Origin of the sequence: Wenyingzhuangia heitensis, from assembly GCF_011762155.1 — a bacterium.
Lineage (GTDB): Bacteria > Bacteroidota > Bacteroidia > Flavobacteriales > Flavobacteriaceae > Wenyingzhuangia > Wenyingzhuangia heitensis.
The window spans coordinates 1,843,787-1,901,457 of the sequence record NZ_JAASQL010000001.1; the positions used below are offsets into that span (position 1 = coordinate 1,843,787).

The 57,671-nt window shown below is 30.3% G+C and carries 52 protein-coding genes, 1 tRNA gene and 1 riboswitch (1 of these 54 cut by a window edge); of the genes, 34 read left to right on the top strand and 19 right to left on the bottom strand.

The window, feature by feature from the left end; translation table 11 throughout:
* Positions 1-93 precede the first annotated feature (93 nt).
* Positions 94-771: a DUF2461 domain-containing protein gene (locus FHR24_RS07740; RefSeq protein ID WP_167186306.1), complete on the top strand. Its 678-nt coding sequence runs from the start codon at positions 94-96 to the stop codon at positions 769-771.
* Here the strand turns inward: FHR24_RS07740 and FHR24_RS07745 are convergent.
* From FHR24_RS07745 to FHR24_RS07785, 9 genes are all read right to left on the bottom strand, one after another.
* The gene (locus tag FHR24_RS07745) at positions 764-1,564 is read right to left on the bottom strand and encodes a carboxypeptidase-like regulatory domain-containing protein (protein ID WP_167186308.1); all 801 of its coding nucleotides are present in this window, start codon (positions 1,562-1,564) and stop codon (positions 764-766) included. The genes FHR24_RS07740 and FHR24_RS07745 overlap by 8 nt on opposite strands.
* A gap of 10 nt (positions 1,565-1,574) precedes the next feature.
* Positions 1,575-1,940, bottom strand: a complete 366-nt coding sequence (locus tag FHR24_RS07750) for a hypothetical protein (RefSeq protein WP_167186311.1) — start codon at positions 1,938-1,940, stop codon at positions 1,575-1,577.
* 59 nt (positions 1,941-1,999) lie between these two features.
* Positions 2,000-3,007: an endonuclease/exonuclease/phosphatase family protein gene (locus FHR24_RS07755; protein WP_167186314.1), complete on the bottom strand. Its 1,008-nt coding sequence runs from the start codon at positions 3,005-3,007 to the stop codon at positions 2,000-2,002.
* A gap of 3 nt (positions 3,008-3,010) precedes the next feature.
* Entirely contained in the window at positions 3,011-3,859 is an 849-nt protein-coding gene (locus FHR24_RS07760) for a rhomboid family intramembrane serine protease (RefSeq protein WP_167186317.1), read from the bottom strand.
* 1 nt (position 3,860) lies between these two features.
* Positions 3,861-4,577 carry a rhomboid family intramembrane serine protease gene (locus tag FHR24_RS07765; protein WP_167186320.1) on the bottom strand — a complete coding sequence of 239 codons (717 nt, stop codon included), beginning with the start codon at positions 4,575-4,577 and terminating at the stop codon, positions 3,861-3,863.
* A gap of 5 nt (positions 4,578-4,582) precedes the next feature.
* Positions 4,583-6,472, bottom strand: coding sequence for a DNA mismatch repair endonuclease MutL (mutL, locus tag FHR24_RS07770; protein ID WP_167186322.1), 1,890 nt, complete (start codon positions 6,470-6,472; stop codon positions 4,583-4,585).
* 13 nt (positions 6,473-6,485) lie between these two features.
* Positions 6,486-6,764, bottom strand: coding sequence for a hypothetical protein (locus FHR24_RS07775; protein ID WP_167186325.1), 279 nt, complete (start codon positions 6,762-6,764; stop codon positions 6,486-6,488).
* A gap of 72 nt (positions 6,765-6,836) precedes the next feature.
* Entirely contained in the window at positions 6,837-7,316 is a 480-nt protein-coding gene (gene ribH, locus FHR24_RS07780; RefSeq protein WP_167186327.1) for a 6,7-dimethyl-8-ribityllumazine synthase, read from the bottom strand.
* Positions 7,316-8,092 (bottom strand): tetratricopeptide repeat protein, encoded by a 777-nt coding sequence (locus FHR24_RS07785; protein WP_167186330.1) that lies wholly within the window; start codon positions 8,090-8,092, stop codon positions 7,316-7,318. The genes ribH and FHR24_RS07785 overlap by 1 nt, the downstream gene beginning before the upstream one ends.
* Before the next feature lie 137 nt (positions 8,093-8,229).
* Between FHR24_RS07785 and recF the strand changes: the two genes are divergently transcribed.
* Both recF and FHR24_RS07795 read left to right on the top strand, forming a co-directional pair.
* On the top strand, positions 8,230-9,312 hold the full coding sequence (gene recF, locus FHR24_RS07790) for a DNA replication/repair protein RecF (protein ID WP_167186333.1): 1,083 nt from the start codon (positions 8,230-8,232) through the stop codon (positions 9,310-9,312).
* Positions 9,312-9,632 carry a DUF721 domain-containing protein gene (locus FHR24_RS07795; RefSeq protein ID WP_167186335.1) on the top strand — a complete coding sequence of 107 codons (321 nt, stop codon included), beginning with the start codon at positions 9,312-9,314 and terminating at the stop codon, positions 9,630-9,632. The genes recF and FHR24_RS07795 overlap by 1 nt, the downstream gene beginning before the upstream one ends.
* On the opposite strand, the gene FHR24_RS07800 is transcribed toward FHR24_RS07795, so the two are convergent.
* Positions 9,629-12,466 carry a hypothetical protein gene (locus FHR24_RS07800; protein WP_167186338.1) on the bottom strand — a complete coding sequence of 946 codons (2,838 nt, stop codon included), beginning with the start codon at positions 12,464-12,466 and terminating at the stop codon, positions 9,629-9,631. The two genes, FHR24_RS07795 and FHR24_RS07800, sit on opposite strands and share 4 nt — an antisense overlap.
* Positions 12,467-12,490: 24 nt before the next feature.
* On the bottom strand, positions 12,491-14,701 hold the full coding sequence (locus tag FHR24_RS07805) for an endonuclease MutS2 (RefSeq protein ID WP_167186341.1): 2,211 nt from the start codon (positions 14,699-14,701) through the stop codon (positions 12,491-12,493).
* Between the two features lie 73 nt (positions 14,702-14,774).
* On the opposite strand from FHR24_RS07805, the gene ung reads away from it, so the two are divergent.
* Positions 14,775-15,485 (top strand): uracil-DNA glycosylase, encoded by a 711-nt coding sequence (ung, locus tag FHR24_RS07810; RefSeq protein WP_167186344.1) that lies wholly within the window; start codon positions 14,775-14,777, stop codon positions 15,483-15,485.
* On the opposite strand, the gene FHR24_RS07815 is transcribed toward ung, so the two are convergent.
* From FHR24_RS07815 to FHR24_RS07835, 5 genes are all read right to left on the bottom strand, one after another.
* Entirely contained in the window at positions 15,458-15,808 is a 351-nt protein-coding gene (locus FHR24_RS07815; protein ID WP_167186347.1) for a translation initiation factor, read from the bottom strand. The genes ung and FHR24_RS07815 overlap by 28 nt on opposite strands.
* A gap of 303 nt (positions 15,809-16,111) precedes the next feature.
* Positions 16,112-17,071: an isopenicillin N synthase family dioxygenase gene (locus FHR24_RS07820; RefSeq protein WP_167186350.1), complete on the bottom strand. Its 960-nt coding sequence runs from the start codon at positions 17,069-17,071 to the stop codon at positions 16,112-16,114.
* 5 nt (positions 17,072-17,076) lie between these two features.
* On the bottom strand, positions 17,077-17,790 hold the full coding sequence (locus tag FHR24_RS07825; RefSeq protein WP_167186353.1) for a DUF6048 family protein: 714 nt from the start codon (positions 17,788-17,790) through the stop codon (positions 17,077-17,079).
* Positions 17,791-17,809: 19 nt separating this feature from the next.
* A complete protein-coding gene (locus FHR24_RS07830; protein ID WP_167186356.1) occupies positions 17,810-18,283 on the bottom strand; it encodes a DUF6452 family protein in 474 nt (157 codons plus the stop codon).
* A 111-nt stretch (positions 18,284-18,394) separates the two neighbouring features.
* A complete protein-coding gene (locus tag FHR24_RS07835; protein WP_167186359.1) occupies positions 18,395-20,212 on the bottom strand; it encodes a DEAD/DEAH box helicase in 1,818 nt (605 codons plus the stop codon).
* 226 nt (positions 20,213-20,438) lie between these two features.
* On the opposite strand from FHR24_RS07835, the gene FHR24_RS07840 reads away from it, so the two are divergent.
* The 3 genes from FHR24_RS07840 to FHR24_RS07850 are packed head-to-tail and all read left to right on the top strand — an operon-like array spanning position 20,439 to position 21,889.
* Positions 20,439-21,002, top strand: a complete 564-nt coding sequence (locus tag FHR24_RS07840; protein WP_167186362.1) for an RNA polymerase sigma factor — start codon at positions 20,439-20,441, stop codon at positions 21,000-21,002.
* A 6-nt stretch (positions 21,003-21,008) separates the two neighbouring features.
* Positions 21,009-21,401 carry a hypothetical protein gene (locus tag FHR24_RS07845; RefSeq protein WP_167186366.1) on the top strand — a complete coding sequence of 131 codons (393 nt, stop codon included), beginning with the start codon at positions 21,009-21,011 and terminating at the stop codon, positions 21,399-21,401.
* Between the two features lie 32 nt (positions 21,402-21,433).
* Complete coding sequence (locus FHR24_RS07850; RefSeq protein ID WP_167186369.1) at positions 21,434-21,889, top strand: hypothetical protein; 456 nt, start codon at positions 21,434-21,436, stop codon at positions 21,887-21,889.
* A 71-nt stretch (positions 21,890-21,960) separates the two neighbouring features.
* On the opposite strand, the gene FHR24_RS07855 is transcribed toward FHR24_RS07850, so the two are convergent.
* A complete protein-coding gene (locus tag FHR24_RS07855) occupies positions 21,961-22,194 on the bottom strand; it encodes a VF530 family protein (RefSeq protein WP_167186373.1) in 234 nt (77 codons plus the stop codon).
* Positions 22,195-22,424: 230 nt separating this feature from the next.
* Between FHR24_RS07855 and FHR24_RS07860 the strand changes: the two genes are divergently transcribed.
* Positions 22,425-23,963 carry a sulfatase family protein gene (locus FHR24_RS07860; RefSeq protein WP_167186375.1) on the top strand — a complete coding sequence of 513 codons (1,539 nt, stop codon included), beginning with the start codon at positions 22,425-22,427 and terminating at the stop codon, positions 23,961-23,963.
* A 146-nt stretch (positions 23,964-24,109) separates the two neighbouring features.
* Positions 24,110-25,726, top strand: a complete 1,617-nt coding sequence (locus tag FHR24_RS07865; protein WP_167186378.1) for an ABC-F family ATP-binding cassette domain-containing protein — start codon at positions 24,110-24,112, stop codon at positions 25,724-25,726.
* Positions 25,727-25,806: 80 nt separating this feature from the next.
* Here FHR24_RS07865 and FHR24_RS07870 read toward each other — a convergent pair whose 3' ends face one another.
* A complete protein-coding gene (locus FHR24_RS07870) occupies positions 25,807-26,751 on the bottom strand; it encodes a hypothetical protein (RefSeq protein ID WP_167186381.1) in 945 nt (314 codons plus the stop codon).
* 111 nt (positions 26,752-26,862) lie between these two features.
* Positions 26,863-27,073, bottom strand: a riboswitch (cobalamin riboswitch).
* A 49-nt stretch (positions 27,074-27,122) separates the two neighbouring features.
* Complete coding sequence (locus FHR24_RS07875) at positions 27,123-27,596, bottom strand: hypothetical protein (RefSeq protein WP_167186384.1); 474 nt, start codon at positions 27,594-27,596, stop codon at positions 27,123-27,125.
* Positions 27,597-27,775: 179 nt separating this feature from the next.
* Here FHR24_RS07875 and FHR24_RS07880 point away from each other — a divergent pair, with 179 nt between their 5' ends.
* The 25 genes from FHR24_RS07880 to FHR24_RS08000 all read left to right on the top strand — a co-directional run.
* On the top strand, positions 27,776-28,768 hold the full coding sequence (locus FHR24_RS07880; RefSeq protein ID WP_167186387.1) for a homocysteine S-methyltransferase family protein: 993 nt from the start codon (positions 27,776-27,778) through the stop codon (positions 28,766-28,768).
* A gap of 101 nt (positions 28,769-28,869) precedes the next feature.
* Entirely contained in the window at positions 28,870-31,539 is a 2,670-nt protein-coding gene (metH, locus tag FHR24_RS07885) for a methionine synthase (RefSeq protein WP_167186390.1), read from the top strand.
* A gap of 130 nt (positions 31,540-31,669) precedes the next feature.
* The gene (gene trxA, locus FHR24_RS07890; protein WP_167186393.1) at positions 31,670-31,987 is read left to right on the top strand and encodes a thioredoxin; all 318 of its coding nucleotides are present in this window, start codon (positions 31,670-31,672) and stop codon (positions 31,985-31,987) included.
* Positions 31,988-32,159: 172 nt separating this feature from the next.
* Positions 32,160-32,233: transfer RNA gene (locus tag FHR24_RS07895), tRNA-Asp, on the top strand.
* 212 nt (positions 32,234-32,445) lie between these two features.
* Complete coding sequence (locus FHR24_RS07900; protein ID WP_167186396.1) at positions 32,446-33,693, top strand: site-specific integrase; 1,248 nt, start codon at positions 32,446-32,448, stop codon at positions 33,691-33,693.
* Positions 33,694-34,032: 339 nt separating this feature from the next.
* Positions 34,033-34,305: a helix-turn-helix domain-containing protein gene (locus FHR24_RS07905; RefSeq protein WP_167186399.1), complete on the top strand. Its 273-nt coding sequence runs from the start codon at positions 34,033-34,035 to the stop codon at positions 34,303-34,305.
* Between the two features lie 172 nt (positions 34,306-34,477).
* Positions 34,478-34,792, top strand: coding sequence for a hypothetical protein (locus FHR24_RS07910; protein ID WP_317166184.1), 315 nt, complete (start codon positions 34,478-34,480; stop codon positions 34,790-34,792).
* A 315-nt stretch (positions 34,793-35,107) separates the two neighbouring features.
* Positions 35,108-35,758, top strand: coding sequence for a P-loop NTPase family protein (locus FHR24_RS07915; protein ID WP_167186405.1), 651 nt, complete (start codon positions 35,108-35,110; stop codon positions 35,756-35,758).
* Positions 35,759-35,835: 77 nt separating this feature from the next.
* Positions 35,836-36,990: an outer membrane protein assembly factor BamD gene (locus FHR24_RS07920; RefSeq protein ID WP_167186407.1), complete on the top strand. Its 1,155-nt coding sequence runs from the start codon at positions 35,836-35,838 to the stop codon at positions 36,988-36,990.
* A gap of 190 nt (positions 36,991-37,180) precedes the next feature.
* Complete coding sequence (locus FHR24_RS07925; protein WP_167186409.1) at positions 37,181-37,783, top strand: hypothetical protein; 603 nt, start codon at positions 37,181-37,183, stop codon at positions 37,781-37,783.
* Between the two features lie 444 nt (positions 37,784-38,227).
* The gene (locus tag FHR24_RS07930; protein WP_167186411.1) at positions 38,228-39,592 is read left to right on the top strand and encodes a hypothetical protein; all 1,365 of its coding nucleotides are present in this window, start codon (positions 38,228-38,230) and stop codon (positions 39,590-39,592) included.
* Positions 39,593-39,595: 3 nt separating this feature from the next.
* Complete coding sequence (locus FHR24_RS07935; protein WP_167186413.1) at positions 39,596-40,024, top strand: hypothetical protein; 429 nt, start codon at positions 39,596-39,598, stop codon at positions 40,022-40,024.
* A gap of 2 nt (positions 40,025-40,026) precedes the next feature.
* Entirely contained in the window at positions 40,027-41,499 is a 1,473-nt protein-coding gene (locus FHR24_RS07940) for a hypothetical protein (protein WP_167186416.1), read from the top strand.
* 4 nt (positions 41,500-41,503) lie between these two features.
* Positions 41,504-44,872: an acetate and sugar kinases/Hsc70/actin family protein gene (locus FHR24_RS07945; RefSeq protein ID WP_167186419.1), complete on the top strand. Its 3,369-nt coding sequence runs from the start codon at positions 41,504-41,506 to the stop codon at positions 44,870-44,872.
* 5 nt (positions 44,873-44,877) lie between these two features.
* Entirely contained in the window at positions 44,878-45,519 is a 642-nt protein-coding gene (locus tag FHR24_RS07950; RefSeq protein ID WP_167186422.1) for a hypothetical protein, read from the top strand.
* Between the two features lie 8 nt (positions 45,520-45,527).
* Positions 45,528-47,207, top strand: a complete 1,680-nt coding sequence (locus FHR24_RS07955; protein ID WP_167186425.1) for a hypothetical protein — start codon at positions 45,528-45,530, stop codon at positions 47,205-47,207.
* Positions 47,204-47,848 (top strand): hypothetical protein, encoded by a 645-nt coding sequence (locus FHR24_RS07960; protein WP_167186428.1) that lies wholly within the window; start codon positions 47,204-47,206, stop codon positions 47,846-47,848. Before FHR24_RS07955 ends, FHR24_RS07960 begins: the two co-directional genes overlap by 4 nt.
* Positions 47,841-49,244, top strand: coding sequence for a DNA/RNA non-specific endonuclease (locus tag FHR24_RS07965; RefSeq protein ID WP_167186430.1), 1,404 nt, complete (start codon positions 47,841-47,843; stop codon positions 49,242-49,244). Before FHR24_RS07960 ends, FHR24_RS07965 begins: the two co-directional genes overlap by 8 nt.
* Positions 49,245-49,304: 60 nt before the next feature.
* A complete protein-coding gene (locus FHR24_RS07970) occupies positions 49,305-49,628 on the top strand; it encodes a DUF6804 family protein (protein ID WP_167186433.1) in 324 nt (107 codons plus the stop codon).
* Positions 49,629-49,653: 25 nt separating this feature from the next.
* Positions 49,654-49,926, top strand: coding sequence for a hypothetical protein (locus tag FHR24_RS07975; protein ID WP_167186436.1), 273 nt, complete (start codon positions 49,654-49,656; stop codon positions 49,924-49,926).
* A 536-nt stretch (positions 49,927-50,462) separates the two neighbouring features.
* Positions 50,463-51,419, top strand: a complete 957-nt coding sequence (locus FHR24_RS07980) for a hypothetical protein (protein WP_167186439.1) — start codon at positions 50,463-50,465, stop codon at positions 51,417-51,419.
* Between the two features lie 180 nt (positions 51,420-51,599).
* Positions 51,600-54,200 carry an HsdM family class I SAM-dependent methyltransferase gene (locus tag FHR24_RS07985; RefSeq protein WP_243846514.1) on the top strand — a complete coding sequence of 867 codons (2,601 nt, stop codon included), beginning with the start codon at positions 51,600-51,602 and terminating at the stop codon, positions 54,198-54,200.
* Positions 54,190-55,413, top strand: coding sequence for a restriction endonuclease subunit S (locus FHR24_RS07990; RefSeq protein ID WP_167186442.1), 1,224 nt, complete (start codon positions 54,190-54,192; stop codon positions 55,411-55,413). The genes FHR24_RS07985 and FHR24_RS07990 overlap by 11 nt, the downstream gene beginning before the upstream one ends.
* A gap of 30 nt (positions 55,414-55,443) precedes the next feature.
* Positions 55,444-57,246 carry a DUF262 domain-containing protein gene (locus FHR24_RS07995; protein WP_167186445.1) on the top strand — a complete coding sequence of 601 codons (1,803 nt, stop codon included), beginning with the start codon at positions 55,444-55,446 and terminating at the stop codon, positions 57,244-57,246.
* Positions 57,227-57,671: the 5' end (the start) of a DUF262 domain-containing protein gene (locus tag FHR24_RS08000; protein WP_167186448.1), read on the top strand. Its footprint extends 1,568 nt past the window's final position; 445 of the gene's 2,013 nt are visible here — the first part of the coding sequence; it begins with the start codon at positions 57,227-57,229; its stop codon lies off the right edge, out of view. The genes FHR24_RS07995 and FHR24_RS08000 overlap by 20 nt, the downstream gene beginning before the upstream one ends.

Sequence of the window (57,671 nt, forward strand, 5' to 3'; positions counted from 1 at the left end):
GGCTACAAATATTAGTCTTAAAATAACTTGTAATTCTATTTTATCGATTGTATTTTTAGCCTACTAAGTAATCAATTAAAAACACATAAGTTTATGTCTATTGCTATCCAGCCTTCAATATTTCAGTTCTTAAATGCGTTAAAAGAAAACAATAACCGAGAGTGGTTTGCAGATAATAAAGCTTGGTTTGTGGGAGAAGAAGAAAAGTTAAAAACTTTTTTTACCAATGTAATGGAGGGGTTAAAAGAAGAAGATGATATTGAGGATATGAAAGCGTATCGTATATACAGAGATGTACGTTTTTCTAAAGATAAATCTCCTTATAAAGTTTATAGAAGTTGTAGCTATAAAAGAGCTACGGAAGCTTTAAGAGGTGGCTATCATGTAGAAATTACTCCAGGAGGTTCTTTTTTAGCTTGTGGTTTTTGGCAACCCAACAAAGAGGATTTGTTAAGAATTAGAAAAGAGTTTGAATTGGATGCGAGTGAAATTAATGAAATTATAAATTCAGTAGCTGTACAAAAAACATTTGGAGGTTTTTACAAAGGGGAAGCTTTAAAAACAGCTCCTAAAGGTTTTGATAAAGAGCACAAATCTATAGCCTTAATCCGTAAAAAAGATTTTATGTTGTTACGCAAATTTACGGATGCTGAGGTTTTATCAGAAGATTTTTATGGTCAAATTTTACAGTCTTTTAAAATAGCTAAACCTTTCTTAGATTATATGAGTGATGTGTTAACAACCAATTTAAATGGCGAATCTACTATTTAGTTTCTTGTTTATAAGTATTTCCTTTTTTTATGGCTTTGTGATTTTCATAACATTCTAAAACAGCTTCTATTAATTGTAAATCTGTTGCTTTACTAATAAAGTAAGGAGAGTAGTTACATTCTGACAACACTTGTGTTAACTGATTGATATCCATTTGTAAATAATCTAGAATAATTTCTCTATCAAATCTGTTGGTAAGAATCTCACGAGTGGCATCCTTTTCTTTTAATTCTTTTAAATCTTTTAGTTTTTTTGGTTTTTTTCCAAACAAGTTGTAAACACCATCTACAGGATTTTGTAAAGATTTTAAAATATTTCCAAAGCCAGAAACAGAGCTATTGCTTTTTCTTATTTCATAGGTTTGTGGCAAACCATTAATATGTATTCTATTGTACTTGTCTTTTGGTACATTTTTAATATCAATATCTAAAACTCCTATCAATTTATGACCAATAACTACTTCGTCAAGGTTTTGTATTTTAGGATGTAATTCAATATTTAGTTCTGTACCTTTAGATAAATCTCTAGTGATTTTAAGCTTAATAGATTCGTAACCAATATGAGAAACCAATAAAGTATCACTTTCTTTAATTTCAATTTCAAACAATCCATCTTTGTCAGATACCGTTCCATCAATATTTGTTAAGTTTAATAATGTGGTTCCCGATACAGAAGTACTGTCTAATGCGCTAGAAATTTTTCCCTTTAAAGTAAATTTCATCAAATCTTGAGAAAATCCTACATTAATGGTAAATAAAAGAATGATGGTTATGTATAGGTAATTGTTTTTCATGTTGGTGGGGTTATTTTTGTAGAAGTTTTGCTCTTCTTTTTCTATAAATAGGTGCTATAAATTCAGGATCATTTTTTAAACATTTATCTAATTCTTCGGTTACGTTAATAAATTCAGAATTCATAGTTTCTTTAGTTCCCTTGTTTAAATACCATAGTGTTAATCGTACTCTTTTTCCGTCTTTACACCTAAAGGCATATCTACCTGGATCAGTTTTCCATCCGTCATATAACAAATCAGACTCGTTTATGTTCTCTCTAACAGGAACTCTAAAATCGTTAAAAACAGAATATCTTTCATTATCCTCAGATACTTCTTTGGTTACCGATGTTTCATTCTTTGTGTTTGTTTGTGAAAAAACAAGCTGAAATGACATCAGAAAAAGCAGTGTGCAAGTAAGTTTTAAGTAAAGATGTTTCATTCAATAAATATAAACTAATTATTCAAGTTGATTCTTGCCATAATAGGGAAATGATCAGACATTTTTGAACTAAAAGAAGTAAACGAATTTACTGCCATATTATTGCTAGGTAAAATAAAATCTATCCTAAAAGGAATAAAATAATCATACGATTTTCCAAAACCTTTTCCAGCTTCTACAAACGCATCTTTATGAGTTTCCATTAATTGTTTGTAGTTCCAAGAAAATGCTGTGTTATTAAAATCTCCTGCTAAAATGGTAGGATAGGGACAAGCTTTTATGTGTTTTTTTAATTGTAAAATTTGTTCTGATTGTTTTTTAAAAACATCTTTAAATCTTAAAAATAATGCTTCGTTATTTTTACTTCCATAATGTTCTTTTTGCGTATCTAAACTAAAAGACTGAAGATGGATATTATAAATTCTAATAATTTTTTTATCAATTTTTAGATCTGCATAAATAATATCGTTAGAAGTGTTTTTAAAATCAAAAGAACCAGAATTTACTACAGGATAGTTAGAGTAAATAACCAAACCACTAGATTGATTTTTCTTTTCTATGGCTTTCGTAAGTTTAATAGAAATATTTTTGGTGTTAGAAAACTCTTGCATACAAACAATATCTGCTTGCTGTTGATTGATAAAGTTGCTAATATCTTTTTTAATATTACGGTCTTTAATCCATTTATACCTGTTAAACTGTCTAACATTGTAGCTAATTAAAGTAATATCGTTTTTGTTCTTTATTTCTTTTTTAGCAAAAGAAAATAAAGCCTTGGTGTGACTAAAGCCAATTGCAATAACAATAACAGATAATAAAAATTGTTTTTTAAGTTTAACAATCCATAAAATTATAAAGACTAAATTAAGAATTAATAACGAAGGATACGTTAAACTTAAAATAGCAATACTAGGATAGTTTATGGGATTTATATATGGAATTATATAGCTAATAATTAATAAAGCAGCAACAAGACTGTTTGTAAAAAATAGAAACTTGTCTAAAATATTTAAACGTTTCATCGGTTATTTTTTTCCTTGTTGAAATAAAAACTCTTTCTCTTCTTTAGAAAGGGAATCGTAACCAGATTTGCTAATTTTATCTAGTATGCTGTTTATTTTTTGTTGATTATCCGCTGTACTAGTTGGTCTTGTGTTTTTTCTACTTGTTGATTTGTAACTAGTCTTTAAAGGAGATTTCTTTTTAAATAAATTTTTGAATGGATTTTTAAACTTAAAACTGTTTTGATAATAAATAGCTAAAAACCCATAAAGTGCTCCTCCTAAATGAGCCAAATGGCCACCAGTATTATTGTCTGCTAAGTTGATTAAATCTAATCCAACAAACACTAAAGCAATTATCCAAAGCTTAACATAGCCTATAAATCTAAATTTTAATTGGTAATTAGGCATGTAGGTAGTTAAACCAATTAGAATAGCCATAATACCAGATGATGCTCCTACCAAGGTTGCGTTTTGTTGTTGCAGCGCAGGAAAGTAACTATAACTTACCATAAAGACAATTCCACCAAAAATGGTTCCCATTAAATAAAAGGTAAGTAGTTTTTTAGGAATAAAATAGTCGGTAAACAGATTTCCAATATAGAATAAATAAATTAGGTTAAACAGAATATGAATAAAACCTCCGTGCATAAAACCATAGGTAATTAATGTCCATGGCTTTGTTACAAAAGAATTTAAATCTGCTGGGAGAGCTAACCATTCAAAAAACACATTGCCATGTGATCCCATTAAGGTTCCTAAGCTATCTATAAAGTAGGTAAGTATAAAAAGTCCAATGTTTATAAATATTAGTTTTTCTACCAACGTACCTGTTTGGTATTTGTTCTTTAGTTGATTAATTATATTCTTCATACTAATACCTTCTATATTGATTTTTTTTCCAAACAATGGCAATAATTAAACCAATTATGGCACCCCCAACGTGTGCAAAATAAGCTGTGTTTACAGGGCTAAGTAAAGGTTGTCCTGTAAGTCCCGAAAATAGATCGGCCAGTACAATAACGGGAATAAAGTATTTTGCTTTTATTTTTATAACAAAATATAGATATATTTCAGATTCAGGAAAATTCCATCCATAAGCTGCTAACAAACCAAATATAGCCCCAGAAGCTCCTAGCAATCTCATGTTGTAAATGCTATTGGCTGTTTGTAGGTTTTCATCAGCGTATCTTTTGGTTGTACTAAACAAATCATAAATTTCTTGTTTGCTAGCTCCCATATTTTGTAATGTGTTTAATACACTGGTAAACTCTATTTGTCTTTCAAACAAATAAATCAAACTGGCTCCAATACCTGCAGAAAAGTAGAAAAATAAAAATTTATTCTTACCATACAATTGTACTATTGGTGAGCCAAAAAAGTAAAGTCCAAGCATATTAAAAAATAAGTGACCTATACTTGCATGCATAAAAATTCCGGTAACTAATTGCCATGCTCTAAAGTTTGGATTTTCCCAATAGTGTAGATTAAATAATTCATTTAAATCTATTGTTTTTATACCCCAAGTTGCTGCAAAAAACAATACGTTAATAATGATAATGTGCTTTATTACTTCTGGAATTCTATTCATGTGTTTTAATCTAAATTAAAAAGAACATCTAGTTTTTTGTTTGAAATACTAGAGTATATTTTTTTTCTGAATGGCGATATATTTGCTTCTTTACAAGTAAATAAATCATTAATTAGTGCTTCTTGTTCTGGTTCAGTAAGTCTGGTTCCTGTTTTAATAGCCAGTGTTTTAGATAAGGATTTTGCAATCATATCTAGTTGACTAAAACTGTTTTCTTGAATGTCTTCCTGAAAATCTTCTATCAATTGTTCAAAAACCATGCTAATCTGACTTTCGCTAATAGTTGTAGGAATACCTGTCACAATTACATTCTCTTTGGTAATTTCATCAAACATAAACCCCGTACTTTCTAATTCCATTTTAATGTTTTTTAAAATATGAATCTCTTGTTGACTGTAGTTAATGCTTATAGGAAATAATAATTGCTGACTAGAGGCTTCTTTAACAGTTATGTTTTCCAAAAAATTTTCGTACAAAACTCTTTGGTGTGCCAAATGTTGGTGTACTAAAAATGTACCTGTGTTTAAATTGCACAAAATATATTTGTTCTGAATTTGAAACGTATCTTTTATTAGCTTAGTTTCTTTGGTTTCAAATAATTGAGGAGTTAGTTTTTGGGTGTCAATCTCGGTATTGGCAATAGATTCTATTCCGTTGTACAATACTTCCCAGTCATTTTTCTTTTTGGGTACAGAGGAACTACTATCAAAACTTTTAGAGTGTGAACTATTATTTGCTGTAGTTGTTTTAGGACTATCCGTTTCAAAAGGATTAAAGCTAGTTTCCGTTTTAAAAGGATTAAAATTAGGGTCTACCTGTATTCTAGGTTCACTAATTGGTTTGTTTTTATAACTATATGGAGTTTCTAGGTTTTTGTCTTTGGTAAAATCTAGAGAGGGCACAACGTTAAATTGACCTAAACTGTGTTTTACGGCCGCTCTAATAATTTCGTACAATACCTTTTCGTTATCAAACTTCACCTCTGTTTTGGTTGGATGAATGTTAATGTCAATAGTATTGGTAGGAACTCTTAAATATAAAAAATAACCAGGATGGCAACCTCTTTCTATCACACCATCAAAAGCAGCATTTATAGCATGATGCAAATAAGGACTTTTGATAAAACGATCGTTGACAAAAAAGAATTGTTCTCCACGTTTCTTTTTAGAAAATTCGGGTTTCATAATAAATCCATCCAAACTTAATACATCTGTATCTTCGTTTATAGGAATTAAACGTTCGTTGGTTTTATGACCAAATATATTTACAATACGTTGTTTTAAATTTCCGCTTGGCAAATTAAAAATTTCAGAATTGTTATGATTTAAGATAAAATGAACCTCAAAATGAACCAAAGCTACACGTTGAAATTCATCAATAATGTGTCTGGTTTCAACAGCATCAGACTTTAAAAAATTTCTTCTGGCAGGAATGTTAAAAAATAAATTCTTAACAGCTGTATTAGTTCCTGTTGGAGTAGAGGTAAGCTCTTGATTGGTTATTTTACTTCCTTCTATTTGTATGCAGGTTCCCAATTCATTAGGAGCCAATTTGGTTTTCATTTCTATTTGAGCAATTGCAGCAATAGAAGCCATGGCCTCTCCTCTAAAACCTTTGGTACTTAGGTTAAACAAGTCTTCGGCTTCTCTAATTTTAGATGTTGCATGACGTTCAAAGCACAAACGAGCATCAGTTTCTGACATTCCAGAACCATCATCAATTACTTGAATTAATGTTTTTCCGGCATCTTTAAGAATTAGGTGTATATTTTTTGCACCTGCATCAATGGCATTTTCTAATAGTTCTTTAACTACAGATGCGGGTCTTTGAACCACCTCTCCAGCTGCTATTTGATTTGCGACATGATCAGGTAATAATTGTATAATGTCAGACATTAAAAAATAGGGGTTATTTTAGTATGTACATAGCAATACCTGCTAATATTGCTATAATTAAAGCAAGTCTATAGGTAGATTTGCTATCGGCTTTAGCGTTAGATCTAGTTCTAGACCACTCGTTTTTTAAATTGTTTTTAGACAAAGTAACCTCAAACTCACTATCATCAGAAGCTTTTTCTTGTTTGTAGCGTTGTTCTAAAGCCTCCAAACGTTCTTTACGCTCATCATAATAACGAGGTTTGTAATTAAATACGTAATGCCCGGTGGGCTTAAATGGAGTTTTAAACATAGTATAAAAGAAAAAACATTATCATCAAATTTACGAAAAATTCGACAATAATGTTTTGTATTTAAAGAAGGATTAGCGTTTGTTTAACTCAGCCATTTTAATAGCTGCCACAGCACACTCAATTCCTTTATTTCCTAGTTTTCCTCCAGATCTATCTAAAGATTGTTGTTTGTTGTTATCTGTTAACACACAAAAAATGGTAGGAGTATCGTATTGAATATTTAAATCTTTAATTCCTTGAGTAACTCCTTCACAAACAAAATCAAAATGTTTGGTTTCTCCTTGAATTACGTTTCCAATAGCAATAATAGCATCAACATTACGGCTTTCTAGCATTTTTTTGCAACCGTAAATCAATTCAAAACTACCTGGAACTTTCCAAGTAATAATGTCTTCTTGAGCTACACCATTGTCTAACAAAGTGTCTATAGCTCCTAAAGTTAAGTTTTCTGTAATTTCAGGATTCCATTCAGAAGTAACAATTCCAAAACGGTATCCTTTTACATTGGGTAAACTTTCTTTATCGTAAGTAGATAAGTCTGTGGTAGCCATTAGTTAGCGTATTTTGCTTGGTTGATGTATAAATCGATGTTTCCTGCTTGAGAAGACGTTGGATAGTCTTCTTTAATGTTTGTAAACAACTCTTCTGCTTTGCTATAATCTTGTAAAGACAAGGCCAGTTTACCCGCTTTTAATAAATAAACAGGTGCAACAGCAATATTGTCTGATGCAGCCGCCGCTTTAGAATAATAATTTAAAGCTTCTTCGCTGTTATTGTCTGCTAAATAAGCATCACCAATACTACCTTTAATTACTGTGTTTAAAACCACATCATTACTAGTAACACTTGTTAAATACTCAATAGCATTGTTGTATTCTTTTAAGTTTAAATAAGAAATACCAGCATAATATTTTGCTAAGTTCCCTGCTTCTGTACTTCCGTATTGTTTGGCAATATCAACCAAACCAAAATTACCTTGAGCACCTTCTAAAGCTGTTTTATATGCTTCAGTATCGTTGCTGTTTGTTGCTTTTGTAAATTCTTGTTTAGCAAACACCAATGCATTCGCTGCTTTCTTTTGTGCAGGAATTTCAATAAATTGAGTATATCCCATATATCCGAAAATGATTACAACAGCAGCAATTAAACCTATAAATAAAGGTTTGCTATTTTTCTCAATCCATTTTTCAGATTTGTTAGCAGTTTCGTCTAATGTGTTAAAAACTTCTGCAGTAGTACTGTGTTCAGTATTTCCGCTATTGTCTACGATTACTTCTTCTTCATTTTCAATCGTCTTTTTATAACCTCTTTTTTGGTATGTAGCCATGGACTTATATAATATTTTATTAATTAACTTTTTTATGTGAGTTGGACAAAAATAGTTTTTTTAATTGAATATCAAAACAGAGGATTCCCCAAAAAAATGATAAATTGCGAAACCTTTTTTAATACGATAAAATAAACATGCATCTTCAAAAATTATCTTTGGTAAATTATAAGAACCTTTCGTCAGAAAATTTTGCTTTTGATGCTAAGATCAACTGCTTTGTAGGTAACAATGGAGTAGGAAAAACCAATGTGTTAGATGCTATTTATTATTTGTCTTATACCAAAAGTTATTTTAATGCTGTAGCTACCCAAAATATTAGGCACGGTGAAGAGTTTTTTATGGTAGAGGGAGATTATTTAATGGATGAAGATAGGGTCGAGAAAATTGTATGTAGTCTAAAAAAGGGAACTAAAAAGATTGTAAAAAGAAACGGTAAGGCTTATGATAAGTTTTCGGATCATATTGGAAATTATCCTTTGGTGATTATTTCTCCATCTGATAGAGATTTAATTATTGAAGGAAGTGAAACTAGAAGAAAATTTATGGATGGAGTTATCTCTCAGCAAGATAGAGCTTACCTTCAGAATTTAATGAATTATAACAAAGTGCTTACACAAAGAAATGCTTTGTTAAAATACTTTGCAGCTAACAGAACTTTTGATGCCTTAAATTTAAGTGTTTACAACGAACAACTTTCTGATTTAAGTGCATACATTTATGAAAAAAGAACGTGGTTTTTAAATGAGTTTGCTCCTATTTTTAATGCCTGTTATCAAGCGATAAGCAACTCTAAAGAAGAGGTGAAGTTGTTGTACAAAACACAGTTACACGAAAAATCATTGTTAGAGCTGTTTGAAGAAAACTTACCTAAGGATAGAGTTTTACAATATACATCGGTAGGAATTCACAAAGATGATTTACAGTTTGAATTGAATGATTATCCTATTAAAAAGTTTGGATCGCAAGGACAACAAAAGTCTTATTTAATAGCATTAAAATTGGCTCAGTTTGAGTTTATGAAACAAGTAACAGGTAAGAAACCTATTTTATTATTTGATGATATTTTTGATAAATTGGATGAAAACCGTGTAACACAAGTCATTAATTTGGTAAATAAAGATCATTTTGGGCAAATTTTTATTACAGATACACATAGTGATAGAACGGAATCTGTAGTAAAAAAAACAAATCAACCTTATAAAATATTTCATTTGTAATGGCAAAACGTAAAATTGATCAACGAACGGTAAGACAAAGTGAAGCCAATCCTATGAGTGCTTTGCTAAAACACTTTATTAAAGTAAATAATTTAGAAAAAGGTTTTCAGAAAATTAATGTAGAAGAAGAGTGGGTAAAGTTAATGGGACCAGGAGTAAAATCTTATACAGAAAATATTAGTTTAAAAGGAGGAACTTTAATTGTTAAAATATCTTCAGCAGCATTGCGTACTGAACTTAGTTATGGGAAAGAAAAAATTTTAAAAATGATGAATGAAGCTTTGGGAGATGCTATTATTACCAAAGTAATTTTAAACTAAAACAATGTAGTTGTAATAAAAATACCACTCACAAAAATGTTGTTTGGGTTGGTAATATCTTTTTCTAACAAATAGCTACCTCTATAACCAATTCCTATTTCGGCCTCTTTAATATTAAAGAAAGTATTGTCAAAAATAACCTCAAACCCAACAGAACTTTGTTTGGTTGTTCTATTGTTAGAGAGCGTTAGTTTGCTATAATCGGCAAATAAATTAGCTCTAATTCTTTTAAAATAAGTAATTCCTATCAATCCAAAATCGGGATAAAACAAAGGCAATTGATAGATGTAAGAAAAACGATGTGCTTTTACAGATATTATAGTGTTATAACCCCTGGCATAGGTAAAACTGTCAGATTGTAAAAGGTCGTCATTTCTTTGATATCCAAAAGAAAAATAACTGTTGTGGCTGTTAACAAATCCGGGTAAAAATAAACGGTTTGATGTAGAGAAATAGGTGGCATCACTTCCTGTTATTCCTTTGCTAAAATTATTAAGAGTTGTAAAACCGGCTTTGGTATTTATGTTTTGCGTTGCTTTATTTCTTTTGGTAGAAAGATATATAGAAGAATTGTAAGCTGTAAATTCGATATTATTTAATTTCACCTCTCTCTGACTTTCATCTAAAGTGAATTTAGAATTAAATCCTCTTAAGTATTCATATCCTGCGTTAAAAGAAAAATTGGTGGTATAATTTCCTTTTATTTGAGCTAGTGGAATGGTAACGCTAGGTGTTAGAGAAATAGTATTGTAGCTAATTGCTCCATTATATAGCGTATTGTTTTCATCAGGAATAGCGGTATTGTAATCTCTATGATTGTATTCTAGTTCTAAATTTAATACAGGAAACCATTTTTTATATGAAGCTATTGCTCCCAAACTAAAAGAACTGTTTTCGTTTAAATAAATATCAGTATAGGCTACGGTGCTAAAATCATTTAAAAGATTGGTAGCCGTAACGTTTGCTGTAATTTTCTGATTGCTAATACCATATTGCCAATCGTGAAATTTTAAATCTTCAAAAATAGAGGTATAGCTACGAGTTGAGTATTTTTTTTGTTCTATTTTATTTAAAATATTTCCTTGTTCAAAAACAATGGTTTTCTGATTGTTCCAGTTCATAAAAACAGGTTCTATAAGCTTATATTCTTTTGCTTTAATTTTTGAAACTGAAATTTTGGTTCCCGTGCTAGTTTGTTCTGTAAAGTATATTTTTTTGTCTTTTACAAAAGGTTGATAAGCTCCAATATTGGCATTGGTTATTTGATAAATATTAGAACTACCGTCTAAAGGAGTTTTATAAATATTGTCTATTCCGTTAAACGTAGCACTGTAGTAAACAGCATTTTTAAAAATATTAATATTGTCTATAACATGACTTGTCCAAGGGGTTAACTGTATTTCTTTTAAATTAGTATCTGTTTTAAAAATAGCCAATTGGTGTTGTAATTTTTTAATAAACACAAAATTATTGTTGTCTATAAATTGAGGTCTACTTATAAAACCATCAACAGAAATTTCTTTTTCAACAACACCATTCTGAGCATTTAAAAGAATCAATTTACTTTTGTTTTGATTTTGTTCTGTAACCAATATTAAAGTATTGTCTTTGTTAAATGTTGGTGAAAAATATCTTTTTTGATGACTAAGTCTTTTTCTTTTTTTGGATGTAATATCATACACAAAAACATCATTATAACTAGTATTGTTGTATCTGGGATTTAATGAAATACCCGTGTAAACCAATTGATGACGATGGTAGTTAAAATACGAATCTACCTGATTGGTAGCAGAGATTATTTTAGTTTCTTTACCTAAGCTATCTATTTTATAATAAGTAGGTATTTTGTGTAAGGTGCTTTTTAATGCTATAATATTTCCATTCTCGGTTACTTGCGGATATTTATAAATAGCCACATTTTTTTGTTTTTTAGTAAATTGATTGTAATTTTTAACCTGTAAAGAATCTCTTTGTAGCTGCCACAAACGTGTGTTTTCTTCAACGGTTTTTTGATACATTTTTGTAGTTCCTAATCCGGTTTCTTTTTTTAGTTGATAACTAAATCCATAAAAAGGAAAATGAAATCCAGCAGCTTTGTGTGCAATATTATCTAGTGTAGAAGCATTGTAATGATTGCGATAATAGTTTAAAATTTGATAACCTTCTTGATAATGGTTAGGCAAAAGATCTTTGTAAGAACCGTTTCTTGTTTTGGCATAGTCATATATCTTATTTTTTTGATATAAAGCTCTTTGCAAAGCAGAAAAGTTAGGCAATCTTCCTCTACCGCTTTGCGTTAATGCGGTTTCCATAACAACAGCATCTCCTTCAAAATACCAATTAGGTACGGCTAAAATACTACCTACAGCCCAACCAGATTCACCAAATAAATAATACAAAACATTGGTTCCTCCTGTTTTATGATTTATAAATTGTTGTACGTGTCTGTATTCGTGTATAGCCAATGTACTTATCCAGTTGGTCGTTCCTAAAGCATTAAATTCTTGTGGCGGAGTGTTAAAAAACTCACTTCTAAATGGGCTATAAGTTACAAACCCGTTAGATTCTACACTATTAGCTCTTAAAACAATAGTAATAGGTTGGTAGTGATAACCGATAGATTTGCTATTGTTTTTTTGAATGTAAGATATTGTATTGGCTATTTGTTGTGCTTCTTTTTTTTGCCCTATTTTATAAATTACATTTACATAAGTACTGTTTAGTTTTTCCCAGTTTTGGGGTTCGTGTTGGTCTTGCGACCACAAAATAAAAGGGAGTATAAAAACAATACTCTTAACAATTTTTTTTAAAAACATAGCATTTTTTACACCCATAAATATTTTTTTTCTATAGGTGATTTATTTTTTTCTTTTTGCTGCTACTACCAATTCAATTTTATCTAAGGTAGTAGTAGTGGTAAACATTCCGTAATTAATCACTACTTTTTTCTTATCTATTTTTTCTATAGTACCACAAGCTCTACTGTCTATCAATCTAACTTTATCATCAATTTTAAACACATAACTAGCTTTTTTAGCCGCCGCAACTTTTTCTTCTTTTTCCTTTTCTTTTCGTACTTCTACTACTTTGTTAAGTACTTCTTTTTCTATTTGTTTTAAAACTTGTGCAGCTTCTTTTTTTGCTTTTTGTTCTGTAGCTTTTTGTGGCTTTGTCTTTTTTACTTTTGGATGCGCTTCGTTGTATTTAATTTTTTCAATCAACACCCATTTATCAAATTCTGTTTTAAATTCTTTTCTGTTATTGGTTTGAAAATATTTATTTAACAATTCATTTGTTTTTCTACCAATACTCAATATTTTTTGATTGGTGTCATACAGCGTTTGAAAACTTTCTAATTTTTCTTGAACTTTAGATTCTTTTTCGGCCAATTGATCTGCATGTTCCTTTGCTTTAGAGCTTTGCTGCTCCATGTCTAACGTGTTTTTTTGTAGGTTATTACGTTCTTGTTGCAGTTTAGAAATGGTTTTGTCAAAACGAACTTTGGATTTGTCTATTTTCTTTTTAGCTCTATTTATCAGACTAAATGGAATTCCGTTTTTTTGAGCCACTTCAAAGGTAAAAGAGCTTCCTGGTTGTCCAATTAGCAACGTAAACATTGGCTCTAGTGTTTTGTTATTAAAAGCCATGTTGGCATTTACTACGTTTTCTAGTTCGTCAGCCAAAACTTTTAAATTGGTGTAATGTGTAGTTATAATTCCAAAAGCTCCTTGTTCATAAAATTCTTCTAAGAAAATTTCTGCCAAAGCACCTCCTAATTCTGGGTCTGATCCTGTTCCAAATTCATCAATTAAAAATAAGGTATTGTTGGTACATTTTCTTAAAAAACCGCGCATGTTTTTTAGTCGGTAACTGTAGGTGCTTAGCTGGTTTTCTATAGATTGATTGTCTCCAATATCTGTTAAAATATGATCAAAAAAGTGAGTTGTGCTGTTTTCGTGTACGGGAATTAGGATTCCGCTCTGAATCATTACTTGTAACAATCCAATGGTTTTTAAAGTAATACTTTTTCCACCTGCATTGGGACCCGAAATGACGATAATTTGTTGTTTTTTGTCTAAGTTTAGTGTTTGCGGTACAACGGGTAGTTTTAAACTTTTGTTTTTTTGTAGTAGTATAGGGTGATAAGCATCAATATAATTAATGGCTTGTTCTTTAGAGAATTCGGGTTTTACTCCTTCAATTTCTTTTGCATAAAAAGCTTTGGCTTTTAAAACATCTAAAGCAACCAGTAGATCTAAATATTCTTTAATTAGTGGAGCAAACGGACGAATATTATTTGTTAAGATTCTAAGAATTCTGTCAACTTCTTGTTTTTCTTCTAAAATTAATTCTTGTAATTGTCTATGGTAATTTAAAGTGCTTTGAGGTGCTATAAAAACAATGCTTCCTGTTTTAGAGGTTCCTAAAATACTTCCTTTTACTTTTTTACGATGAATGGCTTGTACGGCTAATACAGGTTGATTTTCTATAATAGATTCACGAATATCATCTAAAAAACCAGCTTTGTTATACTTAGCCATTTCACTATTAAAAGAAGCTGTAATTTGGCTACGAACTTCATTTAAGTTTTTACGAATTCTGTTTAAAAGTTCTGAGGCTTTAGGATGAACTTCTCCATAATTGGTGATTATCTTAAAAATGGCATCAGAAATACTCTTGGTAAATTCAATATTTTCTGTTAACAATTCTAAAGTAGGGTAGTAGTCTTTAAATTTTCTAAAATGCAGAATTAACTCATTAGATGTGTTAGAAATATTGGCGATTTTTAAAAAAGCATCTGGTAATAATTTACTGTTTTCAATCTTTAACAGTTTTACTTCTTTTTCAATATCATCAAAATAATGATTGGGAATCCTGTTTTCGCTAACCAAAGAGCCTAAATACTCATTTACTTGAGCTAAGGCTATTTCTAAATCTGGCTTGTTAGAAATAGGAACAATAGTTAATATTTGTTCTTTTCCTTTTTCTGAGGCACAGTGTTGAGAAATGTTTTCTAAAATAATCGAAAACTCTAAATCTTGTAAGGTTTTGCTATGTATTTGACTCATGCTTTTAATTGTGTACTTACTGTAGATATTGTTATTTTGTAAGCAAAACAAAAATACACATTCAAACATTAATATGCAGAGTCTACTTCCAAATGATTGGCAACAAATTTTAAAAGCTGAATTTACTAAAGATTATTGGTTAGAGTTAACTAATAAAATAGAATTGGCTTATTTAGAAAAAGTTTGTTATCCGCCTAAAAAACATGTTTTTAATGCTTTTAATTATTGTGCTTTTAAGGACGTAAAGGTGGTTATTATTGGTCAAGATCCTTATCATGGCAAAGGTCAGGCAAATGGATTGTGTTTTTCTTATGTAGATACTAAAAAGTTTCCACCTTCTTTAAAAAACATTTACAAGGAAGTTGGTGCAGATTTAGATATAACAATGCCTGCTAAAAATGGAGATTTAAGTGCTTGGGCAAAGCAAGGAGTTTTGTTGTTAAACACCACATTAACAGTGCAAGAAAGTTTACCTAATAGTCATCAAAAATATGGATGGACTGCGTTTACAGATACTGTGATAAAAACCATATCTGATGAAAAAGAAAAAGTTATTTTTTTACTTTGGGGAGGGTTTGCTCAAAAAAAAGAAAGTTTAATAGACGAATCTAAACACTTAATTTTAAAAGCAACGCATCCGTCTCCTTTAGGAGCCAATAAAGGAGGTTGGTTTGGTTGTAAACACTTTTCTAAGACAAATGTTTATTTAAGTAAAAATGGTAAGAAAGCAATTGAATGGACGTTGAAAGATAAAAATCAGCCTCCGACTCTTTTTACTTTGTAGTTTTCTTTTTTAAGAATTTCCATAATTTTATCTCGGTGTTTTCCCTGAATAATAATTTCTCCATCCTTAATACTGCCACCAACACCACATTTGTTTTTTAAGAGTTTTCCCAATGCTTTTAAATCGTTATCACTACCAATAAAACCTCTAATAATAGTGACTGTTTTTCCGCCACGACCTTTGTTCGAAAATATGGCTTCTAAATTTTGTTTGTTGTTGGGTAATGTTTCCTCTTCGGTTTCACCGTTGTCAAAATAAACATCATCATTTGTAGAGTAAGCAAACGCTCCTAATGCAGATAAATCGTTTAGTTTTTTAGCCATTATGTTTGAATTGATTTTTGCTTTACAAAGATATAAATAGTTATCAATTGAAAAACCAATCCAATAGCAATAGATACGTAATAAGGTATTTTAATAATATCAATATTAAGATCTCCAATAAGTAGACCAAATAATATAAAAATAGAACCTATAAAAATTAAAAATAATTTAAAGGTATTTAATCGGTTTTGTTTTTTGTTTTTTGACTTTTTCCGTCTGTATTTTCTTTTTTTTGTAGAAGACACCCCCATCTTTTTCTCTCTTTTTTATCAAAAATATAAAAAAGATAACAATAATCAGTAATTACTTAATTAAACCTAACTCTTTTAGTCTTTCTGTTAAATAATCACCAGCGGTAATGTCTGTAAATTGTTTAGGGTTTTGGTCTGATATACAATTATTTAAGCAGGTTAGATCCATGGTTGGTACAGGATGCATAAAAAATGGAATGGAATAACGAGAGGTTCCCCACAATTCTTTTGGTGGATTCACTACTTGATGAATGGTAGATTTTAATTTGTTATTGGTCAATCTAGACAACATGTCTCCAACATTAATCATCAACTCATTAGGCTGGGCAATAGCATCTATCCATTTTCCTTCTAAATTTTGAACCTGTAATCCTTTGCCTTGAGCACCCATTAATAAGGTGATTAAATTAATATCTCCGTGGGCAGCAGCTCTAAGAGCTCCTTTGGGTTCTGATTGAATAGGCGGATAGTGTATAGGTCTTAAAATACTATTTCCGTTGTGTATAAATTCATCAAAGTAAGTTTCTTGTATGTTTAAATAGATAGCCAATGCTCTTAAAACATACTTGGCTGTTTTTTCTAATTGCTGATATACTTCTTTTCCAACTTTATTAAAATCAGGAAGTTCTTCTACTATAATATTAGGAATTAGTACTTTTTGTATAATGTCTAATATTTCTTCATTTTTATCTACATACTGACCAAAATGCCAAAACTCTTTTAAATCTCCTTCTTTTTTCCCTTTGGCACTTTCTTTTCCAAAAGAGGTATAACCACGCTGTCCTCCTAAGCCTTTAACTTCATACTTAGCTTTAACTTCTTGTGGTAAATTAAAAAAGTTTTTTACTTCTTTATAAAGTTTCTCTACCAATTCATTAGACAAAAAATGACCTTTTAGAGCTACAAAACCAATAGTACTAAATGCATCACCAATTTGATTTACAAATTCTTGCTTGTTGCTTTTATTTTCTGATAAAAATAATTGTAGGTCTATAGATGGAATTTGTTGCATGGGTTTTATTTTTTATAAAGAGGAATTCTATAGGTTAGCGTATAGTTTATATTGGCTCCAGTTCCGGTTTTAGTTATTTTACCAAAGCCAGGACTGTAATTGTTTTCTAAATTATCGGCTTCTTTACTTGTGATTATTTTATTAATGTTTACCATAAACCCTAAATAAAAGTTTTTTAGAACTTCTACTTTAATTCCGGCAACAAACTCTACCCAATGAGCATTTAAACCGTTGTATTTATTGGAAGATGTTACTTCTTTGGCTTCAAAATATTCACCTTCTTGAAAAATAGTGTAATTGTTTAATTCGTTGGTAAAAGAGGCAAAACCATATCTAGCACCTAAATAAAGTTCGTTATCCATATCTAACCAATTGGTGTATAAGTTGTAGTTAATACCAGCTTTTAAGTAACTTCCCTTTACGGTGTTGTTAAAAGTATCTTCTTCTAAGGCTCTATCTGCATAACCTGCTTCTGCGGCAATAAATAATCGGGTGTTAATCCTATAATCTGCAACTATTTCTCCTCCTTTAAATTTTCCGTCCCAAGAGTAAGTTAAAATGGGTTTAATAATATCTATACCAAATCTGAGCCCATATGTTTTTGGATTGTAAAATTCACCAACGCTATCTTTTACAACTTCTAAATCTTTAGTGTTTTCTACTATTTTACTTACAAGTTCTGGGTTTGTTTTTTCTTGAGATACAACGTTAAACTGCATCAAAAATATAGCTAAAAAACTAATGATATATTTTAACATGAGCTTCTGTTTCATCGTTTATACTTTGTTTAGTAGTTTCGCTATCTAAAATCCAATTATTTTTAGTTGTGGTTGTTGTAACATTGTTATAAATACTTTTAAAACCACATGCTTGAGATACAAATATGTCTTCTGTTGTATAATTTATAGTTAGGTCGTCTACTGTTCCGTTTCCTAATTCATCTTGCATAGATAAATGGTAGACTACAAAAGTGTTTTGAGTGTCTAAAGGAAGGCTAAGGTTTCCTGTTTTAGAAACAGTACCGTTAAAAATTGTGTCTTTGGAGTTTGCCCATACTATTAAATCAATTTCTTTAAGGGAGTCTCTTTCGGTATTATTGTAAAATTCAATCACCAAACTAGGAGTGGTGTTGTCTAAACAAAATTCATCTTGGCAACTATTAAAACCAATAAAAGTCGTAATGATAAGTAAGGAGAATAAAAGTTTCTTCATGCGATCAAAGATAATAGATTTCGTGTAATTGTAAACGTTCAAGCAAGTTTCTTAGTACAAAAAAAGAGGGCTATTTTTAATAGCCCTCTTTTTTATATTTTTTAAAAGAAATTAATCTCTTTTACGTCCCCAAGATTTGTTTTGAACGCGAGAAGCTCCACCACTTCTGCTTTCTCTACGTCTTCCTTTAAAATCACTACTGTTGTTGTCTCTATCTCTACGAGGTCTATCGTTTCTATCTCCACCACGGAAATTTCCACCATCTCTACGAGGTCGTCTATCTCCACGACCACCTCCACCACCTCCAGAGCGACGTTTTTTAGTGATTTCTACATTTACAGATCTTCCTTCAAACTCTGGGTTATTAGCTAAAAAGGCATCAATAGTTTCTTTTTCAAAATTCTTATCTAATTCAAAGAAAGAAAAAGTATCTAAAATTTCAATTTGTCCAATCTCTACGTTATTGGTAATATTTTGATCGTTGATCAATCCCATTAAACGAGGAGGAGTTAAACTATCTTTTCTACCAATGTTGATAAAGAAACGAGACATGTTTTCATCATCTCTTCTTTTTCCTCTATCATCAGATTCTCTAGCAGGTCTGTTGTCGTTAATGTCATTTGCTTTAGAATAGTATTCTAAGAAAGCATTAAATTCTACAGAAATAAATTTCTGTATTAATTCTTCTCTAGATAATCCTTCAAATTGTGTATAAATATTTTCTAAGTATTCAGAAATAGCTTCAGTATTTATTTCTGTACTTTTTACTTTTTCAACTAATTTGAACAATTGAATTTCACAAATTTCTTTTCCGTTAGGAACTTCTTTTTTAATGAATTTCTTTTGAATTTTACGTTCAATAGGTCTTAATTTTCCAACTTCTCTGTTAGTTACTAAAACAATAGAAGTACCAGTATTACCTGCTCTACCTGTACGTCCACTACGGTGCGTATAAGCTTCGTTTTGGTCTGGTAATTTATGGTTAATTACGTGTGTTAAGTTGTTTACATCCAATCCACGTGCAGCAACATCTGTAGCTACTAACATTTGAATGGTTTTGTTACGGAATTTTTGCATTACACCATCACGCTGTGCTTGTGATAAATCTCCGTGTAAAGAATCTGCATTGTATCCATCTGCAATTAATTTCTCTGATACTTCTTGACATTCACGTCTAGTTCTACAGAAAATAATTCCATAAATATCAGGGTTTACATCGGCAATACGCTTAATAGCTGCGTAACGATTTCTTTCTGTAACTACATAGTATTCGTTACTAACGTTGTCAGATCCTGTGTTTTTTGTTCCTGCAGAAATCTCTACTGGTTGGTGCATGTAATTACGTGCAATAGCCTCTACTTCTCTAGGAAAAGTTGCAGAGAATAATAAGGTTTGTTTTGTTTCTGGAGTAGATTCTAAAACAGCATCCAAATCATCTTTGAATCCCATGTTTAACATTTCATCAGCTTCATCTAAAACTAGCCATTGTAGGTTTCCTAATTTTAGTCTTCTTCTGTTAATTAAATCTACAGTTCTACCAGGAGTTCCCACAACAATTTGTGCACCTCTGTTTAATTTTCTAGTTTGATCTTCAATACTTGCACCACCGTATACAGTTACAACTTTTAAACCTCTAATATTTTTAGAAAACTTTTCAATTTGATCTCCAATTTGTACCGCTAATTCACGAGTAGGAGATAAGATGATTGCTTGAACATTACTGTTCTCTACATCTATTTGTTGAATAATTGGTAAACTAAAAGCAGCTGTTTTTCCTGTTCCTGTTTGTGCAAAAGCCTTTAAATCATCAGTTGATGTTATTACTTGAGGGATTGCTTTTTCTTGAATTTCTGATGGAGTTTCATACCCCATATCAATAAGTGCCGAAAGAATTTCTTCTTTCAAGCCTAATTCGCTAAATGTCGACATGTATGTTTGTTTATGATCCACAAACCCATACGACTAGTTTGCAAATCTGATTATAAAAATGCAAATGTACATTATTTAATTAGAATGACCTAGCTAATTGTGGTTAAACCTATTTAAGATTATGTTTTGTAGATTTTATTTTAGTAGAAAACAAACTTTTTTAATTGTTGTAGGTCTAAAGGATGTGGTGTAAATTTAAAAGTGTAAATAAATTAAAATATTTTTTTTGAAAAACGAAGCAGATTTTATTAAAAAGTTACTGAACCCAAGACAGCGAGACAGGGCTTTTGTTAAGTTATTAGACCTGTATCAAGAAAGGTTGTATTGGCATATACGTAAATTGGTTGTTAGCCACGAAAACGCAAATGATGTTTTGCAAAATACGTTTATAAGAGTATATAAGAGTTTGCCCAACTTTAAACAGCAAAGTTCTTTGCATACTTGGATGTATAGAATAGCTTACAATGAAGCCATACGATTGTTAGAAAAAGAAAAGAATAAAACACATTTTTCTGTAGAGGGATTGGAAGAAAGACATTTAGATAATTTAGTAAGTGATGATTATTTTGATGGGGATGAAGCTCAATTAAAACTTCAAAGGAGTCTTTTAAGCTTGTCTGAAAAACACAGAAATATTTTTCAAATGAAATATTATGATGATTTAAAGTTTAGAGAAATATCAGACATTCTAGACATAAAAGAAAACACAATTAAAACCATCTATTACAGTGCCGCTAAACAGATAGAAAAATATATGTTAGAAGTAACACTGTTAGAAATAAAAGAATAAATAGTTATGAAGTTAGATACAAAAAATACACAAACTAAGGTACACAAAGATATTTCCTTTGATAAAAAAAGAAAGGATAAACATGTTAAGGAGTTAGGATATAAAATACCAGAAGATTATTTTTTAAATAGTAAGAATCAAATTTTGGCAGAAACAGTTGCTAAAAATAGAAAAACTAGAGTTGTGAAATTATTAAGTTTTTCTGCAGTAGCTGCTGTAGTAGCATTATTGTTTACTGCAATTAATGTAAATAATAATACCACAGCAGATATAACGATTAATGATGAAGAAAGTAAAGTTTTAATATCTTCGCTTTTTATGAATGATAAAAAAATTGAAGCTTTATCTGATTCTTATATGTTAGAAGATTTGTATGATGAAACCAATCCTATATATTAAATAAAAAAGATTTTAAATTGATATCAATTCACATGAAAATAGTAAAACAAATAATAGTAACTGTTTTTACATTGGTAATTGGTCTATCTACAACACAAGCACAAGAAGATAGATTTGACAAAGAAAATGTTTTAACAGAGGCTCAGAAAAAAATGATTCATGAGCAAAGAGAGCAAATGAAAGCCAATAGAGAAGCTTTTAAAGCCAATATGACAAAAGAACAAATGGCTATTATGGAAAATAAAAACTTGTCTAGATCAGAAAAAAAACGTGCAATAATAGCTACGTTTACTGAAGAGCAAAAAAAAATGATGCATAATCACAGAGAACGTATTAGGGAGGCAAAAGAAGTTTTTAGAAAAACACTAACCAAAGAACAAAAAGAATTAATGCAGAGCCAAAGAGGTTCTCATCATGGATTTGAACATCTGCCTAGGGGAGGATTTCACGATAAATTAAAAAGAAACAATTCTTTGGAAGAAGAATAGTATTGATAAACAAAAAAGGATTATAGTTTTATAATCCTTTTTTTTATGGGGTTTGGTGTATAAGATGCTACTTAAAGATTGTGTATTTTTTTATATTCTAACCAATCTAAATATAAGTTTTCGGCTTTTGTTCTAGCCCAAGGTGTAATTCTTAAGAATTTTAAACTGCTTTTAAAGGTGGGATTGTTTCCAAAGCATTTAATACCTGTTTCTTTTTCCATTTCTTCCCATCCAATATTTTCTATTAATTCAGTTAATATATCCGCTAATTTTATTCCGTGCAAAGGATTGTTTGGTTGTGTCATAAGTAATAAATATAAATACAAAAATAGGCTCAAAAAATGAATAAAGCCATTAATTACATTAGAGAATATAATTAATGATTTTTTTAGATAAATAACACAACTGTGCAGGTGTGTTTTCTTTTACAGTATATGAAATGTGTGTATATGTAAATAAGTAATTTCTGTATTAAACGTATTGTTTTTAGAAAAGTCTAAATCTTGAAAATTAAAACTAAAAATTAAACCAGCACATGAATTTTTTATCAAAAACAATCCCTTTAATAGTATTACTCTTACATGTAACTGTATGGAAAACGAATGCTCAAAAGACCCCTAATTTACTATATATTATTACAGATGAGCACAATTTTAGAACCATTGGTGCTTATAGAGATTTGTTGTCAAAAGAGCAGGCTTATATGTGGGGTGAAAAAGCATATGTAGAAACTCCATATCTAGATTACTTGGCACACAATGGAGCTATTTTAACAAGTATGTACGCTACATCTCCGTCTTGCACACCTTCAAGGGCTTCAATGTTTACAGGTAATTATCCACATACTGTAAAAATGCCCAAAAATGGGTATGTGCTGGCTCACAATGTTCCAACATTAGCAAATGTTTTGGCAGATAATGGGTACACTACTAGTTATACTGGAAAATTACATTTAATAGGAAATCCAAAACCTATGTGGAATCCTGAATATGGATATGGATTTCAGCATAAAAAATATATGTTTAATGGAGGGCATTGGAAAAAATTTGGTTTTAATCCTGACGGAACTCCAAAGGTAGCAAGTCTAAATTCTAAAGGAGTGCCAAACACAAACTTAAACGGAGCAGATGAAAAAACGTTTGCTACAGATTGGTTAACGGACAGAGCTTTGGAGTTTTTTGATGCTCAGAAAAATTCAAAACTTCCATTTTTTGAAGTCGTAAGTTTTCCAGATCCTCATACAAATAATACAGTAAGAGCTCCGTATGATACTATGTATCCTATAAAAAATATAGAATTGCCTAAAACGTTTAATTTAGAATATCACAAGGAGTTACCTAGTTGGAAAAATCCAGAGATTGATTTTGCTGTTGATAAAACCACCAAAGAAAGAAAGTTTAAAAAAGGGTTTACTCCCGAAAAAGTCAAACAAAAAATGAAAAGCGATATTTCTCAATACTTTGGTATGGTAAAATGTATTGATGATAATATTGGTAAAATGATTCAAAAATTAAAACAAAATGGTCAGTTAGAAAATACAATCATTATTTTTTCATCAGACCATGGAGATTTATTGGGAGAATACGGACGTGATAACAAAGGTGTTCCACAAGAAGGATCTGCAAAAATTCCTTTTATTGTGTATTATCCAAATGCCATTAAACCAGGAACTGTTGTAAACAAAGCAGCTAATAATACAGATTTAATGGATACGGTTTTAAGTTTAATGAATGTAAAAAATTACGATGCAAACACAACTGATGGAAGGGATATTAGTCCGTGGTTGTTAGGTAAAAAAAATAAAGATTTAGAAGATATTACATTCGTTCGTTATCAATGGTGGGCATCTGTGATTACAGATAGATATAAATTAATTTTTGATAAAAGTAAAACAGAACCTTGGTTGATAGATTTAGAAAAAGATCCACAAGAATTAATAAATTATATAAAGGATGAAAACTATAATGAAATTGTTAAAAAATTAGCAAAAGAATTAAAAGCCTATGGGCAAAAATACAATGATGATATTGTGTTAGATGCTAAAATAAAAGAACAGATAGATGAATTAATTTAAAAATAATCAACTCCATAACACAACAGGCTATTGTATAAAACGATAGCCTGTTTTTGTCTAATTTTTTTAAACAAAGTTTACTTTGTTAATTTGGCCTTAAAATAAACACGTTTTTGTACTTTTGCACCAAATTTAAAACAAGAAGTATGTTAACAGTTTCAAATTTATCGGTACAATTCGGAAAAAGAATCTTATTCGATGAAGTGAATACAAAATTTACGCAAGGGAATTGCTATGGAGTAATTGGTGCAAATGGAGCAGGTAAATCTACATTTTTAAAGATTATATCTGGAAAAATGGAGGCTACATCAGGACACGTTACTTTAGATCCAGGAAAGCGTATGTCTGTATTAACTCAAGATCATTATGCTTTTGATGAGTATACCGTTTTAGAAGCTGTTTTAATGGGGAATAAAGAGTTGTATAAAATAAAAACAGAAATTGATGCCTTGTATGCTGATTATACAGATGAAAATGCTGAAAAAATTGGAGAGCTACAGGTTAAGTTTGAGGAAATGGACGGTTGGAATGCAGATGCTGCAGCAGCCACCATGTTATCTAACTTAGGTATTAAAGATGATATTCATTATACATTGTTAGCCGACTTAGATGGTAAAACAAAAGTACGTGTATTATTAGCACAGTGTTTATTTGGTAATCCTGATGTGTTGATTATGGATGAGCCTACCAACGACTTGGATTTTGAAACCATTGCTTGGTTAGAAAATTTTTTAGCAAATTACGAGAATACAGTAATTGTGGTATCACATGACCGTCACTTTTTAGATGCGGTTTGTACGCATATTTCTGACATCGATTTTGGTAAAATTAATCACTTTTCAGGGAATTATACTTTCTGGTATGAATCTTCTCAATTAGCAGCCAAACAACGTCAGCAAGCCAATAAAAAAGCTGAAGATAAAAAGAAAGAATTAGAAGAGTTTATTCGTCGTTTTTCTGCAAACATGGCAAAGTCTAAACAGGCAACGTCTCGTAAAAAAATGATAGAAAAATTAAATGTTGATGAAATTCAACCTTCTAGTCGTAGATATCCAGCAATTATTTTTGATAGAGATAGAGAAGCGGGAGATCAAATTTTAAATATCGAAAACTTATCAAAATCATTTGAAGGAGAGTCTTTGTTTAAAGAGATAGATATTAATTTATCTAAAGGGGATAAAGTACTGGTGGTGTCTAAAAACTCAAAAGCAGTAACTGCTTTTTACCAAACAATTATGGGAAATGAGTCTGCAGACACAGGTGAATACAAATGGGGAATTACGACAAACCAATCTTATTTACCATCAGACAATTCATCTTTCTTTGTAGATGAGAAATTAAACTTGGTAGATTGGTTACGTCAATATGCTAAAACAGAAGAAGAAAGAGAAGAAGTGCATTTAAGAGGTTTCTTAGGGAAAATGATTTTTAGTGGAGAAGAAGCTTTAAAAAAATGTAATGTTTTGTCTGGAGGAGAAAAAGTACGTTGTATGTTGTCTCGTATGATGATGACTAGAGCCAATGTATTGGTGTTAGATGAGCCTACAAATCACTTAGATTTAGAATCTATTCAAGCATTAAACAATTCGCTAAAAAACTTTAAAGGAACGGTTTTGTTTTCTACACATGACCACGAATTTGCACAAACGGTAGCCAATAGAATTATAGAAATTACTCCAAACGGTGTGATTGATAAATACGCTACTTTTGATGAGTATTTAGACGATCCAAAAATTAAAGAATTAAGATCTAAAATGTATTAGTAATATACATTTTATATAATATAAAAAATCCGATTCATGTTAACATGAATCGGATTTTTGTTTTTGGAAGAATAGGTTAATTATTCTTCATTAGTACTAAAAGATAAATCAGCAGCTCCTTTTATTTCGGTAGACATTTCTCCTAAAAAACCTAATTCTAGTTGAGCACCCGTATATACTTTTATAAAATCAATTCCTTTTAAACTTACAGAATTCATATCGGTATCTACAGCCCAATCAATATCAAAAACATTTCCATTTCCGTTTTCTTGGTAGGTGCTGTCGTAATTATCTACATATCCCCATTCTAAAGGATCTGTTGTTATAAATCCAGTTCCGTTTACTGTAGGAAATAGTCTGGTTCCGGAATAGATAACTTGATCTTGTTCACTAATAAAAAGAGGGTATTTGTTAAGAGTTCCGGCTGATACGCTGCCGTTACTTCCATTGTTATCTGTCCAAGTGACTGCTTCTGTATCGCTTTTTGGGTTGGTATACGTAGTTTTGTATTTATGTAACGTTGCTGTTTTAGTATGAGCACTCCCAGCAATTTCATACCAAGTGTCATCTGCTACTCCGTTTCCGTTTTCATCAAAAGAAACTTGAACGATTCCAGGTTCCGAAAAAGTAGAAAAAGCATTCCCATATATAATAAAATCGTTGTCATCTATTCGATTCATTACAGTGTGGTCAAAAGTAAAAATGATAGAACCTCCCCAAGCACCCAAAGAAATAAGACCTGTTTTACCTCCTACTATAGTTTCGGCAGAATCTAAATTTCCTAAGTTTTTATTAATGTATTGCCCAGGAGCAGGTCTATAAGATAAAACTTCAGAAATATATTCACTACTTTCTGATGTTGTTGGACGAGAATATTCTTTAAAAAAATCTATAGGTTCAGGATCTTCTTCTAGAGGTTGTTCTATATTCTCTTCTAAAGATTCAATACTTTCTTCTTTTTCACAAGCTGTAAAAGTAAAAAGGGATACGCTTAAAAAAGCGGCTAAAAAATGTTTGTTTGTCATTTGTTTGTATTTAAAATAGTTGATAATTCAGATTATTTTAAAAACAAAACACCAAGGAATAATAGGATAAATCCAATAAAAATTTACCCAAAGCTATAACTCCCGAAAGCTTTGTTTTTGTAATTATTGGCAGGTATTCTGACTCATTTCACTTATTTAACCCTTCCCATCATTTTACAGACAGTGGTATTGTTAAAAAGTTGTTTCTGTATTTTTAATACAGAGAAATTTACAGCAGCGGGAACTGTTCAGGATTTACACCTGATTCCCTTTTAATGCAAATGTTTTACAAACAAGTACAACCAAAAATCGTGGCAAAACTAATGTATTCTAAGGGTTATATAAAAGAAAATATAAAATAAAAAAAGGTGTTAATATTCGTGTTTTGGAGGGGTGTACATATTATTAATCAATCCATGAATAAAAGTATTGTGATTGCTGTTTATATTTAACCAACTAGTTGTTGCTTCTATAGAACTAAAAACTTCATAATGGTGATTGGTGAAATGATCATTCAGTGTATAGATCATAGAAGCAACAACCTGTTCTGGGTTAGAGGTTAGAATAGCAAGTCTAGCCAATCCTGTAAGTTTTAAGTTTTTTGAAACCCATACACCACAGTTGTAAAGATCCTCTTTACTCATTTTTATATAGGTTAGTCTAAGATCTATAATAAAAACACAATTGCTATTAAATTTTGGGTCATTAATAATTTTTGATGTTAATTCTTTAACGCTTTCTAGTGTAAAGTCTCCTTGATAATATTCTATAATTAAGGACAGGTCGTCTAGTATAGAATACTTGTATACACTTGGAATTTGAATATTAGTAGGTTTTCTGTTCATAACTGGGGTTGGGGGTAATAACAAATAAAGATAGTATAAATATAAAAATAAGTAAACTGAGTGTTTTCGCAATCATTTATAAAACAATTCTTTAATTAAAGCTATAAACCTTATATTTGCCTGTCAAAATAATGAGTAAGAATTATCTATAATTCCGACCACTTAGCCAAACAAAAATCATGGCAGATATTAGAGAAGAAATCAAAAAAAGAATATTAGTGTTAGATGGTGCTATGGGTACCATGATTCAGCAATACAAATTTACCGAAGAGGATTACAGAGGAGAACAGTTTAAAGATTTTCATGTATCTGTAAAAGGAAATAATGATATGTTGTCTATAACACAGCCTACAGCTATAAAAGAAATTCACGCAAAGTATTTTGAAGCTGGAGCAGATATTGCAGAAACCAATACATTTTCTAGTACCACCATTGCCATGGCAGATTATGAAATGGAAGAGTATGTGTATCAGCTAAACTACGAATCTGCAAAAATAGCTAAAGAAGTTGCTGATGAGTTTACCGCAAAAGAACCACACAAACCTCGTTTTGTAGCGGGATCTATAGGGCCTACAAATAGAACATTAAGCATGTCTCCAGATGTAAACGATCCGGGGTTTAGAGCTGTTTCTTTTGATGAGTTACGTATTGCATACAAACAACAAACAGAGGCTTTAATAGATGGTGGAGTAGATGTTTTATTGGTAGAAACTGTGTTTGATACCTTAAATGCAAAAGCAGCTTTATTTGCTATAGAAGAAGTAAAAGCAGAAAGAGGAATTGATATTCCTGTAATGTTAAGTGGTACAATTACGGATGCATCGGGAAGAACCTTGTCGGGACAAACAGCAGAAGCTTTTCTAATATCAGTATCTCATATTCCGTTATTAACCGTAGGATTAAATTGTGCTTTGGGAGCAGATGCTTTGGTACCTCATTTAGAAGCCATTTCTAGCAATACACAATATGGTGTATCCGCACACCCTAATGCAGGATTGCCGAATGCTTTTGGTGAATATGATGAAACTCCATCACAAATGGCAGCTCAAATTCAAGGTTATTTAGACAAAAATTTAATCAATATTATTGGGGGATGTTGCGGTACAACACCTGCACACATAAAAGCAATTGCTGATATTGCTGCTGTGGCAAATCCAAGAGAAATTGCGTAAGCAATTTAGTAATAAGTTATACATTTTATGAGTCTTTGTACTTTGTACGCTGCACTCAATACTAAGCGAAAGTAATGAGCGATATTAAACAAACAAAATACATGAAATTATCAGGATTAGAACCATTGGTTTTAGGTCCAGATATGAATTTTATCAATGTTGGAGAAAGAACAAACGTAGCTGGTTCTCGTAAGTTTTTAAGGTTAATTAAAGAAGAACAATTTGATGAAGCCTTAGCCATTGCCCTACATCAAGTAGAGGGTGGTGCTCAAATTATTGACATCAACATGGATGATGGTTTGATTGATGGAAAGGAATCTATGGTTAAGTTTTTAAATTTAATTATGGCAGAACCAGACATTGCTCGTGTGCCTATTATGATAGATTCTTCTAAGTGGGATATTATAGAGGCAGGTTTACAAGTAGTACAAGGTAAATGTGTAGTAAATTCTATTTCTTTAAAAGAAGGAGAAGAAATTTTTAAAGAACACGTTCGTAAACTTAAAATGTACGGTGCTGCTGTTATTGTTATGGCTTTTGATGAAGTTGGACAAGCAGATGATTATGAGAGTCGTTGTAGAATTGCAAAACGTTCTTACGACATTATGGTGAATGAATGTGGGTTTCCATCAGAAGATATTATTTTTGATTTAAACATATTTCCTGTAGCTACAGGAATGGAAGAGCACCGTAGAAATGCCATCGATTTTATTGAGGCAACTCATTGGGTACGTACCAATTTAACCAATGCAAGTGTAAGTGGTGGGGTAAGTAATGTTTCGTTTTCTTTTAGAGGAAACAATCCTGTGCGTGAAGCTATGCACTCGGTTTTTTTATATTATGCCATCAAAAAAGGAATGAATATGGGGATTGTAAATCCAGCCATGTTAGAGGTGTATGATGACATTCCTAAAGATTTATTAGAACATGTAGAGGATGTAATTTTAGACAGACGAGATGATGCTACAGAACGTTTGTTAGATTTTGCAGAAAGTTTTAAAGGAGAAGTAAAATCTGAAGAGCAAAAGTTGGCTTGGAGAGAATTGCCTTTACAAGAAAGAATAACTCATGGATTGGTAAAAGGAATCGACCAATTTATTGTAGAAGATGTAGAAGAAGCTCGCTTGCAGGTTGCAAAACCATTAGAAGTAATTGAAGGTCATTTAATGATTGGAATGGGGGTGGTTGGAGACTTGTTTGGTGAGGGGAAAATGTTCTTGCCACAGGTGGTAAAATCTGCTCGTGTAATGAAAAGAGCTGTAGCCCATTTAATGCCTTTTATTGAAGCTGCTAAGGATGAGAATAGTCCTGCACAAGGAAAAGTATTGTTGGCAACCGTAAAAGGAGATGTACACGATATTGGTAAAAATATTGTAGGAGTGGTTATGGCTTGTAACAATTATGCCATTGTAGATTTAGGAGTAATGGTACCACCAGAAAAAATATTACAAGCTGCTATTGATGAGAAAGTTGATGTAATAGGTTTGAGTGGATTAATTACTCCATCTTTAGATGAAATGGTTCATATTGCTAAAGAAATGCAACGTCTGGATTTTAAAATCCCTTTATTAATAGGCGGAGCAACCACATCCAAAGCGCACACAGCCGTTAAAATTGCTCCAGAATACGATGGAGGAGTAGTACATGTCTTAGATGCTTCTCGTTCTGTGCCGGTAACAAGTACCTTGATTGGTGAGGATAAAAGTATTTCTAAAGCATTTAAAGATAAAACGTATGCTGAATACGATAAGGTTCGTGAGGGGTTTTTAAACCGTGCCCGTAAAAAAGTTTACATTCCTTTAGCAGAAACTAGAAAGAACAATTACAAGTTGGAATTTAATCAAGATACTGTTTACACTCCAAACAAAACAGGGGTACAGGTGATTGATAATTTACCTTTGGAGGAATTGGTTCCCTATTTAGATTGGACACCATTTTTTCAGTCATGGGAATTACATGGGAAATATCCTGCTATTTTAGATGATGAAATTGTAGGTATACAAGCAAAAGACTTATATAACGATGCTCAAGAAATGTTAGCTAAAATCATTAAAGAAAAATGGTTTGTAGCCAAAGCTGTTTATGGATTGTTTCCTGCAAACACAGTCAATTCTGATGATATTGAAATTTATACAGATAATTCTCGTTCAGAAACCATTCAGACTATGTTAACGTTACGTCAGCAATCAAAAAAAGCAGCAGGGAAACCTCATATTGCTTTGGCAGATTATGTAGCACCAAAAGAAAGTGGTTTAGAAGATTATATAGGAGCTTTTTGTGTAACAGCAGGTTTTGGGGTAGAAGAAAAGGCAGAAGAGTATAAAAATAGCCTAGACGATTATAATAGTATTATGGTAAAAGCATTGGCAGATCGTTTTGCAGAAGCTTTTGCTGAATACTTACATGATAAAATTAGAAAACAAGATTGGGGGTACGCTAACGGAGAAGATTTATCTAATGAAGAATTGATTAAAGAATCTTACCAAGGAATTCGTCCTGCTCCAGGATATCCATCTTGTCCTGATCATACTGAAAAAACTCAGTTATGGGAGTTGTTAAATGTAAAAGAAAATATAGGTGTTGAGTTAACAGATAGTTTGGCTATGTTCCCTACAGCATCTGTTTCTGGACATTATTTTGCACATAAGGATGCTCGTTACTTTGGATTAGGTAAAATAACCAAAGAACAAGTTCACAATTTTGCAGAAAGAAGAGGATTGACTCATGCAGAAGCAGAACGTTGGTTAAGTCCCAACATGGCGGAGGAATAAAATTTTGTAAGTATCAAAGAGATTGATAGACTTATAAATAAAAGCAATTGTAGAAAACTTTGATAAGTTGAATAATTGTATATTTTTGTTAAGAGAAACAATTGAAGTAAAACATTAAAAAAATAAAATTATGGCATTAGAAATTACAGATGCAACGTTTGAAGAAGTAGTATTAAAATCAGACAAACCAGTATTAGTTGACTTTTGGGCAGCTTGGTGTGGACCTTGTAGAATGGTAGCTCCAATTATTGACGAGTTAACTGAAGAGTATGAAGGGAAGGCAGTTATAGGAAAAGTAGATGTGGATGCAAATCAAGAATTTGCAGCTAAATACGGAGTACGTAACATACCTACAGTATTAGTATTTAAAGGAGGAGAAGTAGTAGACAAGCAAGTAGGAGTAGCTCCTAAAGCAACGTATGCTGGTAAAATTGATGCAGCAATTTAATTACTATTTTACATAGATATAAAAAAAGATCACAATTTTGTGATCTTTTTTTATGCGTAAAATTCTGGTTTATAGCTAGGTATAATTAGCTGTGTGAAAAAATCAAAAAAAAGCCTACAAACCCTTTGCACAACTGTGATTTAGTTGTATATTTGCCACCGCTAACAGCAACGGTCTGGTAGTTCAGCTGGTTAGAATACCTGCCTGTCACGCAGGGGGTCGCGGGTTCGAGTCCCGTCCAGACCGCAAGAGAAAAGTTAATCTCTTCCAAAACCTTATAAACATTATGTTTATAAGGTTTTTTTGTATGTGACTATTTCATATAAAATCAAAGTATTTTATATATTTGGTTCACAAATCGGTTCACAGTTTTAAATTGTGATTTTTGTGAACCAGTTTAAATGATTTAATAGTTGATTTGACTTTCGTCCATTGTTTAACCACAAAATGACGATACTATGAAATCATTAACAACTTATTCTATCCTGTTTTGGATATACACCAATCGTGCAAAAAACGGTTATACTAGTGTATTTGCAAGAATTACAATCAATTCACAAAGAGCAAATATCAGTCTTAAAAAGAAAGTAGAAATATCAAAATGGGATTCTTCAAGAGGTAGATTAAAAGGTAATACCATTGAAGCTCGACAAATCAATAATTTTTTAGACAAGGAACAAGCTAAAATATCCAAAGCTTATCAAGAATTAGAGTACGAAGAAAAGTTAATTACTGCACAATTAGTTAAAGCAAGGTATTTAGGTACTGACCAAAAACATAAAACTTTACAAGATTTAGTAACTTATCATAATCAAATTGTAGAGAAAAAAATCCATAAGGACACTTTACGTAGTTACAAAACTTCTCAGAAATATCTTTTTTTGTATATAAATGAACTACTAAAAACTACCGATTTATATCTTAAGGAATTGGACTATCAATTTTTGTTAGGCTTTGAAACTTATCTAAGAAGCTACCAACCTACAAACGGTCAGTTAAAAATTCAGAATAATACAGTCATGAAACACATTCAAAGACTTCGTAAAATGATAAAGATGGCTGTTGAATTGGAATGGATTAACAAAGACCCTTTTATTAGATTCTCTCCTACTATTGAAAAGAAACAAAGAGAATATTTAACGGAAAACGAATTAGATAAAATTCAAAACTATCATTCAAACATTCCAAGATTACGTTTGGTAAAAGACCTGTTTTTATTTAGTTGTTATACTGGTTTATCATACATCGATATCAGAAATTTATCTCCAGATAATATTGTAAAAGGAATTGATGGGGGTAATTGGATTTTTACCAAAAGACAAAAAACAGGAACCTCTGTAAAAGTTCCATTGTTAGAACCTGCTGAAAATTTAATAGAATCATCTACCGAAAACTACCGAAAAATTGATTTCAATAAAATCTTCCCAACCATCTCTAATCAAAAGGTAAATAGTTATTTAAAAGAAATTGCAGACGTATGTGGAATTACTAAAAATTTAACCTTTCACATGGCACGTCATACTTTTGCTACAACAGTTACTTTGTCCAATGGAATTCCTATAGAAACTGTATCAAAAATGTTAGGACATACCAAGCTTACCACGACTCAGATTTACGCAAAAATTGTAGATAAAAAAGTAAGTGAAGACATGAATATCCTTAAGGAAAAATTCTCTTCCAAGTCTTATATACAAAGAGTTTCATGATAATCAACTTGAGCGTTTTCAACATGTTTTAAATAAGAGCTTTCTAATCAAACAAAGTTTATATCCAAATTATCTTTAAATCTTGTTCGTAAAATTGAATTAGAAGATGCATAAAAAATCGGTAGTTTTTGGAACTACCGAAAATAGTATTTTTACAAAAATTATTTAAATAAATTCTAAGTTACAAAACCTCAACCCCTATAGACGTTGAGGTTTTGTTTTTTAATATTTTTTTTTCGGTAGTACCGAATAGGTACCGAATAAATTCCATCAAAGCGTTGCAATTTTGAAAAACGAAAGTCAAATCAAACTATTAGTTAATCTTTAAAATTGTAAAATATGCCAACAGCAATTATTACTACAGATGATTTAAGAGAATTTAAAATTGAATTATTAGAAGATTTTAAAAAACTCTTAGAATCAAATTCATCCACAAAAACCAAAAAGTATTTAAAGTCTAATGAGATTATGGAGTTACTTCAAGTGAGTCCAGGAACCTTACAAACACTTCGAATCAATGGTACTTTACCTTACACCAAAATTGGAGGAATTATTTATTACGATGCTGAAGAAATTCAGAAAGTAATGGATGAGAACAAAGTAAAACATTGAGTTTATGGTTGAGATTAATTACATATCACATCTCAGTAATTTCTTTGTAAAAATACAAACCGACTCAAAAATGAATCCTACGCATGTAAGCATGTATATGGCTTTATTCTATCACTGGAATAAAGCCAGATTCTCATCGGAATTTTTTATCAATAGAAATGAAGTGATGCAAATGTCAAGGATTGGATCTAAGGGAACTTATCACAAATGTTTACGTGATTTATCAGAGTGGAAATATATCATTTATAAACCCTCTCATAACCCTCATATTGGAAGTAAAATTCACATGTTCAATTTTGGGACAAGTAGTGAACAAGTAGTGAACCGATACCGTACCAAAAATGGGACAACTACCGTATCAAAAGTGGGACAAGTATCGGGGCCTTATATAAACAATAATAAACATAGTAAACATTATAAACAGGAAAATCAAAATTCGGATTATTTAAAAGTTGAAAATGATAAAGATTATAACCAACCACTTTGATGGTCATCGAGCGCAGTCGAGATGAAAAAAATAGTTCCGGCCGATTTTAAAAAAATGAAAATCTTGTAACAAATGGCATACAAGATTATTTCGTAAAAATGAATCCAAAAATGTTAATCAAAATGAATTTGAAAGTTCCAAGAAATAAGTCATGTAATCATGGAAGTGCGTTTCGAAGAAGAGGAGCATGGAATGATGGAGTGACTGGTACGAAGTAATTTCATAGGAACCTTCTTGATTTTTGCATACTTTTTACTTGTGCTGAGCTTGTCGAAGTGTCAAGAAAAAGTATGGGAATAAAAAATAACAAACCTCATGCACCCACACATCATACACGAAAAAGAAACCCTATTCGAATTAGGAACCATTGAAAATAATATCATTCACTACGATTTTGATAAAATTGTAGCTTACCTCAACTACAAAGGCAGATTAACTTTTGGCAAAAACTTTAAAATTTACGAAGATGACATGTTTTTACTCTATAAGCTTTGCTTGTATTTTATCAGAGATTATAAAAAATGTGAAAAATATGGACTAGATCCCCACAAAGGAATTTTACTTTCTGGTCCCGTGGGTTGTGGAAAAACAAGTTGGATGAAATTATTAAAACATATATCTCCAAACGTTATCAATTACGAAGTAATTCCTAGCAGATTCTTAACCTTTCAATTCAATAGTAAAGGTTTTGAAGTAATAGAGAAATACGGTTCTAGCTTTTCATTTTGTTTTGACGATTTAGGAGTAGAACCAGATGGAAAACACTTTGGACAAGATTGTAATGTCATGGGAGAAATATTACTCTCTAGGTACGATTTATTTATTCAAAGTAAAAAACTAACCTTTGCTACTACCAACCTCAACGCAGAAGAAATAGGCAAACGTTACGGTTCTAGAGTTCGTTCTAGAATGCGACAGCTTTTTAATCTAGTTGCGTTTGATAAGAATTGTGGGGATAAAAGATAATGTTAATTGAGTATTTTTATACAAATTATTATTTTTGATATAACAAGTTAGGCATAAATCAAACAAAAAAACATACAATGAAACATATAGAAAAGATTTTTTCAATTGGTTTGATAATACTTATTTTATCTTCTTGTGCTGTTACAAAAGAGTATGAAAGAGCAGTTTCAACTAATTCAATAACAACATATGAAAATTATCAAAAAGAGTTCCCCAAAAGTAAGTATAAAGTAGACGTTGAAAAAAGGTTAGCATTTTTATATGAAGAACAAGCATGGAATAAGGCTGTTTCAAAAAATACAATGTATGGCTATCAAGACTATTTAAGTAAATATCCAAGTGGGAAAAATGTAGAAAATGCCAGGAAACAAATTGGTAAGATTGAAAAACAAAACGAGATAAATAAGACATGGAAGAGTGCAAAATATGAAAACACCATTGAAAGTTACAATTCATTTTTAGGTTTATATCCAAGTTCAAAATATACGTATGATGCTAAATCTAAGATCAGGAGGTTAAAGGAAGAGAATACTTGGAAAATTGCCTCTGACAAAAATACAATTAATTCATATTCCGACTATTTGAGAAGTTATCCCTATGGGAAGTATAGTAGTTCTGCAAGTGATAAGATAGGGAAACTAAAAGAGGAAAAATATGTTTTGCCTGCTTGGAATGAAACGAAAAGAAAGAATACTTACAATACATACTCGGAGTTTTTTAATAAGTATCCTAATTCATCCTATGCTTATTTAGCAAAAGACAAGATGATTAGAATTGAACAAAATGATTGGGATAAAGCCAGTCGGATTAACACAATTAAATCTTATAAAGCTTATAATAACAAATATCCATATGGAGCATATGTTAAAACTTCGGAAAAGAAAATAATTGATTTGGAAGTGGATAAAATTTTCAAAGGTGATTATGGAAAATTACCACCAATGAGTAAAACATCTTATGGTTATTCTTATAACTCTACAAATGCTATTGAAATATACAACAATACTGCATATACATTGACCATTCGATATAGTGGAGCGGATAGTAAAAAAATCGTTTTATCCCCTCGACAAAGGACTACAACAACACTTAAAAATGGAAAATATAGGATTGCAGCCTCTGTAAATGCCGCTAATGTTCAAAACTATGCAGGTAATGAAAACCTATCAGGTGGAGATTACGGTTCTGAATATTATATTAAAACAGAGTCTTATAAAACTTGGGGATATTAAAATCTGTGAAGTTAAAGAAAGATATGAATTAGCTCCTATTAGGTAAATTAGAAATGTTAGCTTATAGTGCAATCATTTAAGTTAGTGGGAAAAGGTTGTAAAGCTCTGTTTGTTGTAGATATAAGCTTACTTTTTGTACGTCAGCTATAATATTCCAAAATCATAGAAAATAACAGTAATTAAAAGAATAATGAGACCAATTTTAACAATACTTTTTTACTTAGTAGTAATTTTAAACGGATTTACTCAAAACGAATTGACTTCACAAGAACATATGAAATTTAAAGGAATACCAATAGATGGTACTTTAAAAGATTTTGTTTTAAAATTAGAAAAAAAAGGATTTACGTACGAAAAAACAGAAGAGGGTATAGCATGGTTTGGTGGAGAATTTGCATCCTATAATAATTGTATTATAGCGGTTGTAAGCTTAAAGCAAAAAGATTTAGTATGCAAAACAATTGTTCTATTTCCTGATAAAGACACATGGTCTAGTTTGTCAAATAACTATTTTTTTTTAAAAGAATTATTAACAGAAAAATATGGAGAACCATCTAAAGTGGTAGAAAAATTCGATTCTTCTATACAACCAAGTGACGATGAGGACAGAATGAGAAAGGTAAAATCATACAATTGCAAATACTATACAAACTATATTACAGACAAGGGTAAAATTCAGTTGACTATTTACCATAGTGAAAAAGATTTATACTCTAGTTGTTTTGTACGATTGTCTTATTACGATAAAATTAATGGTGAAATAATAAGGCAGAAGGCACTTAATGATCTCTAAAAATAAACCCGAATACATAGCCCTTCATAAAATTAATAAGAGGTTTGGTACTTACTCAATGTCTTGCTTTTTTAGTTAGCATAATACCTTGTTATTCTAATTCTTTGAGGTAGTTTAGTTTATACAATAGAAATAGACCCCTGCTAAGCTTAGTCAAAACCGTTGTGTTTTTTCGCTTAACGGTAAGAAAGCCTATATAAATTCTAAAATTGTATCTTATTTTAAATTAAATACGTCACTGATCTAAATGAATTAGGATGTTTTTTAAAATCATAATAACAAATGATATTATTTTGTATCAAAAAAATTTTTCATTTAAAATGAGTTACTATATTTATACAAAAATTGTTAATCATTAAAAAGTAATCACCTCCTGATTCAAAAGTTTTTAAATTATATATAAAATCATAAATCTATTGATTTTATAGTATATAAATATATTGTATGAAATATCAAAAAGAAAAATTACATCTTATAACAGGTGTGGTTTTAATGTTATTTAGCTTATTAGTTTCATGTGCAAACGAAAGAAAACCAAGAAGAAATTCGACAAACGAGAACAAAGAAAACACATTAATAGAACAAGCTTCTAATTATTCAAACACGCCAAAAACCAATTCTACGGTTACCCAATTGAATGAACTCCAGGGGGTAAATGTCTTTTTTGAAAACTCTTTAAGTATGAATGGTTATTTAGGGGGAACAAGTTTTAAAACTAATATGTTTCGTATTGATGAGTTTGCTTCTGTATATGGGGAAGAGTATCATAGTTATTTTGTAAATACAGAAGAACATCAGATAACTAATTTTTGGAAAAGAATAGAAAAAAAACAGATTAAGAAGGGAAATATTTATCAGTCTAATCATGAGTTTATTTTAAATAACGCACTTAATAAAGCATTAAATGATAGGCTTAGTATTGTCATTACAGATGGTATCTATTCAGTAAGTAATGGTGATTTAGATATTGTTCCTTTAGATATAGAAAGGGCTTTTAAAGATGTCAATACAAATGATGATATAGCTACATATGTCATTAAATTATCTTCAAATTATAATGGGACTTATTATTATGAGAATTGTGAAGATCGAAAACAAACAAAAATCAACCAAGAAAGACCTTACTATATTTTACTTTTTGGAAAGCCAAACCATATTAATGAGTTTTTAGATGCTCACAAAAAAGATCTTGTTGGCATTAAAGAATTTACAAATTTTACAAATCGTACTAATTATAGTTGTGATTATACTGTTTTAACTAAAGGTGAAGAAAAGATTGGTGATTTTGAAAGCATTAGCAGAAGTGTTTTTCCAGTTTTAAATATAAAAGATGCTGAAAAAGGAACTCCAAACAGAGCTAGTGGTAAAAATCAACTACAATTTGTGATTGCAATTAATTTAAATGATCTAAGTCTTTCTCAAAACTATTTGTTAGATAATGATAATTATACGCTTAACAATACCAAAGCTGATTATTCAATAGAATCGATAAAAGCTATAGAGAAATTGGATAAAAATTCAAAAACATACCATGAGCTTGAAAAGATTGAAGAAAGACGTAATAAAAAATATTCACATATTATCGTTGTAAACTCATCAGCTAAAATTTATGGAGACATAAATATCAAACTAAAAAAACAACTTCCTGAATGGATAAAACAAACAGGAACCAATAACGATTGCGATATTGTAGAAAACACTTCTCAAACGATAGCTTTTGATAGGCTTATCAATGGAATTTCAAAGGCTTATAAAAGAACAACAGATAAAGATGACTATATCGAGTTTTCAATAAATATTAAACACTAAATTATGAATGATTTTTTTGCACTCTTTTTTGAGTTTCTTTTTGATTATGATGCTAATCAGGATTTATTAGATGCTGTTTTTAATAATGGTGATTATAAAATGATTGGTTTGTCAATAATTCTTATATCAATTATAAGTCCTTTTCTTTTTTATAAAGTATGGGACCCAATACAAAAACAACTCTTAAAATATGTTATAACACTTTTAATAGTAGGAATTATTCAATTTGTTGTAACAAACTATGTGTTAAATATCAATAATGATATTTTAAATTTAATAGGAAACTATAGTTCAGAATCATACCATATGGATCCAGACTTATTCATAATGACGATGGGGGCTATCTCAATGATATATGTGATCATAATATCTTTTTTAACCTCTAGGGTTATAAAAAAAATGAGTATCAACAATAAATACAATCCTTTTTAAATATGGCTAAATTATATGTTTTCGGAATAGGAGGTACAGGTTCAAGAGTCATAAAGTCTTTAGCAATGCTATTAGCTTCTGGGGTAAAGTTAAATGGAAAGTTTGATACTGTTGTTCCTTTGATAGTAGATCCAGATACGGCTAATGGAGATTTAAATAGAACAATTGATATTTTAATTAAATATCAAAATATATACAATGAAATAGGGACTGATAATAATTTTTTTGGAACTAAAATTAAAACCTTAAATCAATTATTAGAAGATACGACTCCTACGGTTTCGGATCATTTTAAATTTGGATTAACCAATACAGGAGAAAAATTCAACGAATTTATTGGTTATAATGGATTAGATGAAGAGAATAGAGCTTTAATAGATTTACTTTTTAGTGAAAATAATATAGCAGCTGATATGACTGTGGGTTTTAAAGGAAATCCAAACATAGGAAGTGTAGTTTTAAATAAATTCACAGAGTCAGATGAGTATAAAAACTTTTGTAATACATTTAATGAAGGAGATGCCGTTTTTATTGTAAGTTCTATTTTTGGAGGTACTGGAGCTTCAGGGTTTCCATTGCTACTAAAAAATTTAAGAGAGAATGATGCTGCTATTCATAATTCAAACTTTATTAGTCAGTGTAAGATTGGAGCTATTAGTTATTTACCTTATTTTAAAGTAGCCGAAAGTTCAGGAACACCTGAAAGTGAAATTGATTCTAAAACATTTTATAGCAAAGCAAAAGCAGCTTTAAATTATTATGAACATTCCATATTTAATAAAAAAGATTCATTAAGTGCTTTTTATTATTTAGGAGATCATTCTAATAATATAATGCCCTATGCAGAAGGAAAATCTTCTCAAAAAAACAATGCACATTTTTTAGAACTAACAGGAGCTTTATCTGTTGTTGACTTTGTTAAAAACATAGACACTTTTAATAACAATAGCTCAATTATAAAAGAGTTTGGTATTGAGGAAGATTCTAAAGAAAAATTAGTCTTTAAAAACTTAGGAGAATGGTCTAAAGATACATTAATGCTTCCTATTGCTAAATTTGTATTATTTGATAAGTTTCTAACAAAATCTTTAAAAAATTTAAAAGAGTCTAAAGGAAGTTTTAAAGGAGAAAATGGAGTAGAATTAGCTTTTTATAACAAAGATTTTTACAACTTATACCTGTCTAAGTTTTTAAATTATTTTTCTGAATGGATAGATGAAATGGATGACAACGATATTTCTTTTGCTCCGTTTCATGACAATCAAGAGCATAAATATTTATTAGATTTTATAAAAGAAACAGAAGTTTCTAGGGGAGGTTTCCTTAAAACAAATAATGCAAATGGAGACATTATTATAAAAGAATTACATAAAATTATAAGTGAAAAAAAGTTTGATAATGAAACGGTACCATCAAGATTTATAAAATCGTTTGATGTAGTTCTAGAGAATCAAATTAATACTATAATACACTAAAGCTATGGGGAAAAAAGTTTTTAGAATACATAATGAAGGAGCTAATAGTGTTGATTGGTTTTCTTCAGATAATATTAATTCATCTGTCATTGAGTCAATCAAAACAGATGGAGGTAACGGTCAATCATTACCTACGTCAATCCCAAGTCCATTTGCTAGAATAGACCTTGTAAGAACTGCTTTTAAGACATTAGGAACTACTGGAGAATTAGATGGAGTAACAAAAAATGGAATTTGTGTAGCAACAGACAATCACAAATTAGTATCCGATGCATTAGATATTGGGCAGATTTTTTTCAATTTTGACAAACATCAAAAAGATTTACAACTTATTTCATGGTCAAAAAAAGATAGTATTGAAAAACTACTTAATTCTGGAGATCCTAATCATGTACATCTAGGTAAAACTTTAGAGTTGTTTTTAAAACAAGATAGCAAACAATACAACTTTAATGAACTTGAAGAAATTGTAATTCTTAAATACAAGTATAAGGTTATAGGTGGAACTTCTCCTAGAACACTTTTCTTCGCAAGTCCTAATCAAATAGAAACCAGTATTAATTTTGGTCAAGACACCATGTTAGACCAAAAATTATTACCACTATATAAAAGAGAAAAAAATTACATAAAATATTTATTTGCACTTAGCAAACAATCAAAATTTGATTTTTATTTTCCTGAATTAAACAGTTATCTTTTAAAAACATGGGAACAGTTAAGATCTTTTAATGCTCAATTATTTGATGAATTAATGTCAATGGACATTACTACTTATCTGGAATCTTTAAGCCCTGTTTATTTTTCAAACAATACAGGCCACCCTCTTAGTATTATTGAAAATATTTCTATAAAACAATTTAAAAGAAATATAATAGCACTAGCAAAAGAAAGTGATTTTGTAATTGACTCTATCAAAGAAGACATAAAACCTTTAGTTTTACCTACAGAGCATTTTGCTTATAAGTTAAAGTATACAGAAGATTTTTGGAATCCAAAAACGGAAGTGCCTTATTTTGATCCAACACCTGTTTTAGAAAGAACGTTACCGGAGCAAGGAGATAAATATCCTTACTTAACTATGAATGATTTTCTTGCGGATGAAATTATAAAATTGCCATATAAAATAGATACATCTAAATTTGTTTCTTTTGGCAGTGAAGACTATTTATTGCCATTAAAAGATACTTTCTTTGATTATTTTACAACGGAAGATTTATTAACAAAAAAACTGTTGGCTATAAAAGAATTAGCGGGTGAAAGTGTAGAGGTAAGTTTAAAAATTCCAATTAAAAAAGGATACATTAGTTACAGAAAAATTTATCACACAAAACAATCCGATGATATTTTGGTGTCAAATGATAAAGGGGTAATCAAAGAAGCTTCATTCGCTTTGGCAATATACCCATTCACCAAAGGTGAAAATATTCAACAGCAATATACAATAGGTATTGCCAATCCAGCGTATGATTTAAATAGTATAGGAGTAGAAATATACAATGATGAAGCTAATAAAAAATTAAAACCGCTAACGTCTCAAAAGAGAAGTCAAAATATTTGTGAAACTATTCAAACAGTAGTGAGTGAATCTTTTGATAGGGTAAAAGTATCTCTAGATCAATTCTATGGTATGCTAATTCCTGCTTTTGTAAATATAGAAGCTAATGGTGGTGATGTATATACCTTTTCAATAGATTTAGGTACTACAAATACTCATATTGAATATAAAATAGAGGGAAAAGGAAGTTCAAAACCTTTTGATATCTTAAATAATGAACAACAAATAGCGTTTAGTTTCCCTTTTGAATTGTCTTATAGATCTGATATTTTAGGTAGGATTAAAGACAGTCAAAATTATTTAAAGCAAGAAATTATACCCGTTTCTATTGGAAACGACTCTCTTTATAAAGTACCGTTTAGAACCAGTTTATTAGAAAATAAAAACATTAATTACAACAAACCTTCTTTTCTTTTTGCTGATGCAAATATTGCTTTTGATTATGAAAAAATACCATTAAGACCTTATTTAAAGTCGATTACTAACTTAAAATGGTCTACAGAAACAAATAATGAAAAACAAATAGCTCATTATATTGAAGAATTGTTACAACTATGTAAAAACAAAGTAACAGTTAACAATGGAAACTTAAAGGAGACTAAAGTAATATGGTTTTTCCCAGTGAGTATGACTACAAATCATTTAAGAAAATTTAGAAATATTTGGGTTGAAAAATTTGAAAAAGTATTCAATAAAGATGCAGAAAACAATTTATCTGACTTTCCTGAAAGCGTAGCCCCTTTTTATTATTTTAAGGAAGTTGAATCAATCAAACATTCTGCAAAACCTTCTGTTTCAATTGATATTGGTGGAGGAACAACGGATATAATGATTTTTGAGAATAATAAACCACAAGTTATATCTTCCTTTAATTTTGCAGGGAATTCTATTTTTGGAAATGGATTTAATGGGAATATAAATTCAAATGGTTTTGTACAAAAATATAAAGAGAGCATTTCAAAAATATTTGAAGAGAATAAGTTAACAGATGAGCAAGTAATATTTGATAGAATTTACAATGAATATCAGTCTTCTTCAGATTTTATAAATTTCTTATTCTCTTTAATCGACAATCAGAAAGTCATTGATAAACATTTAGATTTAGATTTTAACAAAATGTTGTCTAATGATGAGGACTTTAAGATAATATTCCTAACATTCTATTCTTCTATTATTTATCACATTGCTCAATTGATGAAAATGGATGGATACGATATTCCCCGAAACATTGTTTTTAGTGGAACAGGATCTAAGACGGTTAAGATTTTAGATAATAGCAAAAAGTTAGATACACTAACAGATGTTTTCTCTAAAATTTTCGAGAAAGTTTATGGAGAAGAAGTGGATCAGATGACTCTAAAATCAACAGAAAATCCTAAACAAGTAACTTGTAAAGGTGGTTTCTATATTGATAGTGATTTTACTATCAAACACAGTAAATTAACCAAAATAAATCTGGGTGCTTTTGATAAAAATATTATTCAAAATAAATTTTTAGATGATGATTCAACTGTTTTTTATAAAGATTTAAATGATGATTTATATAAAGACGTTATTTTAAATGTAAATCAATTTTATAAGTTTTTAGAGGAAATAATAAGAGAATTAGATTTAAAGAATGAAATAGGCTTGTCTAATAACTCAATTGAGATGTTTAATAAGTTAAAAAATCATGATCAGTTAGATCATATTATAAATGGGGTACAGTTATTAAAAAAAGATACAATAGATACTGATGTAATAGATCAAACACTTTTCTTTTACCCTATAATTGGATTAATTTATGAAATTTCATCTGAATTAAACGATTTAAATTAGTAAATATGGTGACATTAAATACAACAAATATTACAATTATTTTGTCTGCTTCTCTTGTAGTGGCTATGGTTATAATCTTTTTTTTAATGCTAAAGAACAAGAAATTAAAATTAGAAATTACAGATATAAAAGAAAAGCTTAGAAAAATAAAAAAAGAGTTGGAGTTAAGAAATTTTAGACCTCGAGAACCTAGGAGTAAGCAAATTTTAAAAGAAGAAAGTGTTCTTGTTAAAAACGAGACTCCAAAGATTCAAGAAGTAGCGAAAGATGATGTAATTTCCGAAACCATTGAATTAAATGTGTCAAGTAAAAGTATTGACAATACAAGAACTGTGATTTATCTACCTGGACCTTTTGAAGATTCTAAGTTTGCTGTAGAAGAGGCAAAAGATATTAAAAAAGAAAATACTTTATACAAAATAACACTAGAGAATAAAACGGCAACTATTGGAGTCTTAGAAATCCTTTCAGATGTAGATTTTTCAAGAGCTTTAAGTTCTTCAAAACAATATCTGGAAACTGCATGTAGCTATAAAAATGCATTCTCTATATCATCTAAAAAAATTAAACAAGTTGAACCAGGTAAAGTAGAATTAAGAGGTACAGATTGGGTTGTCTTAAATAAAATTAAAATTGAATTTCAATAAAATAAAAAATGCTAGTTATTTTAATAGAGAATATAAAAGGTTTCAACTTATTACAAAAAACAGAATTGGTTTTTGTAGGTTTAATTATAGCTTATCAAATATATCTATTATTTAGATTAATAAATCTGGTAAGTATTTTTAAAAATATATTTAAAATTTTGCCCGTAGTAAATAATATTAATGGTGATGTTAAGAATGAAGGAAGTGTAGGTGATTACTTATCAATTACAGAAGCAACAAACCCTACGTTCCAAAGAATTTTAGATGCTATTAACAACTATTTAAATAAAAATAAAGGGGCTACAGTAGAATTTAATATTCTTAAAGATATTGTCGATAGAAATGTTGACATAGACGAAGAAGATATCAATAATAGAATCCCAGCTCCTTTATATGCAGGATTAGCAGCAACCATGTTGGGAATTATTTTTGGTTTATTCAACATGGATTTTGATATAAACACAGAGTCATCGGATTTAATTAACAATATTGAACCCTTAATATTTGGTGTTAAAATTGCAATGATTGCAAGTGTAACGGGATTAATAATAACTACGTTTTTTTCAGTATTTCTGTTTAAAAAATCCAAAACCCAAATGGACATTGGTAGAAATGATTTTTTAGGGTTGTTACAAAGAGATTTGTTGCCAAGAATGGAACAGTCTAAATTACCAGAGGTAAGTATCCTTTCTCGTAAATTAGATCATTTTGCATTAAATACTATAAGTTCTATAGATAAACTGGATACTGTTGTTGCTAACTCAATCTCAGTTATAGAAAATGAAAAGAAATTAATTGAAGAAATTAAGTCATTAGATATAACAAAGGTTTCTAGTTCAAATTTAGATATTTTCAACAAATTAAAAGGAATGATGGATTCCTTTGATAAGTTTGCTATATACTATACTACGCTTAATAAATCTCTTGCTACTACAGATAAATTGCTAGTCAATCTTGACAAATTTGTAAATGCTACAGAAAATGTCAATGCCATTTTAGAATCAATAAAAAATCAAATTGTTACAACGGAAAAAGCAACAAACTTTTTTAATCAACACATCAAATCTTTTGAAAGGTATCAAGAAGCTATAAATGAAGCAATTGCATCAACAGACTCTAAAATGAGTGATGCAATTATTAAGCTAGGTGAATCGGTAAGTAATCAGATGGATGTTTTTAATGTTGCCGTGTCTAGTTATGATGAAAAATTAAAACTAGCTTTTGAAAATTCTACTAAAAATTTCACAGAGGTATTAAGATCACAAGCTGAACAAAACGGTATTTTAATCAAAAACTTAACAGAAAAAGTTACAATTACACTAGAAGATAGCTATAAGAATCAATTAAGAACCAATGAAAAGTTAATTAGCAATTTTTCTGATGAAATATCAAATACATTAAAGAATAGCTTACATAGTTTTGAGCAATTTAAAGAATTAAATAAACTTGATGAACTTGCAATCATTAAGAATGAGATTCAAACAATGAATACCAATATAAGGACCAGTCAAGATGAAATGGCTGACTTTATAAAAAACACATTGGATGCAGAAAAAAAGGCAAATACAATTACGCTTAAGCCAAAGAAAACTTTATTAGAAAAAATCAATGTATACGTGCAATTTGTGACCTACATATTAGTTATTTCTATTTGTATTTGGTTTCTTATTAAAGAACTAAAAGCATGAAAAAAAGTAGCTACTTTTGGGTGGGATACTCTGATTTAATGACAAGTATGTTTTTTTTAATGCTTGTTTTATATGTGGTAACCTTTACTCAGTTAAAAACTGAAATTCAGAAGCTAATTGTGACTCAAACAATGGTGGATAAAATAAAAGAAATTCAGAATGCTTTAAATTCTTTAGATGAAAAATATTTCGAATTTGACAAAGAAAGTAAAAGGTACAAGTTAAAAATTGATGCTAGTTTTAGACCAGGGAGTAAGAATATTTTTGATATCCCGACAGATAAAAGAGAGGAGCTTTTTGATGCAGGGAATGAATTGTATAACAAATTAGAATCAATTATAAAGCAAAATAAAAATGTAGATTATCTTTTAATTATTGAAGGAAATACGGCTAGGTACCAGAATAATTATTTAGAAAATCCTGATAGAGGTTATGAGTTGAGTTATCAAAGAGCTTTAGCGTTAAATAATTTTTGGAAATCTAAAGGAATAGACTTTATAAAATTAGCACCTCAATGCGAAATTATTTTAGCGGGTAGTGGTTATTTTGGTCAGTCTCGTGATAATATCATTGAAAGTAATAACAAACGTTTTACCATTCAAATTACTTCTAAAATAGGTAAATTAATAGAAAATGATTAATAAGAGAATTGTAACCTTTACATTTTTAATCATATTAACAACCATTGTTACTTCATGTGTGAATTGTTCTAGGTCTGCAAGATCTAAATTAAGAAACACAGATGAAAACCATCAGATTCATAATACGAATAGAGAAAAAAAAGAAGTCAAAAAACAAACAGTAAATAATTTACCTTCATTGTTTCAAAAACTTCAAAAAAGTGTTTTTATGATTTATGGTGTAGATAGCCATAATGAAATAATTCAAGGGAGTGGTTTTGTGATTGATAAATCTGGAATTTGTATAACAAATTATCATGTACTTAAAAACTTAAATAAATGTAAGATTAAATTATATGATGGTAAAACATATCATATAACAGAAATCATTCAAGCTAGTAATCAAGAGGCTTTAGATTATGTGATTTTTAAAATAAATACAACTTTCAATCATAGTTTAGAAATTAGCAAACAAAACTCTCAAATAGGAGATGATGTGTTTGCGATTGGAAGCCCACGTGGTCTCGAAAATACACTAACAAAAGGAGCTATATCTCAGTTCAGAAACAATAAATACATTCAAATTGATGCAACTATTGATCATGGTAGTTCTGGAGGTCCATTATTTAATATGAAAGGTGAAGTGATAGGAATAACAACTTCTGGAATTGAAGGATCAGACTTAAATTTTGCTATTGATATCTCAAAAGTTCCAATTAAAAATATATTCAGAGAAAAAAAAGAGAAGTTAAACATAACTTTTGATAATCATACTTCTACTACAGGTCAAATAATACATCATAGTTTTTACACATTGTCTTATGTTGAAAAATATGAACAACCAGAATGGGTTGCATATAAGTTAATCCCTCAGTATTTGGTTAAAAAAGTAGAACGTAGGAATCGTTTTAAAATTGACAGAGCAGTAAAAACAGGTTCTGCTACTTTAACTGATTATAAGGGTTCAGGTTATGATCGAGGTCATTTAGCTCCTGCTGGTGCGATGTCATTCAGTAGTGTTGCAATGGAGGATAGTTTTTATATGAGTAATATGTCTCCACAAGTACCAGGTTTTAATAGAGGAATTTGGAAAAGTTTAGAAAGTAAAGTAAGGTATTGGACTTCATCATCCGATAGTTTGTATGTTGTTAGTGGTCCTATTCTAAAAAATATATCAAAAACAATCGGTGAAAATAAAGTAGGAGTCCCAAATTATTACTATAAAGTAATTGTAAAGTTCAAAAACAACAAAACTCAAGCTTGTGCCTTTTTATTACCCAATAAAAAAAGCAACAAAAAGCTAAATGATTACCTGTGTACAATTGATGAAATTGAAGAATTATCAGGGATAGATTTTAATGTGAACTTTCCTAATAGTTTAGAAAATGAATTAGAAAAAAAATATGATTTTTTCTAAGTAAACAATAACCTTTGTAAAGGTTATGAGAGTTTATAATCAATTAAAAATAGTGTTATAATGTTAAAAGAAATAAAAGATACGGTAATAATAAAAGTAATTTTAGTTATATTATTATTCATGTGTTTGTTAAACATGCCCTATGGATTTTATCAACTGGTTCGTTTTGTTGCATTAGTAGGTTTTGGTTTTTTGGCATACAAATCGAACGAAACCAATAAAAGTACTGATATGTTTATTTATGGAGGGCTTGCCTTACTTTTTCAACCTTTTTTTAAAATCTCATTAGGTAGAGAATTATGGAATATTTTAGATGTAATCATTGGTATAGGACTTTTGATCAGTCTGTTTTTTGAGAGATCAAAACTAAAAAAAAGCAAATAATTTTCTTTTAATAGATAAAACTTACATGAGAAAATTTACAGATTTAGAAAACGGAATTAATATTATTAATTGTACAACTTGCTCTTTTACGCTAGAAATTAAGATTGAAGAATATGGTCCTCCCAATTTACCTAAGGTAAGAAGTTATGTAGGTCAATGTGAAGAGTGCGGTACAATTATATATAATTATAGAAAAGAGCAGTGTGCTTGTGGAGGAAGTTTTGAAACGGAAGCTATCATTTTTTGTGAATCATGCCATGGTACAGATTTTCTAATAGATAGAACTAATGAGTTATAATAATTGATAAATTAAAAAAAGACTAACATCTGTCTACTTGTCATTTCGAGTAAAATACGAAACGTAGTGCATTATTTTGTATCGAGAAATAGGTTTAATTGCAGTTAGGTCTTTTTACTACTCATCTTTTTACTTTCTACCCAAAGTCTTTTACTATAAATCTTGATACCTACTACTTTCTACCTCCCTGTCATTTCGAGTGAAATACGCAACGCAGTGAAGTATTTTGTATCGAGAAATAGTTCTATTATTAAAATGTTTAATTTTATCTATTATTCATCCTTCTACCTTCTACCCATAGTCCTTTTACCAACTACCAGATAGCTACTACCAAAAATGCACCCCACCCACACAAATCATAAAAACCATGTCAATTATCAACAAAACCAATCAATCTATTGGAATGACTTCGTATATTTAACTAAAATTGTGGTCAGTTGTATAATTCCATGTTTATTTTGTCAAAACATTATTAAGAATAAGGTTTAGATTAAGAACTAAGTAAAAATGTACAACTGAGAAAAACAGGAATAAAGATGACAATAAAAGAGGCTATTTTAAAAAGTTTAAGTGACATAGGAAACCTTACAAATTCAATCGAAGTTTGTCAACACATTATAAAGCATCAGTATTATAATTTTAAAGAAGCCAAAACTCCTCCAGCAACAGTCTCAGCTTTGTTGGGTGATTTTATTAGGAATGGAGATTCTAGAATAAAAAGAATTAAAGGTAAAAATGGAACATTTTCTTATTACTTAACTAAAAATGAAACAGAAATAGGTGTTGAGGTATTAACCCAAACAGAACCCAATACAAAACGAATAAATAAGCAAAATACCTACGCAGAAAGAGATTTACATTTGCTGTTAAGTACTTATTTAAAAAGTAACAATACCTATGCAAAAACTATTTTTCACGAACAATCAAAAAGTAGTAGCGATAGTCACCAAAAATGGATACATCCTGATGTGATAGGAATTAATTTTTTAAACCTTCAGTCCAAAGCCAGTCAAACACTTTTAAAAGCAGTAAATAGGGCAGATGTTTTTAAAATAACATCTTACGAGGTAAAAAAAGAAATAAATACCGATTACGAGCTTAAGAAAACATTCTTTCAAGCAGTTTCAAATTCAAGTTGGGCAAACTATGGCTATTTAGTAGCTTTTGAAATTGCAGACAGCTTATACGAAGAAATGGAAAGATTAAATCAATCTTTTGGTATAGGGGTGATTGAATTAAAATCAAATCCATACGAAAGTAAGGTGTTGTTTTCTTCAAAATTTAAAGAATTAGACTTTAAAACAATAGACAAACTTTGTAAGATAAATACGGATTTTGAAAAATTCATCATTCAAACAGAAAAGCTTTTAACAGCCAACGAAAAATACATAAAGTCTACAGAAAAGGAACTAGAAAGTTTTTGTGATTCATATTTTGAGAGTGATTCAGAAATAGAAGAGTATTGTAGAGTAAAGAAAATTACTAATGAATAATAGGTTGTTGTAGAGTTGTTTAACAAACAAATAAGAGTGCTTTATAAGTAGAGCCTTCATAATTGCTTAGGATTCTACACAAATAATCAGAAAGACAATACAAGGTCTTTGTATATTGAACCAAATTTTTTAATAAAATCAAAACTGCGAAAGTAGAAATCTTACGGATTAATAAATTATATGAGTAAAAAATTAACGTTATCATGGTTAGAAGGTTTTCTAATGGATGCCTGTGATATTTTAAGAGGAAATATGGATGCATCTGAGTTTAAAGAATATATTTTTGGAATGTTATTCTTAAAACGTTTAAGCGATAAGTACGAACAAGATCGTGCAGTTCGTTTAAAAGAATTACAAGCCAAAGGACTTTCAGAACAAAAAATACAACAAGCCTTAGAACGTGCCAATGCATACCAATACTATGTGCCTACAGCTGCACGTTGGAACTATAAAAAAACAAACGAAGAAGGACAAATTGTAAATGATGGAATCTTACATCTCAAAAAAGATGTTGGAGATAAGCTAAATATAGCGCTAGAGGCTTTGGAAGAAGCAAACCCAGATAAACTATCGGGAGTATTAACCAATGTGAATTTTAACAGAACCATTGGGAAAAATAAAAATGCTTTAAGTGATGAAAAATTAATAGAGTTCATTACACACTTTAACAAAGTAAGTCTAACAGACGATCGTTTTGAATTTCCAGATTTGTTGGGGACTGCTTATGAGTATTTAATCAAATACTTTGCAGACAGTGCGGGTAAAAAAGGTGGAGAATTCTACACTCCTAACGAGGTGGTAAAGCTATTAGTAACACTTTTAGAACCCGGAGAGGAATCCTCTATTTACGACCCTACATGTGGAGCAGGAGGTATGTTAATAGAAAACAAAAACTATGTAGAAGCGCGTTATGGTGATGCTTCTAGGTTGAGTTTTGCAGGTCAAGAGTTAAATGGAACTACCTGGTCTTTGTGTAAAATGAACATGCTGTTTCACGATATTTTTGATGCAGAAATTTTACAAGGAGATACCATTGCGAACCCTTTGCATATAGAGGATGGTGAGTTAAAACGTTTTGACATTGTCATTGCCAATCCTCCGTTTTCTGCAAATTATAGTGATATCAAAAACTTCCGTGATCGTTTTCATTATTGGATGCCTAAAAAGAAAAAAGCCGACTTTATGTTTGTGCAACACATGGTATCGGTGTTAAAAGACAACGGCCGTATGGCAGTAGTAATGCCTCATGGGGTCTTGTTTAGAGGTAGCGAAGAAAAAAGCATGAGACAATGGTTGGTAGATCGTGGTTTGTTAGAAACCGTAATTGGTTTGCCTTCTGGTTTGTTCTATGGTACAGGAATTCCTGCTTCTGTGTTAATCATCAATAAAAAAGGGGTTGCACAGCGTAAAGAAGTACAGTTTATCAATGCAGATAGAGAATACAAAGAAGGTAAAAACCAAAACAAGTTAAGACCAGAAGATATAGCCAAAATAAGCTACATCTATAAAAATAAAGAGAATTTAGATGGCTACGCAAGAAAGATATCTAAAGAAGTTTTAGAAAAAGAAGAATACAATTTTAACATTCGTAGGTATGTAGACAACAGTCCGCCAGCACAACCGCAAGATGTAAAGGCACATTTACATGGTGGTATTCCAACTGTAGAGGTTGATGAACTAAAAGCCTATTGGAATAACTATATAAACTTACGTAGTACTATTTTTGAAATATCAGCAAAAGAGGGTTACGATCAATTTAAAGAGAACATCAAAGCAAAAGAAGATATCAAAACATTGGTTTTAACTCATGACGATATTCTTTTTAAAAGAGAACAATACACCCAAGGAATAAACCAATGGTGGTCCAACAATGTGGCTAAATTAGAAGCCTTGCCTACCGAAAAAAACGTGTTTGACTTACACAGAGATTTTTCTGTAAGCATTGCCAATGATTTTAGTGCCTTGGGAATTTTAGACCTACACAAAAGCCGTGGTGCTTTTGCTGCTTATTGGAACAGTTTAGAAACTGATTTAAAATCGATTGCAGCCAGTGGTTGGAATGCAGAACTAATTCCTGCCGAAGATATTTTACAATCACAATTCCCAGATGTGTTAGAAGAACTAGCAACCAACGAAGCTAGAAGAGACGAATTAGAAGCTTTGTTTAACGAAGTTAATGAACTAGAAGAAGGGGAGTTTGACGAAGAAAACTACGAAGTCTTTCCTAAAGAGGTATTGACAGAATTAAAAGCAAATATTAAAACGTATAATGCAGAAATAAAAGAGCTTAAAAAGGAAATAAAAGCCTTAAACATTAGAATAAAAGCGAATGGAATTAAGGATACTGAGCGTAGTCGAAGTGCCGTAGATGGGGAGTCATTAACAGATATCCTATCCCAAAAACAACAAGCCCAACAACAAGCTGAAACCAAAAAAGCAACCATAGAGCAACAACTTGCCAAACACACAGAACTCACCAACGAGTTAAAAACCTGCAAAGCCACCATTGCCGAAATAAAAGCCAAAAAAGAAGACTTAGTAGCCAAAGCACGCGAAAAAATAACCCCAGAAGAAGCCAAAGTATTAATCCTAAAACGTTTTAAAGACGTATTACACCATACCGTAATGGATTATGTAAATCGTTACGAACGTGCTTTAATTAACGAGTTAGAAACACGCTTTACCAAATACCAAAATACACTGGTTAATATTTTAGAGAGCAGAGCACAAGCGGCTAGCCAATTGAATAATTTTTTAATGGAATTGGGGTATGAAGGATAATTGGAAAAAAGTGCCTTTAGGTGAGTTAGTAACAATTCAGAAAGGTAAAATTTCAGAACAGTCAACATATCCAATTCAAGGATTTGCCCCAATAATTAACACAGATGTATTAAGAGGTAATGTAAAGGTTTGGGGTAAAATAAAAGGAAGTGTCAATTGTCTTGAAGACGATGTATTAATACTATGGGATGGTGAGCGTTCAGGATTATGCGCTATAGGTCACAAGGGTGTTTTGGGTTCAACTTTTGCAAAAATGAATGTTTCAAGTGAGTTAGTGCCTGAATATTTATTCCGAGTTGTAGATTTTAATTATGATTGGATTCAAGGACAAAGAACGGGAACAGGCGTACCTCACGTTCCAAAGGACTTAAAAACAATATTTAAAGTTAATTATCCACCACTACCACAACAACAAAAAATAGCCAAAATCTTATCTACAGTAGATGCCGTTATAGAACAAACCGAAAGCGCTATTGCCAAATACCAAGCCATAAAACAAGGTTTAATGCACGATTTGTTCACACGTGGTATAGATGTAAGCACAGGAAAACTACGCCCAACACCACAAGAAGCACCAGACTTGTATAAAGAGAGTGCTTTGGGTTTGATTCCTAGGGATTGGGAAGATTCTGTATTTAAAAATCATCTAATCAAAAACTTATATGGACCAAGATTTAGTGGTGATGATTATGATTCAGAAGGAAACGTAAAGACAATTCGCGGAATGGATTTTTCAAAAGATGGTGAGATTTTATATAGTCAAGCACCAATTGCGTTACTTCCTAAATCAAAAGTTTATTCACATTTATTAGAAACAGGTGATGTTGTAATGGTTACAACAGCAGATTGTGGTTTAACAGCAGTCTTTGAAGAACAAGATTTTCAATTTATACCAAGTGCATATTCTGTGAAATTTAGATTTAATGAAGAAATTGAACCATATTTCATTAAGTTTTTCATGCAAACTGATAAAGCGAAACGATTGGTTAACAAATATGTTAGACAAGGAACTCTTGGCAATTTACCTGGTTCAGATGTTTTAGGTTTCAATATTTCTTTGCCTAAAATTGATGAACAAAAAATAATTATTGAAAAGTTGAAAGCTGTTGAATCAAAAATCCAAACCGAACAACAAGCTTTAGCCAAATACCAACAACTAAAATCAGGTTTATTGCAAGATTTGTTAACGGGTAAAGTGGAGGTAGGAGTGTAGTTTTAAAAAAAGTTAGAGAGAAAGAGAAAAATGGCTACAAAAAAAAATATTGCAAATTATTTAGGAGAACATACCAATAAAACCTTTGTCGTACCTGCATACCAACGTGGTTTTAAATGGGGTGTTACTTATGAGAATAATAAAAGTGCAGCAACGGTATTATTTAATAATATCAATCAAGCTATACAGGCAAACAAACAAGAATATTTTATACAAGGTGTTACCGTGTATGAAGAAGGTACCAATGTTGTATTAATCGATGGACAGCAACGTACAACAGTCTTGTTTTTATTATTGAGTTTGTTGTTAAACAAGTTAGAAAAAGAGAAGTATTTGTTTTATCAAAATAGTTTTAAAATTCACTATACTATTAGAGAGCAATCACATACAGTTTTAGAACAAATTTGTAAAGGGAATAGTATTCATAATACAGAAGAAAATACTCCGCAAGATATTTTCTTTTTTCAACAAGTAATAGAACAGTTTAATGAGTTGTTGATTTCATTTACAAATGAAGAAAAAAACAAATTAAAAGACTACATACTTAACAAAGTAAAGTTATTTTATATAAAAGTTGCCAAAGAACAAGCCATAAAACTATTTACCATGATGAATGGAGCAAAAGCGTTTATGAAAACTGACGAATTGGTAAAAGCAGATATTCTAAGCAAAGCATCTATAATTGATTACAATAGACAAGAGTCTCCAAAAAACATTCAGGAGAGTTTAGAAATACTTAAAGATCAAATTGGTGAAGATTGGAAATCATCTGCTTTACGTAGTGAGTTTGCTCGTCAGTGGGATAAGTGGATGTATTGGTGGAACCAAGAAGAGGTAAGTCTATTTTTTAATAGTGGAGAGCACCCTATGGGCTTATTGTTAAAATATTTTTATGAGAGAAATTATAAAAATGAAGAAAACAATAGCCAAAAAAAAATAAGAGCTACATATACTAACACATCTTCAGAAGTAGCACAAATGTTTGGTGATTTTCAAAACTTGTTATTACAAGACAAAAACAATGCTCAGCATAATTTTGAAGCTTTAAGAAAATTACAAAAACGTTTTGAAGATATATTTACCATAATTCCCATATACAACTATTTTGGTTTGGCTTTTGAAACTTTAAAAAGTAAAGAAGATCGAAATAAAATCATTAATTTTTTTCTAGAAAACTATAAAGAGATAGCTGTGATAAAGGAATACGTATTGTTAAAAATACTCAATTTAAACATAGATAAAACTGAAACAATTAAATATGAATTGTCTGCTGTTTTTGAATCATTAAACAATGCAAAGGTGTATGAAGAAGATGATAAAGAGTTTGCTTTTAGATTGTTATTAAAAATTAATGTAGAAGCAGCTATTGAGCGAAATGTTAAATTTGATTTTTATATAAAAAATGATGATAAGTTAGAAAGTTTGTACACTAAAAGATCATTAGAACACATATGGCCAAAGTCTAAAATAGCTAAAAAAGATGTTGTAAACACCTATCTGGATACCAATAACAATATTATAGAAAGTTCTGATTTAGAGAACTATCTTAAAATAGAAGAACTTGATAAAGTAAGTTTATCTCAACATCATATAGGGAACTTAGTGTTATTACACAGAAACGACAATTCTACTTTTAATGACAAATTACCAGAAGCTAAAAAGAAAGTCTATTTTGATTTAAACAAAAAGTTGTTAAGCAGAAACTTATTACACACAATGAGTGTTTTTGCATACGATAATTGGAGTGTTACTAATGTGGCAAATACAATTAAAGAAAATCAAAAGAACGTTTTAAAATTAATGAAAAAAGGATATGATGCTTATGTTAACTAGTGGAGAATCATATAGTTTGTCTCAGTTTTTCAGTGGTAGTTACAGCATTGTAATTCCAGATATGCAAAGAGAATACTGTTGGCCTTCTGTAATATCAAGAACCAATAATAAAAATCTAGTAGAAAATTTTGTAAAAGATTTACTAAGCACAGATAAAAATGAGGCAATACAGTTAGGATTGTTATATGCTTATGAAAGCCCTAAAAATGATATGCAACTCTGTGATGGTCAACAACGTGTAACAACTTTGTATTTATTTTTAGGCTATATGTATAGTTTGGTAAAAAATGATAAAGTATCTCAAGAAATAAAAGATTTTTTAATTTCAAACAATAGTTTTAAACCAAATCGTTTAAAATATGCCATAAGAGAAACTACACTCCACTTTTTAAGTGATTTGGTAGCGATGTTTTTATCCCCAAAAA

Bases quoted from the DNA above. Each gene is read 5' to 3' on its own strand.
- FHR24_RS07740 (WP_167186306.1), top strand. From the start codon at position 94: ATGTCTATTGCTATCCAGCCTTCAATATTTCAGTTCTTAAATGCGTTA.
- FHR24_RS07745 (WP_167186308.1), bottom strand. From the start codon at position 1,564: ATGAAAAACAATTACCTATACATAACCATCATTCTTTTATTTACCATT.
- FHR24_RS07750 (WP_167186311.1), bottom strand. From the start codon at position 1,940: ATGTCATTTCAGCTTGTTTTTTCACAAACAAACACAAAGAATGAAACA.
- FHR24_RS07755 (WP_167186314.1), bottom strand. From the start codon at position 3,007: ATGAAACGTTTAAATATTTTAGACAAGTTTCTATTTTTTACAAACAGT.
- FHR24_RS07760 (WP_167186317.1), bottom strand. From the start codon at position 3,859: ATGAAGAATATAATTAATCAACTAAAGAACAAATACCAAACAGGTACG.
- FHR24_RS07765 (WP_167186320.1), bottom strand. From the start codon at position 4,577: ATGAATAGAATTCCAGAAGTAATAAAGCACATTATCATTATTAACGTA.
- mutL (WP_167186322.1), bottom strand. From the start codon at position 6,472: ATGTCTGACATTATACAATTATTACCTGATCATGTCGCAAATCAAATA.
- FHR24_RS07775 (WP_167186325.1), bottom strand. From the start codon at position 6,764: ATGTTTAAAACTCCATTTAAGCCCACCGGGCATTACGTATTTAATTAC.
- ribH (WP_167186327.1), bottom strand. From the start codon at position 7,316: ATGGCTACCACAGACTTATCTACTTACGATAAAGAAAGTTTACCCAAT.
- FHR24_RS07785 (WP_167186330.1), bottom strand. From the start codon at position 8,092: ATGGCTACATACCAAAAAAGAGGTTATAAAAAGACGATTGAAAATGAA.
- recF (WP_167186333.1), top strand. From the start codon at position 8,230: ATGCATCTTCAAAAATTATCTTTGGTAAATTATAAGAACCTTTCGTCA.
- FHR24_RS07795 (WP_167186335.1), top strand. From the start codon at position 9,312: ATGGCAAAACGTAAAATTGATCAACGAACGGTAAGACAAAGTGAAGCC.
- FHR24_RS07800 (WP_167186338.1), bottom strand. From the start codon at position 12,466: ATGGGTGTAAAAAATGCTATGTTTTTAAAAAAAATTGTTAAGAGTATT.
- FHR24_RS07805 (WP_167186341.1), bottom strand. From the start codon at position 14,701: ATGAGTCAAATACATAGCAAAACCTTACAAGATTTAGAGTTTTCGATT.
- ung (WP_167186344.1), top strand. From the start codon at position 14,775: ATGCAGAGTCTACTTCCAAATGATTGGCAACAAATTTTAAAAGCTGAA.
- FHR24_RS07815 (WP_167186347.1), bottom strand. From the start codon at position 15,808: ATGGCTAAAAAACTAAACGATTTATCTGCATTAGGAGCGTTTGCTTAC.
- FHR24_RS07820 (WP_167186350.1), bottom strand. From the start codon at position 17,071: ATGCAACAAATTCCATCTATAGACCTACAATTATTTTTATCAGAAAAT.
- FHR24_RS07825 (WP_167186353.1), bottom strand. From the start codon at position 17,790: ATGCAGTTTAACGTTGTATCTCAAGAAAAAACAAACCCAGAACTTGTA.
- FHR24_RS07830 (WP_167186356.1), bottom strand. From the start codon at position 18,283: ATGAAGAAACTTTTATTCTCCTTACTTATCATTACGACTTTTATTGGT.
- FHR24_RS07835 (WP_167186359.1), bottom strand. From the start codon at position 20,212: ATGTCGACATTTAGCGAATTAGGCTTGAAAGAAGAAATTCTTTCGGCA.
- FHR24_RS07845 (WP_167186366.1), top strand. From the start codon at position 21,009: ATGAAGTTAGATACAAAAAATACACAAACTAAGGTACACAAAGATATT.
- FHR24_RS07850 (WP_167186369.1), top strand. From the start codon at position 21,434: ATGAAAATAGTAAAACAAATAATAGTAACTGTTTTTACATTGGTAATT.
- FHR24_RS07855 (WP_167186373.1), bottom strand. From the start codon at position 22,194: ATGACACAACCAAACAATCCTTTGCACGGAATAAAATTAGCGGATATA.
- FHR24_RS07860 (WP_167186375.1), top strand. From the start codon at position 22,425: ATGAATTTTTTATCAAAAACAATCCCTTTAATAGTATTACTCTTACAT.
- FHR24_RS07865 (WP_167186378.1), top strand. From the start codon at position 24,110: ATGTTAACAGTTTCAAATTTATCGGTACAATTCGGAAAAAGAATCTTA.
- FHR24_RS07870 (WP_167186381.1), bottom strand. From the start codon at position 26,751: ATGACAAACAAACATTTTTTAGCCGCTTTTTTAAGCGTATCCCTTTTT.
- FHR24_RS07875 (WP_167186384.1), bottom strand. From the start codon at position 27,596: ATGAACAGAAAACCTACTAATATTCAAATTCCAAGTGTATACAAGTAT.
- FHR24_RS07880 (WP_167186387.1), top strand. From the start codon at position 27,776: ATGGCAGATATTAGAGAAGAAATCAAAAAAAGAATATTAGTGTTAGAT.
- metH (WP_167186390.1), top strand. From the start codon at position 28,870: ATGAAATTATCAGGATTAGAACCATTGGTTTTAGGTCCAGATATGAAT.
- trxA (WP_167186393.1), top strand. From the start codon at position 31,670: ATGGCATTAGAAATTACAGATGCAACGTTTGAAGAAGTAGTATTAAAA.
- FHR24_RS07900 (WP_167186396.1), top strand. From the start codon at position 32,446: ATGAAATCATTAACAACTTATTCTATCCTGTTTTGGATATACACCAAT.
- FHR24_RS07905 (WP_167186399.1), top strand. From the start codon at position 34,033: ATGCCAACAGCAATTATTACTACAGATGATTTAAGAGAATTTAAAATT.
- FHR24_RS07910 (WP_317166184.1), top strand. From the start codon at position 34,478: ATGTCAAGGATTGGATCTAAGGGAACTTATCACAAATGTTTACGTGAT.
- FHR24_RS07915 (WP_167186405.1), top strand. From the start codon at position 35,108: ATGCACCCACACATCATACACGAAAAAGAAACCCTATTCGAATTAGGA.
- FHR24_RS07920 (WP_167186407.1), top strand. From the start codon at position 35,836: ATGAAACATATAGAAAAGATTTTTTCAATTGGTTTGATAATACTTATT.
- FHR24_RS07925 (WP_167186409.1), top strand. From the start codon at position 37,181: ATGAGACCAATTTTAACAATACTTTTTTACTTAGTAGTAATTTTAAAC.
- FHR24_RS07930 (WP_167186411.1), top strand. From the start codon at position 38,228: ATGAAATATCAAAAAGAAAAATTACATCTTATAACAGGTGTGGTTTTA.
- FHR24_RS07935 (WP_167186413.1), top strand. From the start codon at position 39,596: ATGAATGATTTTTTTGCACTCTTTTTTGAGTTTCTTTTTGATTATGAT.
- FHR24_RS07940 (WP_167186416.1), top strand. From the start codon at position 40,027: ATGGCTAAATTATATGTTTTCGGAATAGGAGGTACAGGTTCAAGAGTC.
- FHR24_RS07945 (WP_167186419.1), top strand. From the start codon at position 41,504: ATGGGGAAAAAAGTTTTTAGAATACATAATGAAGGAGCTAATAGTGTT.
- FHR24_RS07950 (WP_167186422.1), top strand. From the start codon at position 44,878: ATGGTGACATTAAATACAACAAATATTACAATTATTTTGTCTGCTTCT.
- FHR24_RS07955 (WP_167186425.1), top strand. From the start codon at position 45,528: ATGCTAGTTATTTTAATAGAGAATATAAAAGGTTTCAACTTATTACAA.
- FHR24_RS07960 (WP_167186428.1), top strand. From the start codon at position 47,204: ATGAAAAAAAGTAGCTACTTTTGGGTGGGATACTCTGATTTAATGACA.
- FHR24_RS07965 (WP_167186430.1), top strand. From the start codon at position 47,841: ATGATTAATAAGAGAATTGTAACCTTTACATTTTTAATCATATTAACA.
- FHR24_RS07970 (WP_167186433.1), top strand. From the start codon at position 49,305: ATGTTAAAAGAAATAAAAGATACGGTAATAATAAAAGTAATTTTAGTT.
- FHR24_RS07975 (WP_167186436.1), top strand. From the start codon at position 49,654: ATGAGAAAATTTACAGATTTAGAAAACGGAATTAATATTATTAATTGT.
- FHR24_RS07980 (WP_167186439.1), top strand. From the start codon at position 50,463: ATGACAATAAAAGAGGCTATTTTAAAAAGTTTAAGTGACATAGGAAAC.
- FHR24_RS07985 (WP_243846514.1), top strand. From the start codon at position 51,600: ATGAGTAAAAAATTAACGTTATCATGGTTAGAAGGTTTTCTAATGGAT.
- FHR24_RS07990 (WP_167186442.1), top strand. From the start codon at position 54,190: ATGAAGGATAATTGGAAAAAAGTGCCTTTAGGTGAGTTAGTAACAATT.
- FHR24_RS07995 (WP_167186445.1), top strand. From the start codon at position 55,444: ATGGCTACAAAAAAAAATATTGCAAATTATTTAGGAGAACATACCAAT.